The organism is Streptomyces sp. HSG2 (assembly GCF_016598575.1).
GTDB lineage: Bacteria > Actinomycetota > Actinomycetes > Streptomycetales > Streptomycetaceae > Streptomyces.
Map to the genome: position 1 here is coordinate 3,234,156 of NZ_CP066801.1, position 57,237 is coordinate 3,291,392.

The window sequence follows — 57,237 nt, forward strand, 5'->3', positions numbered from 1 at the left end:
TGCACCGTTGGCGTTTCGAGTCGGTGGCCGAGGGCGAACCGGACGGCTCCCCGAGCGGCGAGGTCAGTGGAGCGGCCGTCCGATCAACATCGCCGGAGCCCCCGAGACCCGGGTGAGGAACACGGTCGCGGAGCGCGGCCCACGGGGTTTGACCAGGCGACGCAGCTCCTCCGGCTCGACCGCCGAGCCGCGCTTCTTGACGGTGAGCGTGCCCACCTCCCGCTCCCGCAGCAGCGCCTTGAGGCGTTTCACGTGGAACGGCAGCTGGTCGGTGATCTCGTACGCGGTGGCGTACGGGGTCGGTAGCGGCGCGTCCGCCGTGACGTAGGCGATCGTCGGGTCGATCAGGCCGCCCCCCACCGCCTCGGCGACCTCGGCGACCAGGTGGGCCCGGACGACGGCGCCGTCGGGTTCGTACAGGTAGCGTCCGGGAGTGCGGACCGGAGGGTCGGGCAGTCCCCGGCCGAGCAGGGTGCGGGGCCCGGGCAGCAGGGTGGCGCGGACCCTGCCCGGCGCGGTTCCGAACCACAGCACCGCCTCCTTGACGTCCCCGCCGTCGGAGATCCACTCGGCCTCCGCGTCCTCGGGGACCACCTCGTGCGGAATGCCGGGCGCCACCTTGAGCGCGGCGACCCGACGCGCCGCGCGGGCCGCGTCGATCGCCCAGGACAGGGGCGGCGAGTAGGCCTCGGGGTCGAAGATCCGCCCGCCCGAGCCCCGCCCGCCGCCCCGGCCCCCCTGGGCTCCGGAGCGGCGTGGTCCGGTCGACCGGCCGCCGCGTCGCGCCGGATCGACGAACACCGCGTCGCAGCCGCCGGTGTCCACCTCCGTGACGTCCGCCTCCCGCACGTCGACGAGGTCGCCCAGGCCCAGGATCTCGGCGTTGGCCCGGGCGACCGCCGCCGTCACCGGGTCCCGGTCCACGGCGACCACCCTGATGCCGGCGCGGGCCAGCGCCAGCGCGTCCCCGCCGATGCCGCAGCACAGGTCCGCGACCGAGGTCACCCCCATCTCGCGCAGGCGCCGGGCCCGGTGCGCGGCCACGCTCGCCCGCGTCGACTGCTCCACCCCGTTCGGGGTGAAGAACATGCGCCCCGCGTCATCGGCTCCGAACTTGGCCCTCGCCCGACGCCGCAGTCGGTCCTGGGCGAGCGCGGCGGACACCAGGTCGGCGGGGTGCTCGCGGCGCAGCCGCGTGGCTACGGCCAATTCCTCGGCGGGTTCGGTGCCGTGGACCTCTTCGAGGAGGTCTCGGCCTTCGGGGGTGCGCAGGGCTCGCAGGGTGTCCAGGTCGTTCACCTGGTCATTGTGGGCCAGTCGGGGGGCGGGGCGGGCGCCGTCGCGGTGTCGGGCGGGATTCCGGACCGGCCGCTGCGAGGATCCGCAGCCATGGAAGTAATCGTACAAAACTATAAAAAGAGGAACTCTCGGGCATGGTGCTCCCGGACCTCGGGCGGACTCGCTCTGCTGGCCGCCACCGCCCTGGTGGCGGGCTGTGTCGACGGATCGGGGGTCCCACCCGCCCCCGGCCAGCAGGCACTCCAGGCCCCCGCCGCGCGCGCCCTGGACGGCTACGCGACACGCCTGAAGGAGGCGTACACCGCCCGCGCCGCCGCCGCCCGACGCTGGGGGCTGCGCGGGGTCCCGTTGGTCGCCCCGCCCCCTCCGGAGGTGAAGCCCGTGATCACCACGCGCCCGGGGTTCGAGGTCGACCGGCATGCCGAACGCGGGCTCCCCCCGGTCTTCACCACCGTCCCGACCGAGGAGCGGATCGTGTTCCTCACCATCGACGACGGCGCGGAGAAGGACCCGGAGTTCCTGCGGATGACGAGCGAACTCGGCATCCCCTACACCGCCTTCCTCACCGACTACCTGGTCGAGGACGACTACGGATACTTCGCGCGGATGCGGGCCGGCGGGGTCACGTTGGACAACCACACGCTCACCCACCCCTTCCTGCCGGGTCTGGACCACGCCGGTCAGAAGGCCGAGATCTGCGGGATGCAGCGCGTGCTCGACGAGCGGTTCGGTGTCCGCCCCACCGTCTTCCGGCCGCCCTTCGGCAACTACGACGAGAACACCCTGCTCGCCGCGAAGAGCTGCGGCATCACCCACGTCCCCCTGTGGAACGAGGAGGTCTTCGTCGACCGTTGGGAGTACCGCGAGTGGGACCGGTCCATCCACCCGGGTGACATCGTCCTGAGCCACTTCCGGGGCCCGGACCAATGGCCGGGGACGATGGCCGACATGGTGCGCCGCTTCCTGGACAAGGTCACGGCCGAGGGCTACGCGGTGGCCCGACTGGAGGACTACCTCTAGCGGTCGACGCGCGGGACGAGAGGGGACGGATCCGGTCGACGCGCAGCCCTTTTGGCACTCCGCTTGACCGAGTGCTAATCGCGGTCATAGTCTCGGCTCTGGCACTCCCCGTTGGAGAGTGCCAACACAGCGACGGGCAGGTCCGGCACCCGCGACGACGGATCCACCTGGTCGCCACCCCAGACAGTCAACCCCGCGAGATCTCCGAAGGGGGAGGTCGGATCGTGACGACCGCCAGCACCAAGGTTGCCATCAAGCCGCTCGAGGACCGCATCGTGGTCCAGCCGCTGGACGCCGAGCAGACCACGGCCTCGGGCCTGGTCATTCCTGACACCGCCAAGGAGAAGCCCCAGGAGGGCGTCGTCCTTGCCGTGGGCCCCGGCCGCTTCGAGGAAGGCAACCGTCTTCCGCTCGACGTCTCCGTCGGCGACGTCGTGCTCTACAGCAAGTACGGCGGCACCGAGGTGAAGTACAACAACGAGGAGTACCTCGTCCTCTCGGCGCGCGACGTCCTCGCGATCGTCGAGAAGTAGTTCACCCCGAAGCACACCGCTTCCCGCTGCGCCCCTGGCACCCCGCGATCGATGAGTAGCCGGGAGCCCGGGGCGCAGCGTCGTTCAATCCAGATTCCGGAAGAGGGCTCACGCTCCCATGGCGAAGATCCTGAAGTTCGACGAGGACGCCCGTCGCGCCCTCGAGCGCGGCGTCAACAAGCTTGCCGACACCGTCAAGGTGACGATCGGCCCCAAGGGCCGCAACGTCGTCATCGACAAGAAGTTCGGCGCCCCCACCATCACCAACGACGGTGTCACGATCGCCCGCGAGGTCGAGGTCGAGGACCCCTACGAGAACCTCGGCGCGCAGCTGGTGAAGGAGGTGGCGACCAAGACCAACGACATCGCGGGCGACGGCACCACCACCGCCACCGTCCTGGCCCAGGCCCTGGTCCGCGAGGGCCTGCGGAACGTCGCGGCCGGCGCCTCCCCGGCGCTGCTGAAGAAGGGCATCGACGCGGCCGTCGCCGCCGTCTCCGAGGACCTCCTCGCCACCGCCCGCCCGATCGACGAGAAGTCCGACATCGCCGCCGTCGCCGCGCTGTCCGCCCAGGACCAGCAGGTCGGCGAGCTGATCGCCGAGGCGATGGACAAGGTCGGCAAGGACGGCGTCATCACCGTCGAGGAGTCCAACACCTTCGGTCTGGAGCTGGACTTCACCGAGGGCATGGCCTTCGACAAGGGCTACCTGTCGCCGTACTTCGTGACGGACCAGGAGCGCATGGAGGCCGTCCTGGAGGACGCCCAGATCCTGATCCACCAGGGCAAGATCTCCTCCATCGCGGACCTGCTGCCGCTCCTGGAGAAGATCATCCAGGCCAACGCCTCCAAGCCGCTGCTGATCATCGCCGAGGACGTCGAGGGCGAGGCCCTCTCCACCCTCGTCGTGAACAAGATCCGCGGCACCTTCAACGCCGTCGCGGTGAAGGCCCCCGGCTTCGGCGACCGCCGCAAGGCGATGCTCCAGGACATGGCCGTCCTCACCGGCGCCACCGTCATCTCCGAGGAGGTCGGCCTCAAGCTCGACCAGGTCGGTCTCGACGTGCTCGGCACCGCCCGCCGCATCACCGTCACCAAGGACGACACCACCATCGTCGACGGTGCCGGCAAGAAGGAGGACGTGGAGGGTCGCGTCTCCCAGATCAAGGCCGAGATCGAGGCCACGGACTCCGACTGGGACCGTGAGAAGCTCCAGGAGCGCCTCGCCAAGCTGGCCGGCGGAGTCTGCGTGATCAAGGTCGGCGCCGCCACCGAGGTGGAGCTGAAGGAGCGCAAGCACCGTCTGGAGGACGCCATCTCCGCGACCCGCGCCGCGGTCGAGGAGGGCATCGTCTCCGGTGGCGGCTCCGCCCTGGTGCACGCCTCCAAGGTGCTCGCCGACGGCCTCTCCAAGTCCGGCGACGAGGCCACCGGTGTCGCGGTCGTCCGCAACGCCGTCGTCGAGCCGCTCCGTTGGATCGCGGAGAACGCCGGCCTGGAGGGCTACGTCATCGTCTCCAAGGTCAAGGAGATGGACAAGGGCAGCGGCTACAACGCCGCCACCGGCGAGTACGGCGACCTGGTCAAGGCCGGTGTCATCGACCCGGTGAAGGTCACCCGCTCCGCCCTGGAGAACGCCGCCTCCATCGCCTCTCTCCTGCTCACGACCGAGACCCTGGTCGTCGAGAAGAAGGAAGAGGAAGAGCCGGCCGCCGCCGCGGGCCACGGCCACGCTCACTGAGCGTCGCCCGGCGCCGAGCGACGGTGCCCGGCACCCCCGCCCCGGGGGTGCCGGGCACCGCCCGTTCCCCGGGGGCGCGGGCCCCTCGGCCGTCGAGCCCGTGATCACCGACCCGACGGGCGGACCCCGGGGCGTGGTTCGCCCTAGCCCCGACCCGGCCCGTACTTGCGTCCCGCGCGGGAGGTCATGCCGCCCACCATTCCGATCGGCATCAGCTTCGTCACGCCGACCAGGGCCTTGTAGCGCGGGTCCGGGACCGACAGCGTCTTGCCCCGGGCCAGGTCGTCGAGGGCCGAGGCGACCAGCTTGTCCGCGTCCAGCCACATCCAGTCCGGGATGTTGTCCGTGCGCATGCCGGCCCGTTGGTGGAACTCGGTGCGCACGAAGCCGGGGCAGAGCGCCATCAGGCGCACGCCGCTGCCGGCCAGGTCCTGTGCCGCGCCCAGGGTGAACTGCACGACCCAGCCCTTCGAGGCCCCGTACGTCCCTCGCGGCACGAACGCCGCGACCGAGGCGACGTTCACCACGCCCCCGCGCCCTCGTTTCAGCATCGCCGATGTCGCGGCCGAGGTCAGGCGCAGCACCGCTTCGCAGTGCACCTTGAGCATCCGCAGCTCGTCGGCCATGGCGACGTCGAGGTAGCGGCCCTTGGTGCCGAAACCCGCGTTGTTGATCAAGAGATCCACCGGCCGGCGGCTCTCGCCCAGTCGGCTCTCCACCGCCTCGATGCCGGCGTCCTCGGCGAGGTCGGCCCGGAGGACCTCGGCCTCGATGCCGTGCCGGTCGTGCAACTCGGTCGCCTGTTCGCGCAGCCGCCCGGAGTCGCGGGCGACCAGTACGAGGTCGTGCCCGTCCGCCGCCAGTCGCCGGGCGAACGCCGCGCCGATCCCCGCCGTCGATCCCGTAATCAATGCCGTTGTCATGGAGGTAGGTTACGGAGCCGACGGCTCCGCCGCCCCTGACGCCGCGGGACTCCCCAGGCGAGGCGGCGAGCCACCGAGGGCAAAGGGCCGGCGCGGTATCACCGGGCGGGGCAAAGCGGTACTTATCACCGCGCTATGCTCGACGGTGTGATCGAGGCCCGTCATCTCCGTGTCCTGCGCGCCGTGGCCGCCACCGGCTCCTTCTCGGCGGCCGGACGAGAGCTGGGTTGCACCCAGCCGGCCGTGAGCCAGCAGATGAAGGCGTTGGAGTCTTCCGTCGGCACCCCTCTGCTGGTGCGTGGTGGGCGCGAGATGCGCCTCACCCAGGCGGGCGAGGCGCTGGTGCGGCACGCCGCCGGCGTGCTCGCGGGGCTCGCGGCGGCAGAGGAGGAGGTCGCGGCCATCGCGGGCCTGCGCGCCGGACGGGTCCGGCTGGCCTCCTTTCCCAGTGGCAGCTCCACTCTGGTGCCCGGTGCCCTCGCGGCGCTGCGGGAGGTTCACCCCGGGACCCGGGTCTCCCTGGAGGAGGCGGAGTCGCCCCGGTCGGTGCGGTTGCTCCGAGAGGGCGAATGCGATGTCGCCCTGGCCTTCCGCTACGAGGGGGCCTCGGGTTCCGAGGAGTGGGACGACCTTGTGGTGCGGCCCCTGATGAGCGACCGGCTCGTGGCTCTGGTGCCGCGGAGCCACCGCTTGGCCGGCGCCGGCTCCCTGTCGATCGGCGACCTCGCCGAGGAACCTTGGATCGCCGGATGTCCCCGCTGTCGCGGCCGGCTGGTCGAGGTGTGCCGGGCGGCGGGCTTCGTTCCGCGGATCGACTTCGCCACGGACGACTCGCCGGCGGTCGTCGCGCTGGTGGGGGCCGGGCTCGGGGTCGCGGTCCTGCCTCGGCTCGCCGTGGAGTCGGTGCGTCTGGGCGGGGCGCGGACGGTCGCACTGGAACCGGTGGTGCGGCGGGAGATCGTCGCGCTCACGCTGCCCGATCTCGCACGGGTCCCGGCGGTCGCGGCCACGCTGGAGGAACTGGTGCGCGCGGCGGGTCGCTGACGTCCGCCCCGGGCCGCGGCGCCCCGGGTCGTCCGCCCGCCGGTGTCGTCCGACTCGGCCCCGCGAGGCCGGGTGTGTCGCCGTTCCCGGCGCCCTCGCCGCGCGTCCGACCCGTCGCGCCGCGTTCGTGGAACGCTCGCGTCGGCGGGCCCCGCGGCCCCTCGCGCGCCGCGCCTGCCGTCAGTGGCGCGGTGCGGGCTCGGTGCTCGCGTTCGAGGTCGAGACCAGGCGGTGACGGGCCCGACCCATGAGCTCCTCGCGCTCGTCCTCCGTCAGCCCGCCCCACACGCCGTAGGGCTCCCGCACCGTCAGGGCGTGGGCCGCGCACTCGGCGCGGACCGGGCAGCGCATGCAGACTTCCTTGGCCGAGTTCTCGCGAGCGCTCCGGGCCGCGCCGCGCTCTCCCTCCGGGTGGAAGAAGAGAGAGCTGTCCACCCCCCGGCACGCGGCCAGGAGCTGCCAATCCCACAGGTCCGCGTTCGGTCCGGGAAGGCGGGAGAAATCTGCCATGACAACCCCTTGCAGCCGATCTGGGTGGATACGGTGCCAACGACCGTACAACTACCATCTAAGAAGATGAAAATATGACTCATCGCGCATCTAGTCATAGACGCGGAGAAGATCAAAGAAAAGGGGCCAAACGGGGCACCAGGGGCGAGGAATGCCTCCGACTCCACCCCGTGTGACCGCGGCGCGTTCACCCGCTCACGTAGAGTGCCGAGGGCGATACACGGCCCCGTAACTCTTTCGAGTGACCGTCGTTGAGAGGGCGGAAGCGGTTGACGAGAGAAGCTCTCGGGCGTGTGTCCGAGATGGTCGACCGCACAGGTGACGATTTCGTACCAGCCTGGAGGCTCAAGGTGACGCGCATCAGTTGCGGAGGGCGGTCATGACTTCCGTCCTCGTCTGTGACGACTCCCCGCTTGCCCGAGAGGCGCTCCGCCGCGCGGTCGCGACCGTGCCCGGCGTCGAGCGCGTGACGACGGCCGCCAACGGCGAGGAAGTCCTCCGCCGCTGGGGAGCCGATCGCTCGGATCTGATTCTCATGGACGTGCGCATGCCCGGACTGGGCGGTGTGGAGACGGTCCGGCGGCTCCTCTCCGCCGATCCCGGCGCCCGCATCATCATGCTCACCGTCGCCGAGGACCTCGACGGCGTGGCGCTCGCCGTCGCCGCCGGCGCGCGCGGCTACCTGCACAAGGACGCCTCCCGGGCCGAGTTGCGGGCCACGGTCACCCAGGCGCTCGCCGACCCCACCTGGCGGCTGGCCCCGCGCCGGCTGCGCTCCGCGGAGATGGGCGCCGCGCCGACGCTCACGGCGCGGGAGATCCAGGTGCTGGAGGGCATGAGCCACGGGCGCTCCAACGCGGAGATCGGCCGGGAGCTGTTCCTCTCCGAGGACACCGTGAAGACCCACGCCCGCCGGCTCTTCAAGAAGCTCGGCGCCTCGGACCGGGCCCACGCGGTGGCGCTCGGCTTCCGGTGGGGTCTGGTGCGATAGGGCGTGCTCCGGCGGCGCCCGCCGCGTGGTCGCCCCCGCCCGCTTCGAGGTGGACGGGGGTCTTCGCGCGAGGGCCGGGGTGGTCGCGGTGCCCCGGGTCGGGGGGACGAGAAAGCGGGTGGGGGTTCCGACACCCCCCGCGGGGAGGTCGCCTCGAGGGTGCCGGCAGCGGGCGTCCGGCGGAATCCGCCGGACGCCCGCTGCTCGTTTCCTCGCCGATGCCGCATCCTTGGGGTGTGGAGTCCCACGGGGACGAGTCGGTCGAGCGGAAGGGGAGGGCGCGGGTGATGAGTTCCGGCGTGCCCGTCCACAGCGCCTCGGTGCGCGGCGCCGGGTACGGTGCCGCGGACCGCGCGGCTCCGGTGCACCATGGTCGGATGCGGGAGGACGAGAGGGCCACTGGGAACGGATCCGTCGGCGCGCTCGTGAACCGCGCGGTCGACGGAGACGAGCAGGCGACCCACGACCTGTTGGCTCGCGTCCACCCCTTGGCGCTGCGCTACTGCCGGACCCGGCTGTCGAGGCTGCCCGGCGACGCGCGGCACTTCGTCGAGGACCTCGCCCAGGAAGTCTGCGTCGCGGTGTTCCTGGCCCTGCCCCGCTACCGGGACACCGGTCGCCCCTTCGAGGCGTTCGTCTTCGCCATCGCCTCCCACAAGGTCGCCGACCTCCAGCGGGCCGCGATGCGCCAGGGCTCCACGGCCGTGCCCTCGGACGAGATGCCCGAGCGCCCGGACGACTCGCTGGGGCCGGAGGAGCGGGCGCTCCTGTCCAGCGACGCCGAGTGGGCGAAGAAGCTGCTGGCCAACCTCCCGGAGAACCAGCGCGAGCTGCTGCTGCTCCGCGTGGCGGTCGGGCTGACCGCCGAGGAGACCGGGCAGCTGTTGGGAATGTCACCCGGCGCGGTGCGGGTGGCGCAGCATCGCGCGCTGAGCCGGCTGCGGGCGTTGGCGGAGCAGTAGTCCGGCACGGGCGTTCGACGGACGGCGGGCCGGTCGGGTGCCCGGTCGACGCCCCTGCGGGGCCGGGCCGGGCGCTGTCGCCCCCCGTTCGGACGCGCGTGCCGTCCGTTTCGTGGCAAGCCACGAAGCCCGGTGCGGAGTCCGTTCGTGGAATGGGACGGCCTCGCTTCCCGTTAGCATGGACACCCGCACCGATCAAGGCCATTGGGGAAGGTGTCATGACTGCCAACGTCGACGGAGTGCCCGAGAAGTTCGCGACACTCGGGCTGACCTACGACGACGTGCTGCTGCTGCCGGGAGCCTCCGCCGTGCTCCCCAACGCGGTCGACACCTCGTCGCTGATCTCGCGCAACGTCCGGGTCAACATCCCGCTGCTCTCGGCGGCGATGGACAAGGTCACCGAGTCGCGGATGGCGATCGCGATGGCCCGCCAGGGCGGCGTCGGCGTGCTGCACCGCAACCTCTCGGTCGAGGACCAGGTCAACCAGGTCGACCTGGTCAAGCGGTCCGAGTCGGGCATGGTCACGGACCCGATCACGGTGCGTCCGGAGGCCACGCTGGCGGAGGCGGACGCGCTGTGCGCCAAGTTCCGCATCAGCGGGGTCCCGGTCACCGACCCGGCGGGGAGGCTGCTGGGCATCGTCACCAACCGTGACATGGCCTTCGAGTCGGATCGTGCGCGGCAGGTGCGCGAGGTCATGACGCCGATGCCGCTGGTGACCGGCAAGGTCGGGATCTCCGGCGTGGACGCCATGGATCTGCTGCGCCGCCACAAGATCGAGAAGCTGCCGCTCGTCGACGACGCCGGCGTTCTCAAGGGTCTGATCACCGTCAAGGACTTCGTCAAGGCCGAGCAGTACCCGCGCGCGGCCAAGGACTCCGAGGGCCGGTTGATCGTCGGCGCGGCCGTCGGGGCGAGCCCCGAGGCCCTGGAGCGGGCCCAGGCGCTGGCCGCCGCCGGGGTCGATTTCCTGGTCGTCGACACCTCGCACGGGCACAACAGCAACGCGCTGAGCTGGATGGCGAAGATCAAGTCGAGTGTCGGCGTCGACGTGATCGGAGGCAACGTCGCCACCCGTGACGGTGCCCAGGCGCTGATCGACGCCGGCGTGGACGGCATCAAGGTCGGCGTGGGGCCGGGCTCGATCTGCACCACCCGGGTGGTCGCCGGGATCGGCGTCCCCCAGGTCACCGCGATCTACGAGGCCTCCCGCGCCGCGCGCGCCGCCGGGGTCCCGCTGATCGGCGACGGCGGTCTGCAGTACTCCGGGGACATCGGCAAGGCGCTGGCGGCCGGCGCGGACACGGTCATGCTGGGCAGCCTGCTGGCGGGCTGCGAGGAGTCGCCGGGCGAGCTGCGCTTCATCAACGGCAAGCAGTTCAAGTCCTACCGGGGGATGGGCTCGCTGGGCGCGATGCGCACCCGCGGCCAGGGCCGGTCGTACTCGAAGGACCGGTACTTCCAGGCCGAGGTGGCCTCCGACGACAAGCTGGTGCCCGAGGGCATCGAGGGGCAGGTGCCGTACCGGGGGCCGCTGGCCACCGTGCTGCACCAGCTCGTCGGAGGGCTGCGGCAGACCATGGGCTACGTCGGCGCGGCGACGGTCGCCGAGATGGAGGCCAAGGGGCGCTTCGTGCGGATCACGGCCGCGGGCCTCAAGGAGAGCCACCCGCACGACATCCAGATGACGGTCGAGGCGCCGAACTACAGCAACAAGCCGTAGCGGCGCGAAGTCGGGGCGGCCTCGGCGGTCGGGGCCGCCCCGCGCCTCGGTCGGTGATACTGGAAGGCGCCGCAACGCAACAGGAAAGGCCACAGACGTGACTGAGATCGAGATCGGGCGCGGCAAGCGCGGCCGGCGGGCGTACGCCTTCGACGACATCGCGGTCGTCCCCAGCCGCCGGACCCGGGATCCGAAGGAGGTCTCGATCGCCTGGCAGATCGACGCCTACCGCTTCGAGCTGCCCTTCCTCGCCGCCCCGATGGACTCCGTGGTCTCGCCGGCCTCCGCCATCCGCATCGGCGAGTTGGGCGGCCTCGGCGTACTCAACCTCGAAGGCCTGTGGACCCGGTACGAGGACCCGCAGCCGCTTCTCGACGAGATCGCGGAGCTGGCGCCCGAGGCCGCCACCCGTCGTCTCCAGGAGATCTACGACGCGCCGATCAGGGAGGAACTGATCGGCCGGCGCATCAAGGAGGTCCGCGACTCCGGTGTGGTCACCGCCGCCGCGCTCTCCCCCCAGCGCACCGCGCAGTTCTCCAAGGCCGTCGTGGACGCGGGCGTGGACATCTTCGTCATCCGAGGCACGACCGTCTCCGCGGAGCACGTCTCCTCCTCGCACGAGCCGCTCAACCTCAAGCAGTTCATCTACGAGCTGGACGTGCCGGTCATCGTGGGCGGTTGCGCCACCTACACGGCGGCCTTGCATCTGATGCGGACCGGCGCCGCCGGAGTGCTGGTCGGTTTCGGCGGCGGCGCCGCGCACACCACGCGCAGCGTGCTCGGCATCCAGGTCCCCATGGCGACGGCCGTCGCCGACGTCGCCGCGGCGCGCCGGGACTACCTGGACGAGTCGGGCGGTCGCTACGTGCACGTGATCGCCGACGGCGGTGTGGGACGCTCCGGCGACCTGCCCAAGGCCGTCGCGTGCGGCGCGGACGCGGTGATGATGGGGTCGCCGCTGGCCCGCGGCACCGACGTGCCCGGTCGGGGCCACCACTGGGGCATGGAGGCCGTCAACGGCGAACTGCCGCGCGGCCGGCGCGTCGACCTGGGCACGGTCGGCACGCTGGAGGAGATCCTCGCCGGTCCCTCGCACACCCCCGACGGATCGATGAACTTCTTCGGTGCGCTGCGCCGGGCCATGGCCACCACCGGGTACAGCGAGCTGAAGGAGTTTCAGCGGGTGGAGGTCACCGTGGCGGATGCGCAGCACCGGAGCTGAGCGGCGGAGTCCGGCGTGTGGGGCCGGCCGCCCCGGGAGACCTCCCGGGGCGGCCGGCCCTGTCGTCTCCCCGCCAGGCGGTACGAGGGCCCGCCGGTCACAGTCGGTGGGCGGCTCCGGTGGGGGTGGCGCCCCGGGTGTCCAGCAGGAGCTGTGCCTTCACCGACAGGCCTTGAAGGTCGTAGGTGCGGTGCTGTTGGAGGAGGATCGTCAGGTCGGCGTCGGCGGCGGCCTCGTAGAGGGAGTCCGCGCGGGGGATCGGCCGGTCGAGGACGGACCAGGACGGCACGTACGGATCGTGGTAGCTGACCGACGCCCCCAGTTCGGCCAGTCGGACGGCGATCTCCAGGGCGGGTGTGCCCTGACGGTCGGCGACGTCGGCCTCGTAGGTCACGCCGAGCAGCAGGACGCCGGCCCCGCGCGCGGACTTGCCGTGCTCGTTGAGGAGCGCCGCGGCGCGCTGGACGACGTAGCGCGGCATCCGCCGGTTGACCTCGGCGGCCAGTTCCACCAGGCGCAGACCTCGGGGTGTGTGGCCGGTGAGGTCCTGGGGGGTGGAGTGGCCGCCGACGCCGGGACCGGGACGGAACGCCCGGAAGCCGTGGGGCCTGGTCTCGGCGCACCGGATGACGTCCCACAGGTCGACGCCGAGGTCGTGGCAGAGCACGGCCATCTCGTTGACCAGCGCGATGTTGACGTGGCGGAAGTTGGTCTCCAGGAGTTGGACGGTCTCCGCCTCCCTGGGGCCGCGGGCGCGGACGACCTTGTCGGCGAGGCGGCCGTAGAAGGTGGCGGCGGACTCGGTGCAGGCGGGGGTGAGACCGCCGATCACCTTGGGGGCGTTGGACGGGGTGGCGCCCCGGTTGCCCGGGTCGACGCGGCTGGGGGCGTAGGCCAGGTGGAAGTCGCGTCCCGCCCGCAGCCGTGAGCCCTCCTCCAGGATCGGTCGCAGCACCTCCTCCGTGGTGCCCGGCGGCACGGGTGATTCCAGGACGACGGTGGTGTGCGGGCGCAGGTGAGCCGCCAGCGTCCGGGCCGCGGCGGTGACCTGGTCCAGGTCCGGTTCCCCGGTCGGTCCGGTCGGGGTGGGCGCGCAGATCGCCGCGGTGCGTACCCGGCCGAGTTCGGCGGGCCCCGCCGCGGCGCGGAAACCCTGGGCCAGCATGCGGCGCGACTCGGCCGGGGTGAGGGGGCTCGCCTCGGGCCCGGTGCGGTAGCCGAGGGTGGTGATGCCCGCGGCGACGGCGGCCTGGGCCAGGGGCAGGCCGTAGGGGCCGAGTCCGATGACGGCGAGATCTGCGGGCATGGGGTGGGCCGTCCTTCCCGGTAGCCGAAGTGGGGCGGGTGCGCACGCCCGGTGGACAGGATGGACGAGCGCAAACGTCACACTAGGAGTAAATATGACCGATAGGTGGGATTGGTGACCGAGTTTCGGTGAGTCGGCCCCCGAGGTGCCCCCTCGGCGCGCCTCGGTCCCGCGAGAGGGAGGTCTCGTGTCGGCGGTCCGTCGGCCGCGTGCCCGAGGTCGGGGCCGGCCCGACCGCCCGCGGGGGTGACGTTCGGTCAGCCACCGCGCGGCGTAACGTCACCCGCGCCACCCCGGGCCGTGACCACCCTCCGAGTGAGGGACAATGGAGGCTCTGTCAGGGCGGGTTGCATGAGGGGACGCATGTCGGAGGCGGAGCGGGTGGGTACACCCCGTCAGGACAACAGCGCACGTCTCCTCGCCGGGCGGTACCGGCTGGGAGACGTGCTCGGCCGCGGCGGCATGGGGACGGTGTGGCGCGCGGACGACGAGACGCTGGGGCGCACGGTCGCCGTCAAGGAGCTGCGGTTCCCGTCGAACATCGACGAGGAGGAGAAGCGGCGCCTGATCACGCGCACCCTGCGGGAGGCCAAGGCCATCGCGCGGATCCGCAACACCAGCGCCGTCACGGTCTACGACGTCGTCGAGGAGGACGACCGACCGTGGATCGTGATGGAACTCGTGGAGGGCAGGTCCCTCGCCGACGTCATCCGCGAGGACGGCGTACTGGAACCCCGGCGCGCGGCCGAAGTCGGACTCGCCGTGCTGGACGTGCTGCGCTCGGCCCACCGCCAGGGCATCCTGCACCGTGACGTCAAACCCTCCAACGTCCTGATCGCCGAGGACGGCAGAGTGGTCCTCACGGACTTCGGCATCGCCCAGATCGAGGGAGATCCCTCCCTCACCTCGACCGGGATGCTCGTCGGCGCTCCCTCCTACATCTCGCCCGAGCGCGCCCGAGGGCACACCCCCGGCCCCGCGGCCGACCTGTGGTCTCTCGGCGGCCTGCTGTACGCCGCGGTGGAGGGAAGCCCGCCCTACGACAAGGGCTCGGCCATCGCCACACTCACCGCGGTGATGACGGAGCCCCTGGAAGAGCCCCGCAACGCGGGCCCCTTGGCCGAGGTCGTCCACGGGCTGCTCACCAAGGACCCCGCCAAGCGACTCGACGACGCGGGCGCCCGTGAGCTGCTCACCGCGGCGCTTGAGGCTCCCCGCCCCGAGGCCGCTCCGCCCGCGTCGGGCCGCGGAGGCAAGAAGAGGACGGCGACGACGGAGCGGCCCGGCGCCGAGGGCGAGTCCGGGGAGGCGCGCCCGCGCGGCGCCAAGCGCCCGACGCGCCGGGCGGGGACCGCGAGCGGGCCGGACGCGGCGCCGACGAAGGCGCCCGCCGTCGACTCGACCCCCGCACCGGACGAGGAGCCCCCCGCGTCCGGTGCCGCCTCGTCCACCGGGGAGCGCGCGGCCGGCCGGGCGGCGAAGAGCCCGACCGCCGGCCGGGGTTCGTCCTGGCCCGCCATGGCTCCGCCGGATCTTCCGGCGCGCCCCGCCCCGAGGGCCTCGCTCACCGACGTCGTGCCACGCCGGACGTTGGTGGTCGCAGGCGCCGTCGTCGTCGCCTTGCTGCTCGCGCTCGCCGCCGTGCTGGCCTTCGTGTGGGCCGGGGACGACGAGTCCCGTGCCTCGGAGGGCGGCTCGCCCGCCGGCTCGACCGCCCCGGCGAGCGGTGCCGCCGGGTCCGGCGAGGAGGAGGGATCCGACCGGACCGTGGCGGATCGCGCGAGCGGCGAGTCCGCGGAGAACGCCGCGGACGCCGGAGTGGACACCGCTCCGGGCGGTGGATCCGCCACCGAGGCGCGGGACGCGGTGGAGTCGGGGGAGTCCGAGGACGCCGCCGACACCGACGGCTCCGAAGACGAGGAAGCGGCCGACGTGGCCGGGACCCACCAGGGCGACCAGGGCTACACGATCGGACTGCCCGAAGGCTGGAGCTACCAGTCCACGGGGACGGCCGGTGATCGCTTCGCCGGGCCCGACGGGCAGAAGCTGCTGGTCGCCTGGACCACCACCCCGAAGAGCGATCCGGTCGCCGACTGGCAGGCCCAGGAGCGCTACATGCGCCGCGAGGCCTACGAGCGCGTCCACATAGAGAAGGTCGAATACCGGGGGTGGAACACGGCCGACTGGGAGTTCACCTACGTCGAGGACGGCACCGCCTACCACACCGTCGATCGGGGGTTCGTGGTGAACGACGGGCTCGGATACGCCCTCATGTACACGGCCAGGTCCGCCGACTGGTCGGACGACACGCGCCGCGAGACCTGGGCGACGTTGACCGGGACGTTCCGGCCGAAGCCCTGAAGAGGCGCCCCACGGCACGTATCGTGAGGGCGCGGACCGTACGCCGCCCGAACGAGCCGCGGCGCGCACGGTACCGACCGACCGGCGGCCGGGGGAGGAATCGTGGACGACTACGCGGGACGGGTCCTCGCCGACCGCTACCGCCTTCCGCTGCCGCCCGTCGACGCCGGCGAACCGGCCGAGACCCGCGCTTTCGACACCTACAGCGGTCAGGAGGTGCTGGTCCGTCAGGTGCCGCTGCCCGAGGTGGTCGAGGCGGAGGTGCTGGACGCCGACGGCCTCCCCGAGGGTTTCACGGCCCGGGACGGCACATCACGAGGCCCGGAGCCGAAACCCGGGGCCGCCCCGGCCGCCGCCGATCCCGTACCGAGGGCGGACCCGCTGGTGCGGCGGGCCGTGGAGGCCGCGCGGGCGGCGGCGGAACTCCCCGACCACCCGCGCCTCGACCAGGTCTTCGACGTCTTCGCCGAAGGCGGGTCCCTGTGGGTCGTCAGTGAGCTGGTGGCGGCTCGCCCGCTGGCCGCCGTCCTGGCCGAGCGGTCGTTGACCGCGTACCGGGCGGCCGAGGTGGCCGCCGACGTCCTCACCGCGCTGCGGGTACTGCACGGCCACGGATGGGTGCACCGGAACGTCACCGCCCGCACCGTGTTGATCTGCGACGACGGGCGGGTGCTGCTCACCGGGTTGGCGGTGGGCGCGGCGGAGGAGGCCCTGTGCGGCCACGACCCGCTGCCCGAGGCCGACGACACGGCCTTGCCGGACATCGCGGTCGGGCCCGGCGGGACGCCCCTGCCCGGCGCTCCGACCGGCGGCGGCGCGGGGCGGGGGGCCGCCGACGCCGGTCAGGACGGGTGGGGTGGGGTCGCGCTCCCCGGGCCGGCCGCCGAGGGACGCCGGGCAGCGGCGGCCGGCAACCGCCCGGGGGCGTCGGGCGCGGTCGCGCGGGCGTTTCCGGCGCTCGACGGGCCGTCGTCCGGCGAGGGCGGGCGGCCCGCGCCGGCGCCATCGCCGCCTACCGCGCCGGCGCCCGGGCCGCCGCCGCACGGGTCAGGGAGACGCGGGGCGAGGCGCCCGCCCTCCCCGGCCGGGACCCGTACACGGCGGGCGGGGTCACCGCCCCTCGACGGACGCACGACGCTCCGGCGCCCGGACCGAACGGCGGGGACGCCGGAGTCGCCCGCCCCGCCGCCCCGCGCCCACCCGTCCCCTCGGAGCCCCCGGGCGCCGCTCCCGGCGGCGCGCGCGGGCCCGCCGGCACCCTGGCCGCCGAACGGGCTCGGCAGGCCCGGATGTCCGTCGTCGGCCCGGTGACCGAGCGGTGGGCACCGGAACAGGCCGGCCCGGTCCACGGAAACTGGCGGTTGGCGCCCCCGGTGGGTCCCGCGACGGACCTGTGGGCACTCGGGGCGCTCCTCTTCCGCGCCGTCCAGGGGCACGCCCCCTACCCGGAGGAGTCGACGGCCGAGCTGGTCCAACTGGTCTGCGCCGAGCCGCCGGCCTTCGCCGAGGAGTGCGGACCGCTGCGTCCCGTCGTGGAGTCGCTGCTGCGCCGGGACCCCACCGAGCGGCTGGGTGCCGAGGAACTGCGCGGCTGGCTGCGCTCACTGGTGCGGTCCGCGCCCGAACCCGACGCCGGGCTGCACGTCGTGCCCGCCCCGCCCGTCGACACCGGCCGACTGCCCGTCGTACGGCGCCGGGGAGAACTGGTGCGGCGGCGCCGGGCCGGGCCGCCGGCACGATCGTCGCGGCACGGACGCCGGGAGGGGGAGCGGTCCCCGCACCGGCTCGGTCGCCTCCTGCTCCTGCTCGTCCTGCTCGGCGTCGCCGGAGCGGTGGCCTACGCGGCGCTCCTCATGCCGCGGGCCGACGCCGGCGCCGCCACCGGGGCGGGTCGGGTGGCGTCCGCCCCGTCCCCGAACGCCGTCGTGCCCGACGGGCGGACGCCTCCGGCGGGGTCCTCCGTTCCCTCCCACGCGGCGCGGGGCACGGAGACCCGGCCGGCCGGCTCCGAATCCCCGGTCGACGTCCCCGAGGGATTCACGCTCCGGACCGACCCCGAGGGCTTCCGGGTCGCGGTCGCCGAGGGATGGGACCGCTCTCCGGCGAACGACCGCGGACAAGTCGTCTATGCCGGCGGGCGGTTCCGTCTGCTGATCGTGCCCGGCCGGGACGGGACGACCGAGTACGGCACCGATCCGATGGCCTACCAGCGGGAGCGGGAGCCGGAGTTGCAGCCGTACCGCGACTCCACGTGGGCCACGTCCACGGGGATGAGGACGGTGGAGGTCGGCGGACGTGTGACGGCCGAGGGCCAGTTCACCTGGACCGGCGCCGACGGCTCCGAGCTGTACGTCCGCAACCTGGCCCTGCTGATCGACGACCGCTACCACATCGTCCAGGTGCTCGGCCCCGAATCCGAACGGGACGAGGTGACCCGGCTGTTCGAGCGGGCCGCCGCGACCTACCGCCCCGCGGGGTGACGCCCCGCCCCTCGGGGCGACACCCCCTCGGACGGGCGACCCGCACCCCACCCGGGACGGTTCGTGACGCCGTCGGTTGTCGGCCACCGCGGGGCGAGTACCCCGGAGCCGTGCCCTCCGGTGGGGCATCATGGGCCCATGGTGACCGAGGGGGACGGCGGGCGTGTGATCGCCGGCCGCTACCGGCTCGGCGAGCGGCTCGGCAGCGGCGGCATGGGGGTCGTCTGGCGTGCCACCGACGCGTTGCTCGGCCGTGAGGTCGCCGTCAAGGCACTGCCCCTGGCCGACCCGTCCGAGCCCCGCACCGCCTCCGGCGCCACGACGGAGGCCCTGCGGCGGCGCGAGCGCACCCTCCGCGAGGCCCGCGCGGTCGCGCGGCTGAGCCACCCGCACATCATCGTCGTCCACGACGTCGTCGAGGACGAGGGGCGTGCCTACATCGTCATGGAACTGATCGACGGCGGCTCGCTCGCCGACCGGCTCGTCGAGCGGGGCACGGTCCGGGCCGGCGAGGCCGCGAGGATCGGCCTCGCCCTGCTCGGCGCCCTGCGCACGGCCCACTCCGCCGGGGTCCTGCACCGGGACGTCAAGCCGTCCAACGTCCTGATCGCCGACGACGGCCGCGTCGTCCTCACCGACTTCGGCGTCGCCCACGTCGAGGGCGCCACCACGCTCACCGAGACCGGCACCTTCGTCGGCTCGCCCGAGTACACCGCGCCGGAACGGATGTCCGGGACCGGCACCGGACCGGCGTCCGACCTGTGGTCGCTGGGCGCCCTGCTGTGCACCGCGCTCAGCGGCGAGTCGCCGTTCCGACGGGACTCCCTCGGCGGAATCGTGCGCGCCGTGGTGGACGAGGCGGTCCAGGCCCCCGCGCAGGCCGCGCCGTTGGCCCCCGTCGTCCGCGGCCTCCTCGAACGCGACCCCGCGCGGCGGCTGGACGCGGAGGAGGCCGAGGGGATGCTGCGCGCCTTCCTGGCGACCGGCCGCACCCCGCGCCGACCCGGCGACGAGCGGGTGCCGCGGCGGGCCAGGCGGGGCCTGCTGCTCGCGGTGCTCCTCGCGGCCGCGACGGTCGCGGCCGGCGTCGGCACCGCCATCTTGCTCACGGGCGACCCCGGGGGCGCGGGAGGAGGCGCGCCCTCGACATCCGTGCCGGACTCCCCCTCGCCGACGCCCGCCGACCCGCCGCCTGTCCCGGCACCGTCCGCCGAGGTGGGTCCGCCCGGTGTCGCCTCGCCGCCCCAGGGCGGCACCTTCCCGTCCGGCGGTCCGTACCGGGCGGCCACCCCCGACCCCGCCGTGCCGCCCTAGATGTTCTGTCCTGGGAGGCTGTGGACGGGTGATGTAGGTCTCGGCTGAGGGATCTTGAACGGGTGAGGGCCTTCCGGGTTCGGTGTGGATCGCGACGTCCACACCGACCAGAAAGGCCCTCCCCACCGTAGTGCGCCCCTGACCGAGACCGGGCGCCTACGGCCGGCCCGCTGCGTCGTCGAGGACGGCCGGCCTCTTCGCCGGGCCGACGCCGCGCGGCACCCGGAGCCCCGGGGCCGCGGGAGGCGACGCACGGTGTCCGCGCGGACACGCGCGCCCTCCACCAGGCCGGACGCGACCGCGTCCGAAGAGAACAGGGCGGGTGTGACGGGGGTCGATTACCGACGGGTACCCAAAGCGCCTTCGGCACCCTAGGCTGCGTGGCATGACCGACGCGCAGGCCCTGGAAGAGACCGGCACCCCGACGGCCGGCGGCAACCCCCTCGCGCCCGCCCCGGCGGGCGCCCGGACCGCGGCGGACGTGGTCACCCCCGCACTCGTCGCCCGCCTCGTCAAGGACGTCGTCGGATCGGGACGCACCGCCGGCCACACCCCCCTGACCGGCGAGAAGCTGACCGATCTGCCCGCCTCGACGCCGGAGGACGTCGCCCACGCCTTCGACCGGGCACGAGCCGCCCAGGCAGGGTGGGCCCGCGTCCCGGTGCGCCGGCGCGCAGCCGTCCTGCTCCGCTTCCACGACCTCGTCCTCCAGCGGCAGGCCGAGGTCCTCGACCTGATCCAGCTGGAGACCGGGAAGGCGAGGCTGCACGCGTTCGAGGAGGTGATGGCGGTCGCGATGGCCGCCCGCCACTACGGCCGCCGGGCCGACTCCTACCTGCGCCCCAAGCGGCACGTCGGAGCGGTCCCCGTGCTGACCAAGGCCACCGAGCTGCGGCATCCGCGCGGCGTGGTCGGACAGATCGCCCCCTGGAACTACCCCCTGGAACTGTCCGTCGGCGACGCCCTCCCCGCGTTCGTCGCGGGCAACGCCGTCGTGATGAAGCCCGACACCGAGACCTGCCTCACCGCGCTGTGGGCCCGCGACCTGTTGGTCGAGGCCGGTCTCCCGCCGGGCGTCTTCCAGGTCGTCCTCGGGGAAGGGCCGGTCGTCGGGCCCGAGGTCGTCCGCCACGCGGACTACGTGTCCTTCACCGGCTCCACCCGCACCGGCCGGGAGGTGGCCCGGTCGGCGGGGGAGCGGCTGGTCGGGGTCTCCCTCGAACTGGGCGGCAAGAACCCGATGCTGGTGCTGCGGGACGCCGACGTGGACAAGGCGGCGGCCGGCGCGGTCCGTGCCTGCTTCTCCTCCGCCGGGCAGCTCTGCATCTCCGTGGAACGCCTGTACGTCCACGAGTCCATAGCCGACGCCTTCCTCGACCGGTTCGTCGCCCGCACCCGCGCGATGCGGCTCGGCGCCTCCCTCGCCTACGGCGCGGACATGGGGTCGCTGGCGGGCGAGAGGCAGCTTCAGGCGGTGCGCCGGCACGTCGAGGACGCCGTGGCGCACGGGGCGAAGGTGCTCGCGGGCGGCGTCGCCCGCCCGGACGTCGGCCCCTTCTTCCACGAGCCGACGATCCTCGACGGCGTCACCGAGGACATGGCGCTCTGCGAGGAGGAGACCTTCGGACCCGTTGTCTCCGTCTACCGCTTCTCCGACGAGGACGACGCCGTCGACCGCGCCAACGCCTCGACCTACGGGCTGAACGCGTCCGTCTGGACGAGGGACGCCGGGCGCGGCCGGCGGATCGCCGCGCGCCTGCGGACCGGGACCGTCAACATCAACGAGGGCTACGCCCCGGCCTACGGCAGCGTCCGGTCGCCGATGGGCGGCATGAAGGACTCCGGACTCGGCCGTCGGCACGGCTCCGAGGGGATTCTCAAGTACACGGAGGCGCAGACCGTGGCCCATCAGCGGCTGCTGCCGATGGCGCCCTCCCGGGGGATGGACGAGGAGACGTACACCCGCGCGATGAGCCGTGCCCTGATCCTGATGAAGACGCTCCGCCTCCGCTAGGCCCGCCGCGGGCCGGGCTCGCGTCGGCCGGACGGTCGCCCCCGCGCGAGGGGTTCCCGGACCGGCGCGCGCCGAAGGCACACGCGCGGCCGTTCCTCGCGCCTCCGCACCCCCGCACACCGTCTCGACGAGGAGAACACGTGCCGCAGGAGCGATCGGTGACCGACAGTGAGGACAAGGGACGCGGATACGACTACGACGTCGTCGTCGTCGGCTCGGGGTTCGGAGGCTCGGTCGCCGCCTTGCGGCTGACCGAGAAGGGCTACCGGGTCGGGGTCCTGGAAGCGGGGCGACGCTTCACCCGCGACACGCTGCCCAAGAACTCCTGGGACCTCGCCAACTACCTCTGGGCGCCCCGCCTCGGCCTGTACGGCCTGCAACGCGTCCACTTCCTGGGGAGCGTCATGGTGCTGGCCGGCGCCGGGGTGGGCGGCGGCTCGCTCAACTACGCCAACACCCTGTACGAACCGCCCCGGCCGTTCTTCGAGGACCCCCAGTGGCGGGACGTCACCGACTGGCGAGCCGAGCTGGAGCCGTACTACGAGCAGGGCCGGCGCATGCTGGGGGTGCGGGTCAACCCGACGACGACCGAGTCCGACACGCACCTGAAGGCCGCCGCCGAACGGATGGGCTGCGGCGAGACCTTCCACATGGCGCCCGTCGGCGTCTTCTTCGGCGACGGGGAGGACAGCGACGGGAAGACACGGGCGAGGCCGGGGCGGAAGGCCCCGGATCCCTACTTCGGCGGCGCGGGGCCGGAACGCCACGCCTGCACGGAATGCGGCGCGTGCATGACCGGCTGCCGGGTCGGCGCCAAGAACACCCTGACGGAGAACTACCTCCACCTCGCCGAGCGTGCCGGCGCGGTGATCCACCCCATGACCACGGTCGTCTCGGTCACCGAGGACGGGCGCGGCGGCCACGTCGTCGTCTGCCGCCCCACGGCCGGCCTCGGACGTGGCCGGCCCGGCCGTACCCTCAGGGCACGCCACGTCGTCCTGGCCGCCGGGACCTACGGAACCCAGACGCTCCTCCACCGCATGCGGGCGAAGGGACTCCTGCCGCGCGTCAGCGACCGGCTCGGCATGCTCACCCGCACCAACTCCGAGGCCCTGGTGGGAGCCCAGACCGACGACCGGCGCTACCGACGCGCCACCGGACGGCGACGCGTGGACTTCACCCGCGGGGTGGCGATCACCTCGTCGATCCACCCGGACGCCGACACCCACATCGAGCCGGTCCGCTATGGCAAGGGCTCCAACGCCATGGGGTGCCTGTCCACCGTCCAGGTGCCCTACGCCGGCGACGACGCGCCGGGCCTCGCGCGGGTGCGCGGCTACCTCGCGCGAGTGGCCCGACACCCGCTGCCGGCCCTGCGGTCGCTGTCCAATCGACGCTGGTCGGAGCGGACCGTCATCGCCTTGGTGATGCAGTCCCTGGACAACTCCCTCACGACCCGCCTCAGGGCGAGGGGCCTCGGCAAGGGTTCGTTGACCGCCCGTCAGGGCCACGGCGCGCCCAACCCCCGACAGATCCGGGCGGCGACCGAGTCCGCCTCGGCTCTCGCCGAGGAGATCAACGGCTTTCCGGGCTCCAATCTCGGCGAGGTGGTGGGCAGGCCGTTCACCGCGCACTTCCTGGGGGGCTGCCCCATCGGCGCCGATCGGGACTCCGGTGTGATCGACCCGTATCACCGGCTGTACGGGCACCCGGGGGTCTCCGTGGTCGACGGGGCCGCGGTCTCGGCCAATCTGGGGGTCAATCCGTCCCTGACCATCACCGCCCAGGCGGAGCGGGCGATGTCGTACTGGCCCAACAACGGAGACCCCGACCCGCGGCCCGGCCAGGGGGAGGCGTACCGCCGACTGAGCCCGGTCGCGCCGCGCAAGCCCGCGGTGCCGACCGACGCCTTCGGCGCCCTGCGGCTGCCCCTTCTCGGGGTGCCGCCGGTTCCGCCGAGGCGGTAGGGCGCACGCGCCGGCCCGCCCCGTCGGTGGACACCTCCTCGCGACCCGCCCCGGGTGGGGTCCGGTCGGCGTCGCCGGGGCCGGGAAACGCGAGAGGGACCCGCGCCCCCCTCCGAGCGCGGGTCCCTCCTGGCTCACGTGCTCAGTCGCACACGTCGTTTCTCCGTCGGCGGGTCAGGCGGGCGAACCGGTCTTGCGACGCTTCACCGCGAAGACGGCGCCGGCACCCACGACGACGGCGGCGCCGCCGATCAGGCCGATCATGGGCAGCGCGGAGCTGGAACCGGTCTCGGCGAGGCTGCCGGTGATCTCCTTGACGCCACCCTGCGGCTTCACCGCGGTGTCGGCCGGGGTGGTGGGCCTGTCACCGTTCGGCACGGCGTCCTGGACGTCGTCCGGCTTGTCGCTGGAGGCGCCCAGCACGGTCAGGTCGTAGAACTCGCCGTTGAAGCGGCAGGTGCCGTCGGCGCCCGCGTACACGGCCTCGCTCAGGGCGAGGGCGGTGCCCGCCGGGGCGGACTCGTCGATCCGCACGCGCATGTCGAAGGTGACGGTGGCGCCCTTCTCCAGGGTGCCGACCATGCCGACGAAGGAACCGGAGAAGTCGAACGACTCACCGTCGAACTCGATGCCTTCCTGGAAGGCCGAGGTCCACCGGCCGTTCTCCTTGACCTCGATCTCCGCCAGGTCGATGTAGAGCGAGGCGTCCTCGTCGTTGGTCTCCAGGTACTCGGTGTAGGCCTCGACCCAGACGTCCTTCAGGTCCGTGTCGGTGCCGTTCTCGACGACGAACCGGAACTCGTGCCAGCCGGTGCCGGCCACGATGGTGTTCGGCAGCCCGGAGAGGGTCGAGCTGATCTTCTCGTCCCAGTCCTGGTCCTCGCAGGAGGCGTAGGGGTCCCAGGTCGGCTCGCCGGGCGTGTCCGACTCGTCCTTCGACTCCTCGCCGGCCTCCTCCTCGCCGGCCTCCTCCTCGCCGGTCTCCTCGTCCCCGCCGGACTCGCCGCCGCTGCCGGCGCCCTCGGAGTTCTCCTCAGTGGCATCGCCGTCGCCGGAGTTCTCCCCGGTGGCGTCCTCCCCGGTCGTCCCCTCCCCGGTCGTCTCGTCACCGGTCGTCTCGTCACCGGTGGGGTCGCCCCCGGAGGTGTCCTCCTCGGACGGGGAGTCCTGCTCACCGTCGGCTTCGCCGCCGGTTGCGGGGGACTCGCCGCCGCCCGCGTCCGTCCCCTCGGACGTGGAGTCGTTCGGCGTGGTGTCCTCCGGGGCGGTGACGCCGGTGGAGGGGGCGGGGTCGTCGCCCGTCGCGAACGCTGCCGGGGCCGAGAGGAGGGCGAGCGGCGCGAGAACGGTCGTCGCGGCGGCGACGCCCATGGCGCGGCGAAGCTTCATGAAGACCTCGAGAGTCATGAGTGCTGCGGCGGGCGCAGCACGCGCTGATGGGCGACGTCGCGGGGTGCGGACGTGGCCCTTGGGTCGGAAGGTGTGATCATCGAGACCCTCGAATGGTTGTGCAAAGCTGACAGCATTCTTATGTGTCCTGCGTCACTTCCTCTCGGCTGGGTCGACTTGAGACCGATTCCGACAGGGGGTGGCCTCTTCGGGCGCCGGGTGGTGCGGGTCGGTGCGCCCGGCGGGGCACGCTGCGGCGTCCCCCCTCGCCGCCGTTCCTCCCGTTGGACGCTCGGGGGGAACGGCGGCGGCCGTGCCTCCCGTCGGGGTCCGCCGGTGCCGCACCGGGCGGCCCGGTCCCTCGGTAGAATCGGCAAGCGTCAGACCCCGCCCCACCGCCGGAAGGCACCTCGTGTCATCAGCGCCTCCCGCTGCCGCCGCCCCCGACACCGTCCTGGTCGTCGACTTCGGCGCGCAGTACGCCCAGCTCATCGCCCGTCGCGTCCGCGAGGCCCGGGTCTACAGCGAGATCGTACCGAGCACCATGCCGGTGGAGGAGATGCTCGCGCGCAAGCCCGCGGCGATCATTCTCTCCGGCGGCCCGTCGTCGGTGTACGCGCCGGGGGCCCCGACGGTCGATCGTTCGCTCTTCGAGGCGGGCGTGCCGGTCTTCGGCATGTGCTACGGGTTCCAGTTGATGGCGCAGGCCCTGGGGGGGACGGTCGACAACACCGGCTCCCGCGAGTACGGCCGCACCGGACTGGCCGTCTCCCGCCCGTCCTCCACCCTCTTCGAGGGCACCCCGGCCGAGCAGTCGGTGTGGATGTCGCACGGCGACGCCTGTTCCGCCGCCCCCGAGGGCTTCACCGTCACCGCCTCCACCGACATCGTGCCGGTCGCCGCCTTCGAGAACGACGCCCGCAGGCTGTACGGCGTCCAGTACCACCCCGAGGTGATGCACTCCACGCACGGGCAGCAGGTACTGGAGCACTTCCTCTACCGCGGCGCGGGCCTGGCGCCGTCGTGGACCATGGGCAACGTGATCGAGGAGCGGATCGCCGCGATCCGCGAGCAGGTCGGCGACCGTCGCGCGATCTGCGGTCTGTCCGGCGGGGTGGACTCGGCCGTCGCCGCCGCGCTCGTCCAGAAGGCCATCGGCTCCCGGCTGACCTGTGTCTACGTGGACCACGGACTCATGCGCAAGGGCGAGACCGAGCAGGTCGAGAAGGACTTCGTCGCCGCGACCGGTGTCCAGTTGAAGGTCGTGGACGCCGCCGAGCGGTTCCTGGACGCCTTGCGCGGGGTCTCCGACCCCGAGGAGAAGCGGAAGATCATCGGACGGGAGTTCATCCGGGTCTTCGAACGGGCCCAGGCGGAGATCGTCGCCGACCAGGGGCCGGCGGTGGAGTTCCTCGTCCAGGGGACCCTCTACCCGGACGTCGTCGAATCCGGTGGCGGCACCGGAGCGGCCAACATCAAGTCGCACCACAACGTCGGCGGGCTCCCCGAGGACCTGGAGTTCGGGCTCGTGGAGCCGCTGCGCCGACTCTTCAAGGACGAGGTCCGGATGGTCGGTCAGGAACTCGGGCTGCCGGAGGAGATCGTGCAGCGACAGCCGTTCCCCGGCCCCGGCCTCGGTATCCGCATCGTCGGGGAGGTGACCCGGGACCGACTCGACCTGCTGCGCGAAGCCGACGCCATCGCCCGCGAGGAGTTGACGGCCGCGGGCCTCGACCGCGACATCTGGCAGTGCCCGGTGGTCCTGCTCGCCGACGTGCGCTCCGTCGGCGTCCAGGGGGACGGGCGGACCTACGGTCACCCCGTCGTCCTGCGTCCGGTCTCCTCCGAGGACGCCATGACCGCCGACTGGTCCCGACTCCCGTACGAGGTGCTCGCGCGGATCTCGACACGGATCACCAACGAGGTCGCCGACGTGAACCGGGTCGTGCTGGACGTGACCAGCAAGCCGCCGGGCACCATCGAGTGGGAGTGAGGCGCGCCTGACGGCGGCGTGCCTCGAACCGGCCGGGCACGTCGTGGGAGCGCTGCGCCGACACCCCGGCGAAGCCCCGCGCCGAGGGGGCGCTCACGTGCGGCGGACGCCGCGCACGGGCCGCCCCGGCTTCCAGACCTGCACGAGGAGTCGCGTCCCGTCCTCGACCGAGGTCCGCACGACCTCGGTGATCTCGACGCGGAAGAGGTGGAACGGCTCCAGCCCTTCCGCCTCTTCGCCGTAGACGGCCCTGCGACGCTCCTCCGCGACCTCGACGGCCCGTCCCCCGATCCGCACGTCGCCCCCGCCCATCCCGGTGCCCTCGCCCGGGTTGGCCTGGAGCGCGAAGCGGGGGTCACGGCGCAGGTCGAGCGCCTTGGCCGAGTCGGCCATCATGCCGAGCCACACCTCGCCGTCGGAGAATCGCGCCTCCAGCCCGGACGTGCGGGGCGAGCCGTCCGGGCGCAGGGTCGCCAGGACGTGGTGCCGGTAGGCGGCGAAGCGTGCCTCCACGGTCGCCGCGAGATCGGGTTCGGCGGCGCTGAACCGCGCCCAGTTCGCTGTCATGTCGAGAGTATCCGCGCGATACCGGACATCCTCCGTCCGGTATCCCCGGCGAGTCCGCGCGGGCGACCGGCCCCGCCGCGCCGGCCGCGGAGTACCCGGACGGCAGGATTGCGGAGGGCCCCCGCGACGCACGTATGGTGCGGAGGACCCGGACGGAGCGGCGAGAGGCGGCTTTCGGTGATGACCCACGGCAGTCACACGGACGGGCGAACGGTGGGCCGGGGAGGGTTGCGGGAGACCGCGAGCCGCCACGCCTTGGCGCCGTTGCGCCTCTTCCTCGGCTTCACCTTCCTCTACGCGGGGTTGGACAAACTGACCGACGGCGCCTTCCTCCGGGACTCGGGTGCCGGCTCCATCGGGGATCTGATGCGGGCCGTCCGCGACTCCTCGGCCGTGCCCGCGCTCGTCGATCTGGGTCTGGCGAACCCGGTCGGGTTCGGATACGTCGTCGCCTGCGGCGAATTGGCCGTCGGCCTGGCGACGCTGGTCGGGCTGCTGGCCCGCGTGGCCGCCCTCGGCGGGGCGCTGATCTCGCTCAGCCTCTGGCTGACCGTGAGCTGGGCCGCCGATCCCTACTACTACGGCAACGACCTCCCGTACCTGATCTGCTGGGTGCCCCTGGTGCTGGCGGGGGCCCCGTACTGGTCGCTCGACGCCCGCCTCGCCGCCCGTCGTCGCCGGTTTCGGCCCGGGGCGTGGTGAGCGTCGGCCCGATGTCCTGAAGCAGGCCGCCCGGCGGTGTTCGTCGGGCCGACCCCGGGCCCGCCTCCACGGCGTGGTGCGCGCGCGTCTCCCCCCTTCCGCAGGGGTGAGATGTCAGGATGCGCCCCATGTCGCCCCGAAACACCCCTGTCGCGAGCGAGCGCGATGGTGGGAAGGCGCGGCGGAGGGTTCTGGTCGCGGCGTACTGCGGTCTGTTCGCCATCAACGCCAACCTCATGATCACGTACATCGCCGCCTTCGACATCCGGGGCCGGCTGGAGCTGGGGGAGTCCGGCCTCCAGTGGTTCGCGGGCGTCTACAGCCTCGGCATGGCCGCCACGGTGATGGTCGCCGCCACACTGGCCGACACCCTCGGCGTGAGGCGCGTCTACACCACGAGTCTGCTCCTGTTCATGGCGTGCTCGGTGTGCGCCACCCTCGCACCGGGCATCCCGGTGCTGCTGGCGGTGCGGGGGGTGCAGGGGGCGGCGAGCGCCGCCGTGCTCGTGACCTCCCTGGCCCTGGTCGGCTCGGTCGGCGGATCCCCGGCCACCGCCGCGCGGGCCGTGGGCGGGTGGGTGGCCGTGGGCGGTACGGCGGTCGCGGTGGGGCCTCCGTTGGGAGGGTTCCTGACCGAGACGACGGGCTGGCGCAGCGCCTTCCTGGCGGCCTTCCCCTTCGCCGCGTGCGCGGCGGCGGCCACCTGGCGCGGGGTCGTCGACTCCCGCCTCGGGGGGCGGGTCGCGTTCGACTGGTGGGGCCAGGTTCTCTTCGTTCTCACGGTGACGGCGCTGACCCTGGTGCTCATCCAGGGGCGCTCGTTCGGATGGACCTCCTGGCCGACACTGCTGCTGTGCTCGTCGACCGCGGCCGGGCTCGTCGGATTCCTCCTCCGCGAGGCGCGCGCCCGCGAGCCCATGCTGGACGTGAGCCTGTTCCGTGACCGGCTGAACTCGCTCTCGGTGACGGTGTTGTTCTTCGCCGCCTTCTGCAACGAAGGCGTCTACTTCGTCGCCGTGCAGTACTACCGGAACATCCGCGAACTCTCGCCGCTGCTCATCGGCTTGTTCGTCCTGCCTTTCGCCATCGGGTACACGGTCGTCGCCCTGCGGGTGGGGTGGGTCACCGCGCGGGCGGGCCTGCGCTCGACGCTCCTGCTCGGCCAAGTGGCCATGGTGCTCGGGCTCTTCCTGATGATCTTCGGGTTTCCGCTCGGCGGGGGTGCCGTTCCGGCGGGAATGGCCCTTGTCGGCGTGGCCTCGGCCCTTCTGATCACCCCGGTCGTGTCGGTCACCCTCCGGAACGCCCCCCGAGGTCGGTCGGGCATGGTCTCCGGCATCGTGAACACCCAGCAGCCGCTCGGCGGAGCGCTGAGTTTCGCCGCCCTGGGCACGGTGCTGACGGGGTGGCTCGGCCTCACCCTCGGGGAGGACTTCGACGAGGATCTCCGGGCCGGTGAGGAGGAGGGGCACGACGCGAACGCCCACCCGGCGACCAACGGTGTCAGCGCGATCGTCCGGTACTTCGACGTGCCGGTCGCCGACCTCGCGGAGCGCGAGTTCGTGCGGGCCAGTCAGATCAGCATGGGCGTCGCGGCGTTGGTAGCCGTCCTCGTGCTGGGCGTGCTCCTCGCCCTCTTCCCCCGGGACGCCGACCGCCGGGTCCGAGCGGGCTCGTAGGCCGCCCGCCCACGGGTCCCGACGGCCGGGCCGTTCCCGTCACCGTGGGCCGGGCCGACGCCGGCGCCGCGCGGCGCGACCGACGAGCGCCGCCACCCCGGCCAGGAGCAGCCCGCCGGCGACCAGCGGTCCCGGAGCGAACCAGGGAACCTCCCACACGCCTGCCGCGTCGGCCAGGCAGACCACACCCGTCAGGGTCAGGAAGATCCCGGCCACCAGGCGTCCGGGGGAGAACTCACGGCTCGGCACGACTCACCACCACCTCTCCGACGCCGACGCGCACCTCCAGGTCCAGGACCCCGCCCGCCTCCTCGCCGGGTCGCGTCGGAGACAGCGTCAGCTCCCGGTGTCGTCCCGGAGCCACGTCCGCGTCGCCCCGATCCTCCTCCGGCAGCAGCAGGTCGCCCAGCCCGACCGAGACGCTCAGCCGCGCGGTGGCGTCGGGTGGCAGGATCACCAGGATTCTCCCCAGGTCCGCCTCGGCACGGGTGCGGACGGTCTCCCCTGCGGGCACCGACACGCCGGACAGATCCAGCGTGCCCTCCCCCGAGGCGAACCCGTACCCCTCGCGCACCTCCGCCGCGGCGGTGGGCCGCCAGGTGGGCCGCGCCCACTCGTCGCCCGCGCCCGCGGGGAGCGCCGCCGTCGCCGCCAGCAACGCGGCGGTGACGACCGCCACCACGATCGTCCCCGCCCCCAACCTCCCGCGGAAGGCCCCGATCACCAGGCCGACGCCGAAGACCGTCAGCGCGGCGGCCAGCCCGAACCGCACGCTGGTCAGGGCCGGCTGGCTCGCCCAGGCCAGGCCGGTCGCCAGCCCCCCCGCGGCCACGGCGGCCAGGAACACCCAGCCTCCGATCCATCGCGGTCGGTCCCGCCGAGCCCGCTTCCCGTCCGACATCGCCCCGCCCCCGGGCCCGGACCGACCCGCCGCGGCCCACCGCTCCCTGAGCCGATCCGGCCCCGTGCCCCAGAAGTGAGCCTCGCCACCGCCGGAAGGGGAGCCCCGCCGACCCTCGCCGGTCGGGTCCCCGGCGGTCACCCCGCCGTCCTCGACGAGCGAGGCCCGCCACCAGGAGGCCCCGGCGGTGGGCACGGGCGGCACCGGGGGTGCCTGGGCCTCCGGCGGAGCCTCCGCGGCGGTCTGCGCCGCCAGCGGGTCCGGACCCGGCAGGCCGCGCCGACGCGACCAGTGCCCCGCCCCGAGCAGCACCAGGGAGAGCAGTACCGCGAAACTGAGCACCCCCCCGGTGTTCAGCATCGCGAGGAACAGCCCGCAGCCGACCAGGGAGAGGAGCAACGCCGCCAGCGTCGGCGCGTCCACCCTGCCCGTCAACAGCTTGCGCGCCTCGCTCTCCTCCTCGTCCTCGGAGGGGACCAGGAGCCAGGCGAATCCGTAGAAGATCAGACCCAAACCGCCGGTCACGGCGAGGACCGGCAGGGCGATCCGGAAGATCACCGGGTCCATGTCGTACCGCCGACCCAACCCCGCGCACACGCCGGCGATCAGTCGGTGCGAGCGGTCTCGGCGCAGGGGCGCCCACGAGTCCGGTCTTCCGGGACTCTCGGCGCCCGCCCCCGTGCCCCCGGCGGGAACGTCGCCGAGCGGCTCCGCTGCCGGCCGGGCACCCGGTTCGAGGCCGTGCGCGGCGTTCTCGTGCTCTGACATGCCTCCATGGTGACCGGAGCGAACCGCCGACCGCGGTGCGGAGGACCCTGACCCGACCCGGAAATCCGACCCCGGTCGACCCTGTCGAACGGCCGCTCGGGCGGACGCGTTCCGCCCGGAGGGGGCAGGCCCGCTGCCGGGCGCCGAACGCGGTCCGGGTGGCGCTATCGACGTCGGGCGGCTCGACAGCCGTGGGTCGGTCCGGGCGGGCGACCTCGGGCGGCCGGAGGGCGTGGCCGGGCCCGCGCGGAACCTCCGCCGACGACGACGATCGAAGAGGACCGTGTCAGGGAGGCCTCCGGGGAGACCCTGATGTCGTGGCCGGGCGGGCGTGTGATCATCGAGAACATGCCGGACGCAGCAGTGGGCGCGGGAGAGCCGCCCGCCGAACCACGGCCCTCGCGCAAGCTCTACCGCAGCGGCGACGGCCGCTGGCTCGGCGGCGTGGCCCGAGGGCTCGCCGGACACCTCGGGCTGCCGGTGACCTGGGTGCGGCTGGTGTTCGTCGGCCTCTTCATGGCGGACGGACTCGGGGCCCTGCTGTACGCGGCGTTCTGGTTCTTCGTTCCGCTCGGCGTCGGGGGAGTCGACCCCCGCAGGCCGCCGGCGATGGTGGCGACCGACACCGCGCCGGACGGTCGCCGCAGGCTGATCGCACGCCGCCCCGACCGGGGACAACTCGTCGCCCTGCTGCTGATGGTGGTCGTGGCCCTGGTCTTCGCCGGAAACGTCGAACTCGGCGGCGGAGTCCGTCTCTACCTCTGGCCCGTCGTCCTGGTCGGCGCCGGCGTCGCCCTCGTCTGGAGGCAGGCCGACGACGCCCGCCGCGCGCGCTGGGTCGAGGTCGGTCGGCGGGGGAGCACGGTCGCCCTCCTGCGGACCGGGGCCGGAGTGCTGCTGGTGACGGCCGGAGTGACCGGCATCCTCGTGCTCCGCGGTTCCGCGCAGCTCGGCTCCATCCTCCAGGCCACCCTCGCGGTGCTGGTCGGCGTCGCCCTCCTCGCCGGCCCGTACCTGGTGCGGATGACGCAGGACCTCTCCGAGGAACGGCTGATGCGCATCCGCGCCCAAGAGCGCGCCGAAGTCGCCGCTCACGTCCACGACTCGGTCCTGCACACGCTGACCCTGATCCAACGCAACGCCGACAGCCCGAGCGAGGTCCGCCGGCTCGCGCGGGCCCAGGAGCGCGAGCTGCGCGCCTGGCTCTACAGACCGGAGGGCAACGGCAAGCACCAGGAAGAGGAGCCCACTACCCTGGCCGACGCCGTCCGCCGCGTCGCCGCCGAGGTCGAGGACGAACACGGCGTCCCGATGGAGGTCGTGGTCGTGGGCGACTGTCCCCTGGACGACAGGATCCGCGCGCTGACCCAGGCCGCGCGCGAGGCGATGGTGAACGCCGCCAAGTACGGTGGCGGGGGCGGTGCCGTCCAGGTCTACGCCGAGGTGGAGTCGGACCGGGTCTTCGTGTCCGTGCGCGACCGGGGCCCCGGCTTCGACCTCGACTCGATCCCCCCCGACCGCATGGGCGTCAGGGAATCGATCATCGGCCGGATGGAGCGCAACGGGGGGACGGCACGCCTGCGCGCGGTGCCCGGCGGGGGCACGGAGATCGAGCTGGAGACGGAGAGGGCGGAGGCGTCATGAGCGAGCACACCGGGACGACGAGGGGGCCGGTCGAAGACCCCGCCGGACGGCGGGTGCGGGTGGTCCTCGTCGACGACCACCGCATGTTCCGGACCGGTGTCCAGGCGGAGATCGGCGACACCGGGCGGACCGGTATCGAGGTGGTGGGGGAGGCCGCGGACGTCGAGCAGGCGGTCACGGTGATCACCGCGACCCGACCCGAGGTCGTCCTGCTCGACGTGCACCTCCCGGGCGGAGGCGGTGTCGAGGTGCTGCGCCGCTGCGCCGCGCTCGCGACCGACTCCGAGCGTCCGGTGCGGTTCCTCGCGCTGTCCGTGTCCGACGCCGCCGAGGACGTCATCGGCGTCATCCGCGGCGGCGCCCGCGGCTACGTCACCAAGACCATCACCGGGGACGACCTCGTCGACTCCGTCTTCCGGGTGCAGGAGGGCGACGCGGTGTTCTCCCCGCGACTGGCCGGGTTCGTCCTGGACGCCTTCGCCTCGACCGAGGCCCCGCCCGTCGACGAGGACCTCGACCGGCTCACCCAGCGCGAACGCGAGGTACTGCGCCTGATCGCCCGGGGCTACGCCTACAAGGAGGTGGCCAAGCAGCTCTTCATCTCCGTCAAGACCGTGGAGTCCCATGTCTCCGCCGTCCTGCGCAAGCTCCAGCTGTCCAACCGCCACGAGCTGACCCGCTGGGCCACCGCCCGTCGGCTGGTCTGACCACCGGTCGGCGGTGGGCGCGTCCGCCGCCGGGGCCTGCGCGTCGGGCGGCGCCGGGGGCTTCGCCGGGCCGGTGCGGGCCGCCCTCGGAGCGCTGCGTAGGCTCCGGGCATGGACGTACTCATCCACTTCTTCGTCGGCCTGCACGTCATCGGCATCGCGGCCCTGCTGGGCGGATTCCTCACCCAGACGAAGGCGATGGGCCAGGGCCTCGCCCGCTACACCCCGGCCATGCTCCACGGCGCCCTGACGATGTTGATCACTGGGATGGTCCTGGTCGGCCTGAACGAGGCGGACGGGCGGCCGGTCGACAACGTCAAGGTCGGTGTGAAACTGGCGCTGCTGGTCGTGATCCTCGGACTCGTCTACGTGAAGCGGGACGAGGAGAGGGTGCGAAAGAGCCTGTTCGGGCTCGTGGGCCTGCTGACCGTCGCCAACGTCTTCATCGCCGTCCTCTGGACCTGAGCGCCCGCCCCGCTCCCGCCGCCGCCCTCCCGCCCGGGGACGGCGGACCCCCGGTCGCGGACCCCGCACCGAGCCCCGCCCCCCGTCGTGGTCCCGACGGAGGGCGGGGCGCGTCGCTTCGGCGGGACGTTCGCTCAGGCGGGTCGCACGACGCCGCGGACCGTGGACTCCCCGTCGAGGACCACGGAGTCCTCGCGCACGTACGAGCCCGGACCCGGCGCGTGGATCATCATGCCGTTCCCCACGTGGACGCCCACGTGGGCGGGGTCGTCGGAGAAGAAGACCAGATCGCCTGGGCGCGCCTCGGAGAGGGGGACCACCGTGCCCGCCCGGGCCTGGTCCCGAGTGCTCCTGGGCAGGGCCACGCCCGCCGCGGTCCAGGCGGCCCGGGTCAGGCCGGAGCAGTCGTAGGAGCCCGGGCCGGTGGCGCCCCAGACGTACGGCTTGCCGATCTGGGCACGGGCGAAGGCGACCGCCTTGTCGCCCTTGGGCGCGTACCCCGAGTCGCCGGACGGCACGGTTTCCGACGCCCGACCGCCGAGCGGGGCGGGGCCCTCCACCGGATCCGGGCCGGTTTCCGCGGTCGCCTCCCCGGCGTCCCGGCCGGGCCCGGGAGTGGTCTCCCACGCCTCCGGGGCCGCCTCCCACGGGTCCGGGGCGGTCCGTCGGGTGCTCGTCGCGGTCGCGTCCTCCCGGGAGAGGGCCCCCGTGTCCGGGACGGGCGCCTCGGGGAAGCCGTCCGGCCCGGCGCCCCCGACGACCGTCGCGCGGACGTCGTCGACCGACGTGGCCTCGTCGCCGCGCCACTCCCGGCGCTCCTCGCGAGCCCACGGCTCGCCGTCCCCGGCAGGGTTCGCGGTCACCGAGGGCGGGGCGGCGTCCGTCGTGTTCGACGCGGACCGTTCGCGGGCGGCGTCGGCCAGCATCCGCCGCGCCGCGGCCAGCTGCTCCCCGACGCGCGCCTTGGCCGCGTGCGGGTCGTTCCGGGGGGCGGGCCGGAGGTCCCCGGGGGAGTCCGAGGACTCCCCGGACCGTTCCCGCCGCCCCGGCGACGAGGAGGCGTCGCCGGCGACCTCGGGACGCCCGAACGGCTCCGCGGGTGAACGGCCCTGGGCGACCGCCGCCCCGCCGTCCGTGGCCCCCGCCGGGCGCATGTCCGCCGTCGGGGGCCTGGTGCCCGAACGGGTGGCCGCCGAGGCCCCGGAGGCGGGCTCTCCGGTCCGGCCTGCCCCCCGGGAGGGGCCACCGCCATCCGGATCCCCCCGGCGCGCCCCTCGGGCGCCGCGGCCCTCGTCTCGGAGGCTGTCCACGCGCTCGCGCTGCCGGGCGGTCCTCTCGCCCCGCGTGGGCTTCCCCGCCCTCGCCCCCGCCTGGCGGTAGAGGGCGTCGACCCGCCGCTCGACCTCGTCGAGGCTCGGGCCACCTCCGTCGGAAGGGGCGGCGGTCGAGGTCGAGGGGGAGAGGAGGGCGACGGAGGCGGGCCCATCGGCGGCGCGGGCGGGGGGGCGGGCCGCCGCGGCCCGGGAGCCCGTGGGACGGGACTTGCGGTGCGACGCCAAGGGAGGCGACTCCTTCCGTGCTCCGCCTGCCGGGTTAGCTGTCGGGTTCGGGCGGATCGGTGCGGAAGGCTGCCCTACGGCCCGCGCCCGAAGCGGGTCGCGGGTCGATTCACCCCGGGTCTCGGTTGGGTCCCCGGCTCCGGGAGCCGCGCGGGCGCCCAGGATTCGGCGGGGGTCGCGCGGCCCGGCGTCGTTCGCCGGAGGAGGCGTGCGGCCCGCCCGCACCGTAGCCAACTCGTATGCCACCTGGGAAGTTTGCCGGGTGATATGCCCGATACATTTTCGTGACCCGCCGTCGAGGGGGGCACCTGGCGCTACCATGACCGTCGGCGACCTTCCGCGCGCGTAGGGGAGGCGATCGGGGGCGACCCGCGGACGCGACCCGGCCGTCGGTGCGGCGCCCTAGACTCGGAGCGCGATGAGCAGCCTCTTTGACGACAGCTTCCTGGCGAGCCTCCAGGCCCCCCGCGGCCCCGAGGAGCACCCGCCGCCGCCCGAGGACGACCACGCGCCGGAGCCGGTGCCGGGCGATCTGTTCGCCGGCGCCTTCGACGCGCCCGCGGATCGCGACGCCTACTACCGCAACGGCGCGGTGCGCCCCGTGGTGGACCCGGCGGTCCTCCTGGAAGGGCTGAACGACAACCAGCGCGCGGCCGTTCTGCACGCGGGCTCCCCCCTGTTGATCGTCGCGGGAGCGGGCTCAGGCAAGACGCGCGTGCTCACGCACCGCATCGCCCATCTGCTGGCGGAGCGGGACGTCCACCCGGGGCAGATCCTCGCGATCACCTTCACCAACAAGGCCGCCGGGGAGATGAGGGAGCGCGTCGAGCGGCTGGTGGGGCCGCGCGCCGCCGCGATGTGGGTGATGACCTTCCACAGTGCCTGCGTGCGCATCCTGCGCCGGGAGTCCCGCGCCCTCGGTCTCACCTCGTCGTTCTCCATCTACGACGCGGCCGACTCCAAGCGCCTGATGGCCCTGGTCTGTCGTGATCTCGAACTGGACCCCAAGCGCTTCCCGCCGAAGTCCTTCAGCGCCAAGGTCTCCAACCTGAAGAACGAGCTGATCGACGAGGAGGACTTCGCGGCGCGTGCGGCCGACGGCTTCGAGAAGACCCTCGCCCGGGCCTACGCCCTCTACCAGGCGCGCCTGCGGGAGGCCAACGCGCTCGACTTCGACGACCTCATCATGACGACGACGCATCTGCTGCGCGCCTTCCCGGACGTCGCCGAGCACTACCGCCGCCGCTTCCGGCACGTCCTGGTCGACGAGTACCAGGACACCAACCACGCCCAGTACGCCCTCGTCCGCGAGCTGGTCGGCCCCGCCGCGACCGAGGAGGAGGCGCCGCCGAGCCCGGACCGGCTGCCCCCGGCCGAGCTGTGCGTCGTCGGTGACGCCGACCAGTCGATCTACGCCTTCCGCGGCGCGACGATCCGGAACATCCTCCAGTTCGAGGAGGACTACCCGGACGCCACGACCATCCTGCTGGAGCAGAACTACCGCTCCACCCAGACCATCCTCGGCGCCGCCAACGCGGTCATCGAGCGCAACGAGTCCCGCCGTCCCAAGAACCTGTGGACCCACCAGGGCGCCGGTGCGCGGATCATCGGCTACGTCGCCGACACCGAGCACGACGAGGCGCAGTTCGCGGCCGAGGAGATCGACCGGCTCACCGACACCGGGGAGGCCCGTGCCGGGGACGTCGCGGTCTTCTACCGCACCAACGCCCAGTCCCGGGTCTTCGAGGAGATCTTCATCCGGGTCGGCCTCCCCTACAAGGTCGTCGGAGGAGTCCGCTTCTACGAGCGCAAGGAGGTCCGGGACGTCCTGGCCTACCTGCGGGTGCTGGCCAACCCCGAGGACTCGGTGCCTCTGCGGCGTGTCCTGAACGTCCCGAAGCGAGGCATCGGCGACCGTGCGGAGGCCATGATCGACGCCCTTGCCCAGCGCGAGCGGATCGGTTTCGCGCAGGCGCTCAGGAGGGTGGACGAGGCCTACGGCATGGCGGCGCGCTCCGCGAACGCCGTGAAGCGTTTCAACACCTTGATGGAGGACCTGCGCACGGTCGCCGACTCCGGCGCCGGGCCGGCCACGGTGCTGGAGGCCGTGCTGGAGCGTACCGGCTACCTCGCCGAGCTCCAGGCGTCCACCGATCCGCAGGACGAGACCCGCATCGAGAATCTCCAGGAACTCGCGGCGGTGGCGCTGGAGTTCGAGCAGGAGCGAGGCGATGGCGAGGGTGAAGGCGAGGCGGGGACCCTCGCGGACTTCCTGGAGCGGGTCGCGTTGGTCGCGGACTCCGACCAGATCCCCGACGAGGAGGACGGTGACGGCGTCGTCACACTGATGACGTTGCACACGGCCAAGGGCCTGGAGTTCCCCGTCGTGTTCCTGACCGGCATGGAGGACGGCGTCTTTCCGCACCAGCGGGCGCTCGGCCAGACCAAGGAGTTGGAGGAGGAGCGGCGCTTGGCCTATGTGGGGATCACCCGTGCCCGCGAGCGCCTCTACCTCACCCGGTCCACCGTCCGCAGCGCGTGGGGCCAACCGTCCTACAACCCACCCTCGCGGTTCCTGGAGGAGATCCCCGGTACCCACGTGGACTGGCGGCGGACGGGCGCGAGCCCGGCCGGGCTCGCCGGCGGGGGGACGAGTCCGGCGGGGCGATCCCGTTCCTCGGCCCTGGGCGGATCGGACTTCGCCACCCGCCGGTCGGGGGAGAAGCCGACGGTCGCGTTGGCGGTCGGCGATCGGGTCACCCACGACCAGTTCGGCCTCGGCACGGTCGTCGCGGTCAAGGGCGCGGGCGCGAACGCGGAGGCGACCGTCGACTTCGGCGACACCAAGCCGAAGCGGCTGCTGCTGCGCTACGCGCCGGTGGAGAAGCTCTAGCCAGTGCGGTGCCCGTGTGTCGGGTATCGGAGTGCGTCGCCCTCGCCGGACGCCGACGACCAGGTCGCCGCTTCGCCCCGGGCGGACCGCGCGCCTTCGTGCGGACGCCCCACCCTCCCGGAGTCGCGTGGTCACCGAGGCCGGTAGGAGGTGGCCAGGACGGAGACGGTGACCTGGCCGGTCGGCGGAAGGTGATCGTTCAGGTCGGCCTGGGTCAGGTGGCGCGCGCTCGGAGTCATCCCCACCAGGTCGATGGCCTCCTGCCTGGTCAGGGGTGCGGTGTATTCGACATTCCGGGTACCGGTCGCCTGGAAGTAGGGCCCCAACGCCTGTTGCAGGCGCTGTTCCTTGTCCGGGTCGATCGTGACCATCGCGGGGATCCGTGCCTGTAGCTCGGCCAGATGCCGCTCGACGGGGCGCACCACGATCAACCGGCCGGTCGGACGCAGTACTCGGTGGAACTCGGCCGGGTTGCGCGGGGCGAACACGTCCAGCATCACATCGACCGTCCGGTCGACCAAGGGGAACGGACGGAAGACGTCCCAGCTCGCGGCGGCGGCTCGGGGATGGGCTCGGGCCGCCGAGCGCAGGGCGCGTACCGACGTGTCCAGTCCCAGGCCGCGGGCGTCGGGCAGTTGATCGAGTACGCCGGCCAGGTAGTGGCCGGTGCCGCATCCGATGTCCACGACGGTGCCACGACCGGTCAGGACGGCGGCTGCCATACGGGTCAGGGTCCGGCGAATGGGTGCGTACCCGCCAGTGCGCAGGAACCGGTCTCGGGCCTGAACCATGGCCGCGTCGTCACCGCTGGTGGCACGGGTGCCGGTCAGGAGGCTCACGTAGCCCTGGCGTGCGATGTCGAAACTGTGGCCCGATGGGCAGCGCAGTGAGCCGCGGTCGGATCGGAGACCGGCGCGGCACAGTGGGCAGCGCAGTGATTCGAGGAACCGTTCGAGGGCAGGGGGAAGCGGCGCGGGCACAAGGCACTCCTTGCATCGGTGGAGGAAAGGGACCGTGCCCTTGCGCGCTCCGAGAGGCCGCCGTCGCGAGAAGAACAGGGGCCGGGTTCCCGCCGCGCGGGCACGCCGAGGAGGGCGACGTCGTACGGCGTCGCCCTCAGTACCTCGTGATCACAGAGCCTGGGTGTGCCGGGTCCACATGGGCGCACTGTACAAGGCTCGCTCGGGCTCGCCCGAAAGCCGTTGCCTCGCCTGAGCCCTCGAGAGACCCGGCCCGGCGGCGGGGGTTCGCGCCGGACCGGGCGATCACCCGGACGAGGCGGGTGGGTCCCGTGCGGGGTGCCCGAGGGGGCGTGCGCCGGAGGGCGGTGCGGGGTCAGACGGGTTCGAGGTCGTGGCTGCGCAGCCAGGCGAGGGGGTCGATCGGTGATCCGCCGCCCGGACGCACCTCGAAGTGCAGGTGCGGGCCGGTCGAGTTCCCCGAGTTCCCCGAGTAGGCGATCTGGTCACCGGCCTTCACCGAACTGCCGGAGGGCACCTGGTAGGAGGAGAGGTGGCAGTACCACGTCTCGGTGCCGTCCTTCGCGGTCACCACCATCATGTTTCCGTAGGCGCTGTTGTACTGGGTCCGGACCGTGCCGTCGGTGGCCGCCTTCACCGAGGTGCCGTAGGAGACGGGGAAGTCGATCCCGGAGTGCACCGACATCCAGTTGATCCCGGACTGGCCGTAGTACGCGCTCAGGCCCTGCTGGGCGACGGGGAGCGCGAACTTGGGGCGTAGGCGCTCCTTGCGCGCGGCCTCCTCGGCCGCCCGTTTCTTCTCCGCCGCCTGCTGCGCGGCGAGGTCGAGGCGTTCCTGGGTGCGGCTGGCCCGGTCGGCGAAGTCGGTGGCTCCCGCGGAGACGCCGGCGAGCTGGTCGTCGAGCCGGTCGTTGGCGGCGGAGGCCGTGACCGAGGGGGCGTCCGGACGGGCGGTGGTCTCCGCCGATTCGTCGTCCTCGCCGAGACCGCCGACGGAGGCCGCCGCCATGCCGGCCACGCCGACGACGCACGCGGAGGGGAGCGCGATCGTCAGCAACGTCGAGCGTCTGGCCGGCCGCCGTCGCCGGGAGCGGGACGTGGCGCGGGCGCCGGCGGCACGGGCGGTGGCCTCGGCCGGGTACGGCTCCTCCCGGGCGGCCGGGAGCGGGGTGCCGTGCGCGGCGGCCGGCATGTCGTCCGGAGGGGCGTCGGACGGGTGGGAGAAGACGTCCGGCGGGTACGCGCCGAAGGGCGGGTGTTCGCGGCTGTCGCCGTCGCCGGTCGGGACGTCGTCGGGTGTGTGGGCGGGTGCCCGATCGGCTGCGATGTCCGAGTAGGGGGCGTCGTGGGTCGGCTGTCCCTGGGCGAGGTCGCCCCACGCCTCCGTCGGGTCCTGCCAGGGCGACGCCGCGTGGGCGCCCGTGTGGTGGAGGCCGGGGTGGGGGACGTCGAGGGCGTGCGCGTCGGCGGCGTCCGGTGGGCGGACGTCGAACAGCGCGACGCCCACCCCCCATCCCGCGTCGATGTGCGGGTGGCTCGGGTCGGGCCGGTGGAGGTCGGCGTCGTACGCGCCCGGGTCGTAGTCCTGGGTGAGTTCCCAGCCGTACGCGATCCCGTGCGGGGCGTGGCCCGGCTCCGGGGTCGCGGTCGGGCCGTCGGCGCGGGCGCCGAGGAGGGGACCCGAGACATAGGGCGTGACGGTCGGGAAGCCGGTGGTGTGCCCCGCCGCCTCGTGCCCGCCGTGCGGGGCCACGGCCCAGGACGGGGCGGCCTGGTCGCCTTGCGCGTCGGGATGCCCGGAGGCGGAGTCCGAAGCCGAGTCCGGGGGGATCAGCGTCCCCGACGGGTGGCGGTCGTTCACCTTGTCTCCTTCGAGGATGCCCCGGCCTTCGGGCCGGTGGCGATCAGTGGGCCGAGCGCGTCGTCGGCGACCACGACGCGATCACCGCCGAGGACTTCCGCCCGGGGCCGCTCGCCGGGACGATCATGGCCCGCGAGGTCGTGGACGCGGGTGCCGACGCCATGGAGGCGGGCCTGATCGAGACGGGCCGCGAGCGCGGACGGGAGACCCGTCCCGGGCCTCGGGCGCACACCACCGTGGACCGTGCGGCGTGCGGAGCGAGAACCAAGCACGCGCTTCCTCTTTCGGAACGTACCTATACCTGCGCCGCGAGCGGATTCGTCTCGCCGAGGGACGAGGACTCCGCCCGAGTGATGTCGCTCCGGGTCGGTTTCGACCCGGCTGGTGTCAAGGGCGTAGGACCTCCGGGAGAGCCGCTCCCGAGGGAGCCCGAATCAGGAGTCGCCTCCCCTCGCCGAGGAGGATTCACCAGCTTCTCTTCGGCCCCCGTGACGTGTGCGGGGGGCTGTCGGAGCAGTGCCGCGACTGTACCCGGCGGTCCGCGAGCGTCACAATCTTCGACGGGGCCGGCGGCCCGGAAAAGCTTCGACAGCAGGGGATTTGGGGATTGGCGGAGACGCCGTTGGTGTTGTTTTCGAGGCGTGTTCGAGGCTTCGCGCGTCGGTTCAGGCGACAGTGAGGCCATTCGGGTGTCGTCGCTCGTCGCCCGGGGTCGGGAACGCCCACGTCTCGTCCAGCGCCTCACGGATACCGGTAGCGACCGTCGGGTGCACCGGAAGCGCGAGGTGGCCGATCCCGCTCACCCGCACGTTCCGCGCCAGCAGGTCCGGGTGGTGGAGCCGTGCGCTCTCCAGTGGGTCCATCACCCGGTCCAGGTCGCTCCAGAAGCTGACGAACCGGGTGCGCACGCCGGGGGAGGGGAGGGCCAGTTCCTCGATCACCGGGGAGCCGGGACGCATCTGCCGCACGATGGGATGGGCGTTGGCCAGCGGGACCACTCGGGTGCCGGAGTGCGGGGTGCCCAGGGTCACCAGGGTCCGCACCCGCAGGTCGCCACCGAGGCGCTGCGTGTAGTAGCGGGCGATGAGGCCGCCGAGGCTGTGTCCGACGATGTCGACGCTTTCGTGGCCGGTCCGGTCGCACAGCTCTTCGAGATGGTGCCCCAGCAGTTCCGCCGCCGTGCGGATGTCGCAGGTGAGCGGCGAGTAGTTGAGGGAGACGACCTGTTGCCGGCCGTTCTGGGCGAGGCTGCGGCGCAGCAGGACGAAGACCGAGCGGTTGTCGATGAAGCCGTGCAGCAGGACGACGGGGGGCGGCGCCGCCCCCCGGGGAATGAGGAGAGGGACGGCGGCGGTGGGTGTGACGGGCGGCGGCTCGGGGGTCGGGGCGGGGCGGGTGGTTCCGGGCTCGGCGGCGGTTTCCCGCGCGGGCGCTTCGGACTCCTCCGAGGCGGCCCGACGCTCCTGGATGATGCCCGAGGGATAGAGGAAGACGTGCCCCGCGAGGATGGCCGCCTCCAAGGCCGTCGCCTTGAGGAGGGTCAGCGAGACCACTGGAAGGCTGCTCGGGGAAAGCGACAGGGCGGAGAGCATCGGCAGCCGGGAGAGGACGGAGAGGTTCGGAAGTCCGGGGAGGAGGGAGCCGCCGGGACGCCCGGGCAGTCCCGGCAGGGCCAGCAGGGTCGCGAGCGCGGACAGCCCGGGCAGGCTGGGCAGGCCGGGCAGGAGGCGGCGGCAGAGCGGAAGGAGGGGGATGAGCGTGTGTGCTGCCCTGATGACCTTCATGGCCGACCTCCTGTCGGCACCCGGGGCGACGCCTGTGTCCCCCGTGTGCCCTTGTGGAGAGGTGTCACACAAGTGATCGACGGTGTTTGCGGGGACCGATGTGACCCGAGTGTGCGGCGCCACGGGCGCCGGCGCACGTCGAGCGCGTGGCCTCGGGTCCTCGCGATCCTGGGAGGTGGCTCTCCGTGACGCCTCCCCCACTGTGTGATTTCCCCCTCGCTCTCCGTCGCGAAACCGACGGGTGCGGGATGCTGGACCTGGCGTTCGCGTACGACCCGGACCGTGTCGCGGGGGGCGCGGGCGCCGGGCGGGCGATCCGCGGCGGGTCCTGCCCGCGCCGCCTGTCGACACGGACGTTGTAGTCGCTTCATGGAGGCAGTGATGGGTGTGGCAGCCGGTCCGATCCGCGTGGTGGTCGCCAAGCCGGGGCTCGACGGACACGATCGAGGAGCGAAGGTGATCGCGAGGGCGCTGCGGGACGCCGGGATGGAGGTCATCTACACGGGACTCCATCAGACGCCCGAGCAGATCGTCGGGACCGCGATCCAGGAGGACGCCGACGCGATCGGGCTGTCCATCCTCTCGGGCGCGCACAACACGCTCTTCGGCGCCGTCATCGACCTGCTCAGAGAACGGGACGCGGCGGACATCCTCGTCTTCGGTGGGGGGATCATCCCGGAGGCGGACATTCCGCCGCTGAAGGAGAAGGGGGTCGCGGAGATCTTCACGCCCGGCGCCACGACCGCGTCCATCGTCGAATGGGTCCGCGAGAACGCGCGGCAACCCGCCGGGGCGTGAGGCGTTCCGGGCTCGTCCGTCCCCCGGCACGGCGTGCCGGGGGCACGGCATCGTGTGACAGGTATCACCGCTCAGGTGCGACCCGCGATTTAGAGAGCCCCCGTAGGCGGGGATAACCTGCGAGACGGACATGCCGCGCGCTCGGTCACCGTGTGCGCCTCCCCTGTGACACATGCGGACGTCACGTTGCCCTTCGCGGCACGCCCACGCATCCAACGAACCGCGAGATCACTGATAGGGACGGAAGCGCGTGGACCTGTTCGAGTACCAGGCGAGGGACCTCTTCGCCAAGCACGAAGTACCGGTGCTGGCCGGTGAAGTCATCGACACGCCTGATGCGGCGCGCGCGATCACCGAGGGCCTGGGCGGCAAGTCCGTCGTCAAGGCCCAGGTGAAGGTCGGTGGCCGCGGCAAGGCGGGCGGCGTGAAGCTCGCCGCCACTCCGGACGAGGCCGTCGCGCGCGCGACGGACATCCTCGGTATGGACATCAAGGGCCACACGGTCCACAAGGTCATGATCGCCGAGACCGCCCCGGAGATCGTCGAGGAGTACTACGTCTCCTTCCTCCTCGACCGGGCCAACCGCACCTTCCTCTCCATCGCCTCCGTCGAGGGCGGCGTGGACATCGAGGAGGTGGCCGCCACCCGCCCGGACGCAGTCGCCAAGACGCCGATCGACGCGATCGACGGGGTGACGCCGGCCAAGGCCCGTGAGATCGTCGCCGCCGCCAAGTTCCCTGCCGAGGTCGCGGACAAGGTGGCCGACGTGCTGGTCCGCCTGTGGGACGTCTTCGTCAAGGAGGACGCCCTCCTGGTCGAGGTCAACCCGCTGGCCAAGGTCGCCTCCGGCGAGGTCGTCGCGCTGGACGGCAAGGTGTCGCTGGACGCCAACGCCGAGTTCCGTCACGCGGAGTTCGCGGAGTTCCACGACACGGCGGCGGCCGACCCGCTGGAGGCCGCGGCCAAGGAGAAGAACCTCAACTACGTCAAGCTCGACGGCGAGGTCGGCATCATCGGCAACGGCGCGGGTCTCGTCATGAGCACCCTGGATGTCGTCGCGTACGCCGGTGAGGCGCACGCCGGTGTCAAGCCGGCCAACTTCCTCGACATCGGCGGCGGTGCGTCGGCCGAGGTCATGGCCAACGGCCTGGAGATCATCCTCGGCGACCCGGACGTGAAGTCCGTCTTCGTCAACGTCTTCGGTGGGATCACCGCCTGCGACGCCGTGGCCAACGGCATCGTCCAGGCGCTGGCACTGCTGGAGAGCAAGGGCGAGGTCGTCGACAAGCCGCTGGTCGTGCGCCTCGACGGCAACAACGCCGAGCTGGGTCGCAAGATCCTGACGGACGCCGCCCACCCGCTGGTGCAGCAGGTGGACACCATGGACGGCGCGGCCGACAAGGCCGCCGAGCTGGCTGCTGCCGCCAAGTAAGGGACGAGGTCACAGAACACCATGGCTATCTTCCTCACCAAGGAATCCAAGGTCATCGTCCAGGGCATGACCGGCTCCGAGGGCCAGAAGCACACCCGACGCATGCTGGCCTCCGGTACCAACGTCGTCGGCGGCGTGAACCCCCGCAAGGCTGGCACCAGCGTCGACTTCGACGGCACCGAGGTGCCGGTCTTCGGCACCGTCAAGGACGCCGTCGAGAAGACCGGGGCCGACGTCACGGTCATCTTCGTGCCGGAGAAGTTCACCAAGGACGCCGTCGTCGAGGCGATCGACGCCGAGATCCCGCTGGCCGTCGTCATCACCGAGGGCATCGCCGTGCACGACACGGCGGCGTTCTGGGCCTACGCGGGCAAGAAGGGCAACAAGACCCGCATCGTCGGCCCCAACTGCCCCGGGCTCATCACGCCCGGCCAGTCGAACGCCGGCATCATCCCCGCCGACATCACCAAGCCCGGGCGTATCGGCCTGGTCTCCAAGTCCGGCACGCTGACGTACCAGATGATGTACGAGCTGCGGGACATCGGTTTCTCGACCTGTGTCGGAATCGGTGGCGACCCGATCATCGGCACCACCCACATCGACGCCCTCAAGGCGTTCCAGGACGACCCCGAGACCGACCTGATCGTCATGATCGGGGAGATCGGCGGCGACGCCGAGGAGCGGGCCGCCGCCTTCGTCAAGGAGTACGTGACCAAGCCGGTCGTCGGCTACGTCGCGGGCTTCACCGCCCCGGAGGGCAAGACCATGGGCCACGCGGGCGCCATCGTCTCCGGCTCCTCCGGCACCGCTCAGGCCAAGAAGGAGGCCCTGGAGGCCGCCGGCGTCAAGGTCGGCAAGACCCCGACCGAGACGGCCAAGCTGGCCCGGGAGATCCTGGTCGGCTGAGTTCCCGCCGCGCCGAAGGCCCGCCCCCGGTCCGCCGGGGCGCGGGCCTCTCGCGTGCGCGGCGAGCCGGGACCTCCCCGGGGCGGCCGGGCCGCCGGTCGCGGGTCAACGGGCCTGGGGGGTCAGCCGGTGGGGTCCCCCGAGTGGATGGTCGTCGAGGGCGGCCCGCAGCTTCCGCGCCTCCTCCGACAGCGAGCCTTGGGCCTGCCGCGGCGGCACCCCGCGTACCGCGTCGCCGGATGCCACCGGTGGCTCGTACCGGGTGGGGGCCGTGCCCGCCGTCAGCGCGGTCGCCCCGATCAGCGCGGCGGTGCAGACGATCGCCGTCCGGGTCCGGAAGCGGGCCCGTCGCTCGCTGATGGTCCGCATCGACGCCGGGCTTCCCGAGCGCAGCCGCTCCGCGCCGGCCAGGGCGGTCAGCCCCCGGCGCAGCGCCTCGGGGTCGGCGAGGGCGGGGAGGCGGTTCGCGACGGCGGTCCGCGCGCCGCGCAGGCGTGCGACGGCGGCCGGAGTCGTGGCCTCGGTCTCCGCCGCCGCCTCGGCCGTCCCGATGCCCAGGCCGTCGCAGAGGACGAGGGTGCGACGGTGCGCGGGCGGGAGCGAGAGCAGCACGCCCAGCAGGGCCCGGTCGGCGGGGTCGGCGGGCGGGGGCTCCGGATCGCGGTGGCGCCGTCGGAACCGGTGCCAAGGGGAGAGGGCGTACTCGTGCACCGTCATGCGGACGCGGCCCGCGGGGTCGGGGTCGCGGGCCACCTCGGGCCAGCGCTCCCAGGCGCCGTGGAAGGACCGTTCCACCGACTCGCGCGCCAGTTCGCGTCGCCCCGTCAGCAGGTATGCCTGGCGGAGGAGCGCCGGCGCGCAACCCGTGTAGAGGGCGTCGAAGGCCTGCGCGGGGGTCGTGGCCCCGACCGCGACGGCGGATGCCCGCCGGGCGGGGCCCACGCCGGACGGCGACGCGGGTGGGGGGGTGGAGTCGCGAGCACCGGGCCCGGTGGCGCCCTCGTCTCGGCGGACGAGCCGCGGCAGTGGCGTCGTGCCGCTCGCGTGTCCGTCGTGCGTGGCCGCCTGCCCCGGGGCGGGGGCGGGCGGCCGTCGGGGCGAGGGAGAGCCCGAACGGTCGGTCCCCTCGTTCGTGAGGGGGTCTCCCGGGCGTTCGACCGCGTGGTCCCCGACGCTCGTCTCCTGGGCCACGGTCACCTTCGCCTCCAGCGTCTTCAGCAGATGCGCGTAGGCCGCCCGCCGCCGACCACTCGGGTTGGTGCGACCGGCCTCCCACGCGCGGACGGTCTCGGGGGTGACGCCGACTCGCTCGGCTACCTCCTGGCGCGTCAGCGAGGCGGCCAGGCGCAGTCGTCGACGCTCCGCCGGGGTGGGCAGCGGGCATGCCGGGGGTCGGGTCATGGCCCGACCCCCGGCATGCTACGAACGACAAAGAACATAAACGTATATTGAGCGACACAGCGGCCAATACGTCGTTACCTGGGGACAGCGCGTGTCGTTGGCAGCATGACGGCGTGGACCAGATGCCCGCTCGCCGCCTCCCCCGCCCGTCGCCGGTCTCCCGCGCGCGCGCCCGATGGCGTGACCGCCCACCCGGAATCTCCGCCGGTCTCGCGGGGGGCGCCGCCGCCGCGGCGCTGGGAATCGCCGCGTTCGGCGCCGTCGTCACCCTCCTCTGGATCAGCGCACCGGCCGCCGGCGGGAATCCGGACGGCGCGCTGCGGGTCGCCGCGGCGCTCTGGCTGTCGGCCCACGGCGCGGACCTGGTCCGTGTGGACACGCTCTCCGGCGCCCCCGCGCCGCTCGGTGTCACCCCGCTGCTCTTCGTCCTGTTGCCGTTCTGGCTGGTGCGCCGGGCCTGCCGGGAGGCGACCGACGGGACGGGGGGCTTGGCCGTCGGCTCCGCGGTAGCGCGAGGCTCCGCCCCGCCGCCCGTCTCGGCACGTCTCGCCTGGTGTGGTGTGGTCCTGGGCTACCTGGCCGTCGCCGCGCCCGTCGTCTGGTACGCGGCCGGCGGACCCCTGCGACCCGCCTGGGTCTCCACGGTGGTCGGTCCGGTCCTGGTCGTCACCGTCGCCGCGGCTGCCGGCGTCTGGACCGCCTTCGGCCGTCCCGGCGGGCCGGTGGGGCGGGCACTGGCCGGTCTGCCGCGCGGCGCGCGACTGCTGCTCGTCGAACCCGACGCCCGGCCGGGTCCGGTCACCCGCGCCGCGGGCGCCGCGACCGGAGTGCTCTGCGGTGGCGGCGCGTTGCTCCTGACGGGCTCGCTCCTGGTCCACCACCGATCCGTCGGAGCGGCCTTCGCGCGGGCGGCCGAGGGGTGGTCGGAGCAGGGAGCGGTACTTCTCCTGTGCGCCGCGCTGGTCCCCAACGCGGCGGTGTGGGCGGTCGCCTACTCCCTGGGGCCCGGATTCCTGCTCGGCGTGGGCCACACGGCGGGGCCGCTGTCGGCCGAGCCCCCGCCCCCGCTGCCGCCCCTGCCGTTGTTCTCGGCCGTGCCGCGACCGGCCGGCGCCGGCTCGCTCCTGTGGACGACCGGCGCGCTGCCCCTCGCCGCGGGGCTCACGCTCGGGTGGTTCCTGGGCAGGTCGGCGGCGCGGGGGCGGGAGGGCGCGGACGAGGCTCGGCCGTGGACGAAGCGGCGGACCGCCGTCGCGGTCCTGGTGGCGGCCGGCGGCTGCGCGGCGCTGGTCGCGCTGCTCGCCGCTCTGTCGGGTGGGCCCCTGGGGGTCCACGCCCTCGCCGCCTTCGGACCGGTGTGGTGGCCGGTCGGGGCGGTCGCGTGGCTGTGGACGCTGGGGACGGGGCTCCCGGTGGCCTTGCTGGTCAGGGCATGGCACCGCCGCGCCGACGCCCGGTGGGAGCGCCGGCCGGACCACGCGGGCGCGGCGGGCGTGTCCCCGGCGGCCACCTCCGACGCCGCGTCCAGGCGCCCCGGGCCGCGGACCTCCTCGGTGTGGCGGCGGCGCCTGCCGTGGCGGTCGATCGCCCTCCCGTGGCCGCGCGCGACCTCCGTCGGCCCGCCGAGCGCCGGAAGCTCCCGCCCGCTCGACGAACGGCCCGCCGGCGAGGACGCGTACGACCTCTTGCCGGAGGACCCGGTGCGCCCGAGCGATCCGCCGGTCCCGACTCCGGTGGTGCCCGTGCCCGGTCGGCCGGGCGACACGGGACGCGCGCCGGGCACGGAGGCCTCTCCCGGCGCGGGGGAGACCGGAAAGGAGACCGGGGGCACGTCGGGGCCGATCAGCGGTGGGGGTCCCGAGGTCCGGTGAGCTCGCGCAGGGCGTGGTCGAGGTGGGCCAGGGCCGGGGCGATCCAGGGAAGCTCCGCCGGATCCCGGGCGGCGAGCGCCGCCCACCGTTGTTCCGTCGTGGCCCCGTAGAGCAGGCTGGTGGCGATCCGGAGCGTCAGCGCCGTGTCGGGCTCGCCGAAGGCGCTGCCGGGCAGAGTGGCCACGCCGTGCCGTTCGAGCAGCGTGGCGGCCAGGTCGGCGCCGGTGTGCACGCCCCGCTCACGCAGCGCGTCGCGCGCCGGGGAGAAATCGGGGTAGAGGTAGAAACCGGCCTGGGGGGCTCGGCAGCGGGCCCCGGCCGACAGGAGCCGTGCGTGCACGTCGACGGCGAGCCGGGCGTGCAGGTCGCGGGAGGCCTCGACGTGCGCGACGATCTCCGGCGGGTCGTCCAGGGCGTGTGCCGCCACCACCTGCATCGGCGCGGCCGGGCTGGACCACACCTCGCTGGCGATCGCCGTCGACTCCCGGTGCAACCGGCGCCCCCACTCCCCGTCCGGGGTGCGGGCGAAGCCGATGCGCCAGCCGCCAAGGGCCAGCGACTTGCTGAGTCCGGTGGTCACGACGGTGCGTTCGGGCAGCCACGTCAGGGGGCTCGGGGCGGAGCCGTGATGGGCCAGTTCGGCGTAGATCTCGTCGCTGACGACCGCCAGACCGTGTCGGTCGGCGATGCGCAGGACGGCGCGAATCTGTTCGGCGGGGGCGACGGTGCCCGTCGGGTTGTCCGGGACCGTCAGGACGAGGACACCCGGCCGGCCGCCTTCCGCTCTGGCCCGTCGCAGAGCCGGTTCCAGCAGGTCGGGGTCGGGTATTCCGCCCGACGTCTCCGGGGCGGGGACCGTCAGGACACGGCGGCCCACCAGGGCGGCCTGCGCGGCGTAGGAGACCCATGCCGGGCGGGGCAGCACGACGTCCCCGTCGATCGCCGCCAGAAGCGCGAAGAGCAGGGGCTTGCTCCCGGGGCCGAGGAGGATCGCGCCGGGCTCCGTGGACCGGCCGCGGCGGGTGAACCACCCGGCCGCCGCCTCTCGGGCCCGGGTCGAGCCCGCCACGGGCCCGTAGCCGTTGTGGGTGTGGGCCTGTGCCAGGACCTCGGCGAGGCCGGGCGGCACCGGCAGCCCGGCCTCGCCGAACCCCAGGTGGAGTACGTCGCCTCCGGCCTCCCGGCGGGAGCGGACCGCCTCGTCGATGGCGAGCGTGGCGGAAAACCTTGTCATGGTGACTCTCCGTGACCGATGTCGAGTGGCGGGTCGACCCCGCAAGCGGTCGGCCCGGGGCGGGCCCGGACGTCCGTCGGGGGGATTCCCTTCGCGTGGTCTCCACCGAGCGATCCGCGCCGCGGCCGGGCCGACCCACGCGATCCGGGTCCGCTCCCAGCGTGCCGGAGGGCTAGCCTCGGCAACAGCGCGAGAAGGCGAGGCCGAGCTTAAGGAGATGTGATGCTGGATTTGAGGCGCCTGGAGATCCTGTGCCGGTTCGCCGTCCGGGGGACCATCACCGCCACCGCCGCCGACCTGGGCTACTCGCCGTCCGCCGTCTCCCAGCAGCTGACCACCCTGGAGAAGGAGGCGGGGGTTCCGCTGCTGGAGCGCACGGCCCAACGGGCGACGCTGACCGACGCGGGCCGCGAGCTGGTCCGGCACGCCACCGGCATCCTCGCCGCCGCCGAGACGGCGCGCGCTCGGATGCGGGCCCGCGCGGGCACGGTGGCGGGCAAGGTCGTCGTCAGTTGCATCCCGGCCCTGGCCCCCGCGCTCGCGCCGCACCTGGCCACGCTCCAGCGCGACCATCCGGCGCTGACCGTCGTCGCCCTGGAGACGGGGTCGGCCTCCGCCGCCGCGGCCGTCCTCGACCGCCGCCACGACCTCGCCGTGATCGACGAATGGTCGGCGGCCCCGTCACCGGTGGCCGGCGGGCTCCGGGTCGACCGGCTGCGAGGGGAGCGGATCGTCCTCGCCGTGCCGACCGATCACCCGGAGGCCGGCCTCGCGGCCCCCGTGACACACGCCCGGCTGGCGGAGACGGTCCGCGACCACACCTGGCTGTGCGCCCCCGCCGGGGAACTGTCACGCGCCGCGGGCGATCGGCGGCTGGTCGCCGCGGGCGCCGCCCCGCCGCGCCGGTGGGAGTTCCAGGGGCTGCGGGTCCTCGCCGCACTGGTCGCCGCCGGCTCCGGCGTCGCCCTCCTCCCGGAGGGAGTGGCCCGTGAGGAGCCAGGCGTGAGGGGGGTGCGGCTCGCGCCGCCGATGCGGCGCGGCATCCTGGCGCTCACTCGCCCCGGCTCCCGGGAGGACCCCGCCGTCGCCGCGTGCCTGGAGGCCACGCGAAGGGCGTTGGGCGAGCGTCGCCACGCGGACGAAGCGTGACGCGAGGTGAGGCCCGAGCGTCGGACCCCGGGGCCTCCTCGGGGTCCGACCGGGAGAACATCCGGGGCGGCTCCGGGCACGGACGGAGCCGCCCCGGCGACGCGGCTCCCGCGTCAGTTCTCCGAGCCCAGGACGTCCCGGAGCGGCTCGGGCAGCAACTCCGAGCAGGCCTGGCGGGCCTCGCCGGTCAGCGCGTCCTCCCGGCAGGTGTAGTAGTCGCGGTAGACCAGCTGTGCGGCGAAGGTGGCGGCGACCAGGGCGATCGCCAGCGACGAGGTGACCAGGCCGCTGATCGCGGCGCTGGTCTGCGGACGTCTGCCCCGCCCGGCCGCGCGCTCGGAGTCGGTGGCTCGGGGCTTCGACCGCAGCGAGTCGATGCCCCAGTACAGGGCGAGGGCGCCGAGCAACAGCGCGACGTAGGACCACCCGAAGAGCGCGAAGAACAGCGCCCACATGCCGCTGAGCAGGGCGTATCGCGCGCGACGCTGCACCGGGTCGGTCGGGTCCCAGCGCGGTCCCGAGCCGCCGGACGGACCAGCGGGACCGCCGCCGGGTCGCTCGCCGAAGCCGCCCGAGGAGCGGCCGGGCTGTCGGTCGCTCCACTGACGGCCCCAAGGGGTCCGGCCGCCGCGCTCCCCGCCGTCGTCGGGGCCCGCCTCGCCCTCGCCTTCCTCCGGGTGCCGCCGAGGCTGCCAGGGACGGTCGGGGGTCCCCTCCGGCGGCGGCGAGAACGGGTTGTCGTCCCGGGCGGAGTCGTCCCGGTCGTTTTCGGGGGAGGAGTCGGCCGACGAGGACGGGCGCTCCCGCAGCAGCACCGCGGCGCTGGGCTCCCCTCGCTGCGCCGACTGCCGGGGGAGCGTGGGCAGTCGCAGGCTGAGGTCCGGCATCAAGTGAGCGTCTTCCCCTTGGCGGTGACGAGCGGTACGGCTTCTGACTGGTGAACGCCCGGCCGGCGGGTGGCGTTCCCGGTGGTCGCCGGGTCGGCCCGCCCGGATCTCCGGTCCGGTCCCCCGCACGCTACCCGCCGGCCGCGCCCCCGTCCCGAGGGGGCCGTCGGGTGTGCCGGTATCGTTGCCGACGGTCGGCCGCTTCGTAGACTTCCCCGTATCCGGGTGGGCGAAGCATTCGTATGACCGCACAGAGGTGGCGGTGTGGGTCGGCCGTGTGAACCGACGCCCCGAGAAAGGTCCCCACCGTGGCCGCCAAGCCCGTGGCCGAGCAGGTCAGGCGACTGGTCGTGCTGGTCTCCGGATCCGGCACCAACCTGCAGGCGCTGCTCGACGAGACGGCGGACGGCGCCGGCGCCTTCGGGGCCGAGGTCGTCGCGGTCGGCGCCGACCGCGACGGCGTGGAGGGGCTCGCCCGGGCGCGGCGGGCCGGACTGCCCACCTTCGTGTGCCGGACCGGGGACCACGACACCCGCGCCGACTGGGACGAGGCGCTCGCCGAGGCGGTCGCCGCCCACCGGCCGGACCTGGTGGTCTCCGCCGGCTTCATGAAGGTCGTGGGCAAGCGGTTCCTGGACCGCTTCGGAGGGCGGTTCGTCAACACCCACCCCGCTCTCCTTCCCAGCTTCCCCGGGGCGCACGGCGTACGGGACGCGCTCGCGTACGGCGTCAAGGTCACCGGGTGCACCGTCCACTTCGTCGACGACGGCGTGGACACCGGGCCGATCATCGCGCAGGGCGCGGTGGAGGTCCGGGAGGGGGAGAGCGAGAGCGCTCTGCACGAGCGCATCAAGCAAGTCGAGCGCAGGCTGCTCGTCGATGTCGTGGGGCGACTCGCCCGCAACGGCTATCGCATCGAGGGACGAAAGGTAGTTATCCCGTGACCGCCGAAAGCATGCAGCGGCCCATCCGGCGCGCGCTGGTCAGCGTGTACGACAAGACCGGGCTGGAGGAGCTGGCCCGGGGGCTGCACGAGGCCGGTGTGGAACTGGTGTCGACCGGTTCCACCGCCGCGCGCATCGCCGCCGCCGGGGTTCCGGTCACCGGCGTCGAGGAGGTGACCGGCTTCCCCGAGTGCCTCGACGGGCGCGTCAAGACCCTGCACCCCCGGGTGCACGCGGGAATCCTCGCGGACCTGCGTCTGACCACCCACCGCGAGCAGCTCACCCGCCTCGGCGTGGACCCCTTCGACCTGGTGATCGTCAATCTCTACCCCTTCCGGGAGACGGTCGCCTCGGGCGCCGACGACGACGCCTGCGTGGAGCAGATCGACATCGGGGGTCCCTCGATGCTCCGCGCGGCGGCCAAGAACCACCCCTCCGTCGCCGTCGTGACCGGCCCCGACCAGTACCCGGACGTCCTCGCGGCCGTCCGGTCGGGCGGATTCGACCTGGCGGCCCGCAAGCGGCTGGCGGCCCGGGCCTTCCGGCACACGGCCGAGTACGACGTGGCCGTCGCCGGCTGGTTCGCCGGCGACTACGCCGGCGACGGGGAGGGCTTCCCCGAGTTCCTCGGCGTGACCCACACCCGGCGGAACGTGCTGCGGTACGGGGAGAACCCGCACCAGGGCGCCGCCCTCTACACGGCCGGCTCCGGAGGCCTTGCCGAGGCGGAGCAGTTGCACGGCAAGGAGATGTCGTACAACAACTACACCGACACCGACGCCGCCCGCCGCGCCGCCTACGACCACGACGAGCCCTGCGTGGCGATCATCAAGCACGCCAACCCCTGCGGCATCGCGATCGGCGCGGACGTCGCCGAGGCCCACCGCAAGGCCCATGCCTGCGACCCCCTGTCCGCGTTCGGCGGGGTGATCGCGGTCAACCGGCCGGTGTCCCGGGCGATGGCCGAGCAGGTCGCCGAGATCTTCACCGAGGTGATCGTCGCGCCGGACTACGAGCCGGGCGCGGTGGAGGCGCTTGCCGCCAAGAAGAACATCCGAGTGCTGCGCTGCCCCGAGGCGCCCGCCGCACGGGTGGAGTTCCGGCCGATCGACGGGGGCGGCCTCGCGCAGGTCGCCGACGTGTTCCAGGCCGAGGGCGACGATCCGGCGCACTGGGTCCTGGCCACCGGCGAGGCGGCCGGCCCGGAGGAGCTGGCTGAGCTCGCGTTCGCCTGGAGGGCGTGCCGCGCGGTGAAGTCCAACGCGGTGCTGCTCGCCAAGGACCGCGCCTCCGTCGGCGTCGGGATGGGACAGGTCAACCGGGTCGACTCCGCGCGGTTGGCGGTGGAACGCGCCGGGGCCGAGCGCGCCCGGGGGGCCTACGCGGCCTCCGACGCCTTCTTCCCCTTCCCCGACGGTCTGGAGATCCTGACCGCCGCGGGCGTCCGGGCGGTCGTCCAGCCCGGCGGTTCGGTCCGCGACGAGCAGGTGGTGGCGGCGGCCGAGAAGGCCGGGCTGACGATGTACCTCACCGGAACCCGGCACTTCTTCCACTGACCGGCGCTCGGGGCCCCGGTGCCGCCGCGGCTCGGTACCGGGCGCCCCATCGTGCGGGCGTGTGCCGGGGCGCGGGCCCCGGGCACGTCGGAGGCGGTCCGGTGCGGGGGTCGGCGGCCGGGTCAGTACCGAGGGCGCTTGAACCAGAGGCCGCCGTTCCGGTTGGCGCAGAAGACGATGATCAGGACGGCCAAGGGCATGCTGATCAGCGCGAAGATGTTGCCGCCGAGCAACGTCAGGAGGCTGACCAGGGCCGTGAGCGCGGTGTGGACGATGGCGGAGACGCGTATCCCGCCACGCCCGGCGCCGAACCTGGCCGCGGTCAGGATGGCCCAGACCCCGAAGGCCAGGAACAGCACACCGAGCACGATCATCAACCCGGTGCCCGCGTCACCGAGGGTCTCCGCGTCCTGGGCGGCGAGGGTCGGATCGGACATGATCGCCTCGTCGATCGCGTCGGCGATCCACGCGCTGGCCACGGCCATGGTGAGGCCGATGACGGCCTGCATCGCGCCGAGCACGTACAGCATCACCCGCGCGGCCCGCACGGTGCCCGGCATGACCGCCGGCGTCGCCGGTGCGCCCCAGCCGTCGACCTGCGGCGCCGACGGGTAGCCCTGGCCGGGGTGCTGGGGGTATCCGTAGCCGGGCGCCGGCTGCTGGGAGCCCGGGGGCGGGCCGTAGCCGTGGGAGGCGGACTGCGGTTGGCCCTGGCCGGGTGAGGTCGGCTGCTGCTGGTCGCCCTGGGGCGCGGCGTAGGGGTTGTTCGGTTCGCCGAAGCTCATGCGGGTCTTCCTCCGTCGATCTCGGTGGGGGGACGCACGCGGTGGCGCGACGGAGGAATCCCTCAGGTGCGGTTGGTCCCCCCGGTACTGCCCCGCGGCTCTGTGTGCGTCAATCCTTCGCGATGGGTGACATTTTTGTCCACTCTGGATCGCTCCTGGTGATCGAGTGTTGTCCAAGTGCAACGTCATGGACCGAAGACGGACCTGGGGATCGGAGTCGGGAGCGGGGTCCGGCCTTCCTGACTGGAACCGGCGAGGGGTCATCCGCGAGGATGGGGGCCATGACCGCCCAGATTCTCGATGGCAAGGCCGCCGCCGCGGCGATCAAGTCCGAACTGGCCGAGCGTGTGAAGGCGCTCAGGGAACGGGGTCTGACCCCCGGCCTCGGCACGATCCTGGTCGGCGACGACGCGGGGAGCCGCAAGTACGTGGCCGGCAAGCACCGCGACTGCGCCCAGGTGGGCATCGCCTCCATACAGCGCGAACTGCCCGCCGCGGCGACGCAGGAGGAGATCGAGGCGGTCGTCCGCGAGTTGAACGAGGATCCGGCCTGCACCGGGTACATCGTCCAGCTGCCGCTGCCCCGGGGGATCGACGAGAACCGGGTCCTGGAGCTGATGGACCCGGGCAAGGACGCCGACGGACTGCACCCGGTGAACCTCGGCCGTCTGGTGCTGAACGAGCCGGCCCCGCTGCCCTGCACCCCCAACGGCATCCTCACGTTGCTGCGCCGACACGGCGTGGAGATCAAGGGCGCGGAGGTCGTGGTGGTCGGGCGCGGCGTCACGATCGGCCGGCCGATGCCGCTGCTGCTCACCCGGCGCAGCGAGAACGCCACCGTGACCCAGTGCCACACGGGCACCCGTGACCTCGCGTCCCACCTGCGGCGCGCGGACATCGTCGTGGCCGCCGCCGGTTCCCCGCACCTGATCCGGCCCGAGGACGTCAAGCCCGGCGCCGCCGTCCTGGAC

At 73.5% G+C, this 57,237-nt stretch carries 46 protein-coding genes and 1 riboswitch (2 of these 47 running past the window's edge); of the genes, 30 read left to right on the forward strand and 16 right to left on the reverse strand.

Annotated features, from left to right (window positions below):
* A protein-coding gene (locus tag JEK78_RS13945; RefSeq protein ID WP_242483069.1) for a hypothetical protein crosses the window boundary here: on the forward strand, positions 1–116 show its 3' end. The gene continues 220 nt to the left of window position 1, outside the view; only the last 116 of its 336 coding nucleotides appear in the window; its start codon lies off the left edge, out of view; the stop codon is at positions 114–116.
* On the opposite strand, the gene JEK78_RS13950 is transcribed toward JEK78_RS13945, so the two are convergent.
* A complete protein-coding gene (locus tag JEK78_RS13950) occupies positions 64–1,290 on the reverse strand; it encodes a methyltransferase domain-containing protein (protein ID WP_242483403.1) in 1,227 nt (408 codons plus the stop codon). The genes JEK78_RS13945 and JEK78_RS13950 overlap by 53 nt on opposite strands.
* Positions 1,291–1,389: 99 nt before the next feature.
* Between JEK78_RS13950 and JEK78_RS13955 the strand changes: the two genes are divergently transcribed.
* The 3 genes from JEK78_RS13955 (at position 1,390) to groL (ending at position 4,593) form a co-directional block, all read left to right on the forward strand.
* The gene (locus JEK78_RS13955) at positions 1,390–2,319 is read left to right on the forward strand and encodes a polysaccharide deacetylase family protein (protein ID WP_200258967.1); all 930 of its coding nucleotides are present in this window, start codon (positions 1,390–1,392) and stop codon (positions 2,317–2,319) included.
* Positions 2,320–2,543: 224 nt separating this feature from the next.
* The gene (gene groES / locus JEK78_RS13960) at positions 2,544–2,852 is read left to right on the forward strand and encodes a co-chaperone GroES (protein WP_200258969.1); all 309 of its coding nucleotides are present in this window, start codon (positions 2,544–2,546) and stop codon (positions 2,850–2,852) included.
* 118 nt (positions 2,853–2,970) lie between these two features.
* The gene (gene groL / locus JEK78_RS13965) at positions 2,971–4,593 is read left to right on the forward strand and encodes a chaperonin GroEL (protein WP_200258970.1); all 1,623 of its coding nucleotides are present in this window, start codon (positions 2,971–2,973) and stop codon (positions 4,591–4,593) included.
* A gap of 143 nt (positions 4,594–4,736) precedes the next feature.
* On the opposite strand, the gene JEK78_RS13970 is transcribed toward groL, so the two are convergent.
* Positions 4,737–5,516 carry an SDR family oxidoreductase gene (locus JEK78_RS13970; protein WP_200258971.1) on the reverse strand — a complete coding sequence of 260 codons (780 nt, stop codon included), beginning with the start codon at positions 5,514–5,516 and terminating at the stop codon, positions 4,737–4,739.
* 147 nt (positions 5,517–5,663) lie between these two features.
* Between JEK78_RS13970 and JEK78_RS13975 the strand changes: the two genes are divergently transcribed.
* A complete protein-coding gene (locus tag JEK78_RS13975; RefSeq protein ID WP_200264158.1) occupies positions 5,664–6,560 on the forward strand; it encodes a LysR family transcriptional regulator in 897 nt (298 codons plus the stop codon).
* Between the two features lie 180 nt (positions 6,561–6,740).
* Here the strand turns inward: JEK78_RS13975 and JEK78_RS13980 are convergent, their stop codons facing one another.
* The gene (locus JEK78_RS13980) at positions 6,741–7,070 is read right to left on the reverse strand and encodes a WhiB family transcriptional regulator (protein WP_200258972.1); all 330 of its coding nucleotides are present in this window, start codon (positions 7,068–7,070) and stop codon (positions 6,741–6,743) included.
* A gap of 379 nt (positions 7,071–7,449) precedes the next feature.
* Between JEK78_RS13980 and JEK78_RS13985 the strand changes: the two genes are divergently transcribed.
* The 4 genes from JEK78_RS13985 (at position 7,450) to JEK78_RS14000 (ending at position 11,969) form a co-directional block, all read left to right on the forward strand.
* Complete coding sequence (locus JEK78_RS13985) at positions 7,450–8,061, forward strand: response regulator transcription factor (RefSeq protein WP_003948568.1); 612 nt, start codon at positions 7,450–7,452, stop codon at positions 8,059–8,061.
* 377 nt (positions 8,062–8,438) lie between these two features.
* Positions 8,439–9,023, forward strand: coding sequence for a sigma-70 family RNA polymerase sigma factor (locus JEK78_RS13990; protein WP_200264159.1), 585 nt, complete (start codon positions 8,439–8,441; stop codon positions 9,021–9,023).
* 218 nt (positions 9,024–9,241) lie between these two features.
* Positions 9,242–10,747 carry an IMP dehydrogenase gene (gene guaB / locus JEK78_RS13995; RefSeq protein ID WP_200258973.1) on the forward strand — a complete coding sequence of 502 codons (1,506 nt, stop codon included), beginning with the start codon at positions 9,242–9,244 and terminating at the stop codon, positions 10,745–10,747.
* 97 nt (positions 10,748–10,844) lie between these two features.
* Positions 10,845–11,969: a GuaB3 family IMP dehydrogenase-related protein gene (locus JEK78_RS14000; RefSeq protein ID WP_200258974.1), complete on the forward strand. Its 1,125-nt coding sequence runs from the start codon at positions 10,845–10,847 to the stop codon at positions 11,967–11,969.
* A gap of 97 nt (positions 11,970–12,066) precedes the next feature.
* Here the strand turns inward: JEK78_RS14000 and JEK78_RS14005 are convergent, their stop codons facing one another.
* A complete protein-coding gene (locus tag JEK78_RS14005; RefSeq protein ID WP_200258977.1) occupies positions 12,067–13,275 on the reverse strand; it encodes a nucleotide sugar dehydrogenase in 1,209 nt (402 codons plus the stop codon).
* 363 nt (positions 13,276–13,638) lie between these two features.
* On the opposite strand from JEK78_RS14005, the gene JEK78_RS14010 reads away from it, so the two are divergent.
* From JEK78_RS14010 to JEK78_RS14030, 6 genes are all read left to right on the forward strand, one after another.
* A complete protein-coding gene (locus tag JEK78_RS14010) occupies positions 13,639–15,636 on the forward strand; it encodes a serine/threonine-protein kinase (protein WP_200264160.1) in 1,998 nt (665 codons plus the stop codon).
* Positions 15,637–15,738: 102 nt separating this feature from the next.
* Positions 15,739–16,947 (forward strand): protein kinase, encoded by a 1,209-nt coding sequence (locus JEK78_RS23680; protein WP_277953040.1) that lies wholly within the window; start codon positions 15,739–15,741, stop codon positions 16,945–16,947.
* Positions 16,926–18,116: a serine/threonine protein kinase gene (locus JEK78_RS23380; protein ID WP_242483070.1), complete on the forward strand. Its 1,191-nt coding sequence runs from the start codon at positions 16,926–16,928 to the stop codon at positions 18,114–18,116. Before JEK78_RS23680 ends, JEK78_RS23380 begins: the two co-directional genes overlap by 22 nt.
* A gap of 138 nt (positions 18,117–18,254) precedes the next feature.
* Positions 18,255–19,430 (forward strand): serine/threonine-protein kinase, encoded by a 1,176-nt coding sequence (locus JEK78_RS14020; protein WP_200258979.1) that lies wholly within the window; start codon positions 18,255–18,257, stop codon positions 19,428–19,430.
* A gap of 385 nt (positions 19,431–19,815) precedes the next feature.
* On the forward strand, positions 19,816–21,444 hold the full coding sequence (locus JEK78_RS14025) for a succinic semialdehyde dehydrogenase (RefSeq protein WP_200258980.1): 1,629 nt from the start codon (positions 19,816–19,818) through the stop codon (positions 21,442–21,444).
* A 158-nt stretch (positions 21,445–21,602) separates the two neighbouring features.
* Positions 21,603–23,411: a GMC family oxidoreductase gene (locus JEK78_RS14030; RefSeq protein ID WP_200258981.1), complete on the forward strand. Its 1,809-nt coding sequence runs from the start codon at positions 21,603–21,605 to the stop codon at positions 23,409–23,411.
* Between the two features lie 174 nt (positions 23,412–23,585).
* Here JEK78_RS14030 and JEK78_RS14035 read toward each other — a convergent pair whose 3' ends face one another.
* The gene (locus JEK78_RS14035; RefSeq protein WP_200258982.1) at positions 23,586–24,800 is read right to left on the reverse strand and encodes an LAETG motif-containing sortase-dependent surface protein; all 1,215 of its coding nucleotides are present in this window, start codon (positions 24,798–24,800) and stop codon (positions 23,586–23,588) included.
* Between the two features lie 412 nt (positions 24,801–25,212).
* Here JEK78_RS14035 and guaA point away from each other — a divergent pair, with 412 nt between their 5' ends.
* A complete protein-coding gene (gene guaA, locus JEK78_RS14040) occupies positions 25,213–26,793 on the forward strand; it encodes a glutamine-hydrolyzing GMP synthase (RefSeq protein WP_200258983.1) in 1,581 nt (526 codons plus the stop codon).
* 93 nt (positions 26,794–26,886) lie between these two features.
* On the opposite strand, the gene JEK78_RS14045 is transcribed toward guaA, so the two are convergent.
* On the reverse strand, positions 26,887–27,360 hold the full coding sequence (locus tag JEK78_RS14045; protein ID WP_200258984.1) for a pyridoxamine 5'-phosphate oxidase family protein: 474 nt from the start codon (positions 27,358–27,360) through the stop codon (positions 26,887–26,889).
* Between the two features lie 180 nt (positions 27,361–27,540).
* Here JEK78_RS14045 and JEK78_RS14050 point away from each other — a divergent pair, with 180 nt between their 5' ends.
* On the forward strand, positions 27,541–28,062 hold the full coding sequence (locus JEK78_RS14050; RefSeq protein ID WP_200258986.1) for a DoxX family protein: 522 nt from the start codon (positions 27,541–27,543) through the stop codon (positions 28,060–28,062).
* Between the two features lie 128 nt (positions 28,063–28,190).
* Positions 28,191–29,741, forward strand: coding sequence for an MFS transporter (locus tag JEK78_RS14055; RefSeq protein WP_200258988.1), 1,551 nt, complete (start codon positions 28,191–28,193; stop codon positions 29,739–29,741).
* A 39-nt stretch (positions 29,742–29,780) separates the two neighbouring features.
* On the opposite strand, the gene JEK78_RS14060 is transcribed toward JEK78_RS14055, so the two are convergent.
* A complete protein-coding gene (locus tag JEK78_RS14060) occupies positions 29,781–29,990 on the reverse strand; it encodes a hypothetical protein (protein WP_200258990.1) in 210 nt (69 codons plus the stop codon).
* Entirely contained in the window at positions 29,977–31,410 is a 1,434-nt protein-coding gene (locus JEK78_RS14065; RefSeq protein ID WP_200258992.1) for a PspC domain-containing protein, read from the reverse strand. The genes JEK78_RS14060 and JEK78_RS14065 overlap by 14 nt, the downstream gene beginning before the upstream one ends.
* Before the next feature lie 348 nt (positions 31,411–31,758).
* Here JEK78_RS14065 and JEK78_RS14070 point away from each other — a divergent pair, with 348 nt between their 5' ends.
* The 3 genes from JEK78_RS14070 to JEK78_RS14080 all read left to right on the forward strand — a co-directional run bounded on the left by JEK78_RS14070 (position 31,759) and on the right by JEK78_RS14080 (position 34,226).
* On the forward strand, positions 31,759–33,054 hold the full coding sequence (locus JEK78_RS14070; protein ID WP_200258994.1) for an ATP-binding protein: 1,296 nt from the start codon (positions 31,759–31,761) through the stop codon (positions 33,052–33,054).
* Entirely contained in the window at positions 33,051–33,761 is a 711-nt protein-coding gene (locus tag JEK78_RS14075; RefSeq protein WP_200258996.1) for a response regulator transcription factor, read from the forward strand. Before JEK78_RS14070 ends, JEK78_RS14075 begins: the two co-directional genes overlap by 4 nt.
* A gap of 111 nt (positions 33,762–33,872) precedes the next feature.
* Complete coding sequence (locus JEK78_RS14080) at positions 33,873–34,226, forward strand: hypothetical protein (RefSeq protein WP_200258998.1); 354 nt, start codon at positions 33,873–33,875, stop codon at positions 34,224–34,226.
* A gap of 134 nt (positions 34,227–34,360) precedes the next feature.
* Here the strand turns inward: JEK78_RS14080 and JEK78_RS23385 are convergent, their stop codons facing one another.
* Entirely contained in the window at positions 34,361–35,785 is a 1,425-nt protein-coding gene (locus tag JEK78_RS23385; RefSeq protein ID WP_242483071.1) for an NlpC/P60 family protein, read from the reverse strand.
* 8 nt (positions 35,786–35,793) lie between these two features.
* A riboswitch (cyclic di-AMP (ydaO/yuaA leader) is annotated at positions 35,794–35,966 on the reverse strand.
* 237 nt (positions 35,967–36,203) lie between these two features.
* Between JEK78_RS23385 and pcrA the strand changes: the two genes are divergently transcribed.
* Positions 36,204–38,678 carry a DNA helicase PcrA gene (gene pcrA / locus JEK78_RS14090; RefSeq protein WP_200259001.1) on the forward strand — a complete coding sequence of 825 codons (2,475 nt, stop codon included), beginning with the start codon at positions 36,204–36,206 and terminating at the stop codon, positions 38,676–38,678.
* 131 nt (positions 38,679–38,809) lie between these two features.
* Here pcrA and JEK78_RS14095 read toward each other — a convergent pair whose 3' ends face one another.
* The 3 genes from JEK78_RS14095 to JEK78_RS14105 form a co-directional block, all read right to left on the reverse strand.
* The gene (locus JEK78_RS14095; protein ID WP_200259004.1) at positions 38,810–39,658 is read right to left on the reverse strand and encodes a putative RNA methyltransferase; all 849 of its coding nucleotides are present in this window, start codon (positions 39,656–39,658) and stop codon (positions 38,810–38,812) included.
* Positions 39,659–40,013: 355 nt separating this feature from the next.
* On the reverse strand, positions 40,014–41,519 hold the full coding sequence (locus tag JEK78_RS14100) for a M23 family metallopeptidase (RefSeq protein WP_200259006.1): 1,506 nt from the start codon (positions 41,517–41,519) through the stop codon (positions 40,014–40,016).
* A 665-nt stretch (positions 41,520–42,184) separates the two neighbouring features.
* On the reverse strand, positions 42,185–43,303 hold the full coding sequence (locus JEK78_RS14105) for an alpha/beta fold hydrolase (RefSeq protein ID WP_200259010.1): 1,119 nt from the start codon (positions 43,301–43,303) through the stop codon (positions 42,185–42,187).
* 381 nt (positions 43,304–43,684) lie between these two features.
* On the opposite strand from JEK78_RS14105, the gene JEK78_RS14110 reads away from it, so the two are divergent.
* The 3 genes from JEK78_RS14110 to sucD all read left to right on the forward strand — a co-directional run bounded on the left by JEK78_RS14110 (position 43,685) and on the right by sucD (position 46,439).
* Complete coding sequence (locus tag JEK78_RS14110) at positions 43,685–44,101, forward strand: cobalamin B12-binding domain-containing protein (RefSeq protein WP_200264162.1); 417 nt, start codon at positions 43,685–43,687, stop codon at positions 44,099–44,101.
* A 250-nt stretch (positions 44,102–44,351) separates the two neighbouring features.
* Positions 44,352–45,533 (forward strand): ADP-forming succinate--CoA ligase subunit beta, encoded by a 1,182-nt coding sequence (gene sucC / locus JEK78_RS14115; protein ID WP_200259013.1) that lies wholly within the window; start codon positions 44,352–44,354, stop codon positions 45,531–45,533.
* A gap of 21 nt (positions 45,534–45,554) precedes the next feature.
* Entirely contained in the window at positions 45,555–46,439 is an 885-nt protein-coding gene (gene sucD, locus JEK78_RS14120) for a succinate--CoA ligase subunit alpha (RefSeq protein ID WP_200259016.1), read from the forward strand.
* Between the two features lie 105 nt (positions 46,440–46,544).
* On the opposite strand, the gene JEK78_RS14125 is transcribed toward sucD, so the two are convergent.
* Positions 46,545–47,840 (reverse strand): helix-turn-helix transcriptional regulator, encoded by a 1,296-nt coding sequence (locus tag JEK78_RS14125; protein WP_200259019.1) that lies wholly within the window; start codon positions 47,838–47,840, stop codon positions 46,545–46,547.
* Positions 47,841–47,962: 122 nt separating this feature from the next.
* Between JEK78_RS14125 and JEK78_RS14130 the strand changes: the two genes are divergently transcribed.
* Positions 47,963–49,711 carry a DUF6350 family protein gene (locus tag JEK78_RS14130; RefSeq protein WP_242483404.1) on the forward strand — a complete coding sequence of 583 codons (1,749 nt, stop codon included), beginning with the start codon at positions 47,963–47,965 and terminating at the stop codon, positions 49,709–49,711.
* On the opposite strand, the gene JEK78_RS14135 is transcribed toward JEK78_RS14130, so the two are convergent.
* A complete protein-coding gene (locus JEK78_RS14135; RefSeq protein WP_200259025.1) occupies positions 49,683–50,945 on the reverse strand; it encodes a pyridoxal phosphate-dependent aminotransferase in 1,263 nt (420 codons plus the stop codon). The genes JEK78_RS14130 and JEK78_RS14135 overlap by 29 nt on opposite strands.
* A 222-nt stretch (positions 50,946–51,167) precedes the next feature.
* Here JEK78_RS14135 and JEK78_RS14140 point away from each other — a divergent pair, with 222 nt between their 5' ends.
* Positions 51,168–52,094 (forward strand): LysR family transcriptional regulator, encoded by a 927-nt coding sequence (locus tag JEK78_RS14140; RefSeq protein WP_200259028.1) that lies wholly within the window; start codon positions 51,168–51,170, stop codon positions 52,092–52,094.
* Between the two features lie 113 nt (positions 52,095–52,207).
* Here JEK78_RS14140 and JEK78_RS14145 read toward each other — a convergent pair whose 3' ends face one another.
* Positions 52,208–52,981 carry a hypothetical protein gene (locus JEK78_RS14145; protein WP_200259031.1) on the reverse strand — a complete coding sequence of 258 codons (774 nt, stop codon included), beginning with the start codon at positions 52,979–52,981 and terminating at the stop codon, positions 52,208–52,210.
* Between the two features lie 308 nt (positions 52,982–53,289).
* On the opposite strand from JEK78_RS14145, the gene purN reads away from it, so the two are divergent.
* Positions 53,290–53,925: a phosphoribosylglycinamide formyltransferase gene (gene purN / locus JEK78_RS14150; RefSeq protein WP_200259034.1), complete on the forward strand. Its 636-nt coding sequence runs from the start codon at positions 53,290–53,292 to the stop codon at positions 53,923–53,925.
* Positions 53,926–53,936: 11 nt separating this feature from the next.
* Complete coding sequence (gene purH / locus JEK78_RS14155) at positions 53,937–55,481, forward strand: bifunctional phosphoribosylaminoimidazolecarboxamide formyltransferase/IMP cyclohydrolase (protein ID WP_200264163.1); 1,545 nt, start codon at positions 53,937–53,939, stop codon at positions 55,479–55,481.
* Positions 55,482–55,603: 122 nt separating this feature from the next.
* On the opposite strand, the gene JEK78_RS14160 is transcribed toward purH, so the two are convergent.
* Positions 55,604–56,266: a DUF3824 domain-containing protein gene (locus JEK78_RS14160; RefSeq protein ID WP_200259037.1), complete on the reverse strand. Its 663-nt coding sequence runs from the start codon at positions 56,264–56,266 to the stop codon at positions 55,604–55,606.
* A gap of 281 nt (positions 56,267–56,547) precedes the next feature.
* On the opposite strand from JEK78_RS14160, the gene JEK78_RS14165 reads away from it, so the two are divergent.
* On the forward strand, positions 56,548–57,237 hold the 5' portion of the coding sequence (locus tag JEK78_RS14165; protein ID WP_200259040.1) for a bifunctional methylenetetrahydrofolate dehydrogenase/methenyltetrahydrofolate cyclohydrolase. Its footprint extends 165 nt past the window's final position; only the first 690 of its 855 coding nucleotides appear in the window; the start codon lies at positions 56,548–56,550; its stop codon lies off the right edge, out of view.

Coding starts and splice junctions, on each gene's coding strand:
- JEK78_RS13955 (WP_200258967.1), top strand. CDS start 1,390: ATGGAAGTAATCGTACAAAACTATAAAAAGAGGAACTCTCGGGCATGG.
- groL (WP_200258970.1), top strand. CDS start 2,971: ATGGCGAAGATCCTGAAGTTCGACGAGGACGCCCGTCGCGCCCTCGAG.
- JEK78_RS13970 (WP_200258971.1), bottom strand. CDS start 5,516: ATGACAACGGCATTGATTACGGGATCGACGGCGGGGATCGGCGCGGCG.
- JEK78_RS13980 (WP_200258972.1), bottom strand. CDS start 7,070: ATGGCAGATTTCTCCCGCCTTCCCGGACCGAACGCGGACCTGTGGGAT.
- JEK78_RS13985 (WP_003948568.1), top strand. CDS start 7,450: ATGACTTCCGTCCTCGTCTGTGACGACTCCCCGCTTGCCCGAGAGGCG.
- JEK78_RS13990 (WP_200264159.1), top strand. CDS start 8,439: ATGCGGGAGGACGAGAGGGCCACTGGGAACGGATCCGTCGGCGCGCTC.
- guaB (WP_200258973.1), top strand. CDS start 9,242: ATGACTGCCAACGTCGACGGAGTGCCCGAGAAGTTCGCGACACTCGGG.
- JEK78_RS14005 (WP_200258977.1), bottom strand. CDS start 13,275: ATGCCCGCAGATCTCGCCGTCATCGGACTCGGCCCCTACGGCCTGCCC.
- JEK78_RS14010 (WP_200264160.1), top strand. CDS start 13,639: ATGTCGGAGGCGGAGCGGGTGGGTACACCCCGTCAGGACAACAGCGCA.
- JEK78_RS23380 (WP_242483070.1), top strand. CDS start 16,926: ATGTCCGTCGTCGGCCCGGTGACCGAGCGGTGGGCACCGGAACAGGCC.
- JEK78_RS14020 (WP_200258979.1), top strand. CDS start 18,255: ATGGTGACCGAGGGGGACGGCGGGCGTGTGATCGCCGGCCGCTACCGG.
- JEK78_RS14025 (WP_200258980.1), top strand. CDS start 19,816: ATGACCGACGCGCAGGCCCTGGAAGAGACCGGCACCCCGACGGCCGGC.
- JEK78_RS14035 (WP_200258982.1), bottom strand. CDS start 24,800: ATGAAGCTTCGCCGCGCCATGGGCGTCGCCGCCGCGACGACCGTTCTC.
- JEK78_RS14045 (WP_200258984.1), bottom strand. CDS start 27,360: ATGACAGCGAACTGGGCGCGGTTCAGCGCCGCCGAACCCGATCTCGCG.
- JEK78_RS14050 (WP_200258986.1), top strand. CDS start 27,541: ATGACCCACGGCAGTCACACGGACGGGCGAACGGTGGGCCGGGGAGGG.
- JEK78_RS14055 (WP_200258988.1), top strand. CDS start 28,191: ATGTCGCCCCGAAACACCCCTGTCGCGAGCGAGCGCGATGGTGGGAAG.
- JEK78_RS14065 (WP_200258992.1), bottom strand. CDS start 31,410: ATGTCAGAGCACGAGAACGCCGCGCACGGCCTCGAACCGGGTGCCCGG.
- JEK78_RS14070 (WP_200258994.1), top strand. CDS start 31,759: ATGCCGGACGCAGCAGTGGGCGCGGGAGAGCCGCCCGCCGAACCACGG.
- JEK78_RS14075 (WP_200258996.1), top strand. CDS start 33,051: ATGAGCGAGCACACCGGGACGACGAGGGGGCCGGTCGAAGACCCCGCC.
- JEK78_RS14080 (WP_200258998.1), top strand. CDS start 33,873: ATGGACGTACTCATCCACTTCTTCGTCGGCCTGCACGTCATCGGCATC.
- pcrA (WP_200259001.1), top strand. CDS start 36,204: ATGAGCAGCCTCTTTGACGACAGCTTCCTGGCGAGCCTCCAGGCCCCC.
- JEK78_RS14105 (WP_200259010.1), bottom strand. CDS start 43,303: ATGAAGGTCATCAGGGCAGCACACACGCTCATCCCCCTCCTTCCGCTC.
- JEK78_RS14110 (WP_200264162.1), top strand. CDS start 43,685: ATGGGTGTGGCAGCCGGTCCGATCCGCGTGGTGGTCGCCAAGCCGGGG.
- sucD (WP_200259016.1), top strand. CDS start 45,555: ATGGCTATCTTCCTCACCAAGGAATCCAAGGTCATCGTCCAGGGCATG.
- JEK78_RS14125 (WP_200259019.1), bottom strand. CDS start 47,840: ATGACCCGACCCCCGGCATGCCCGCTGCCCACCCCGGCGGAGCGTCGA.
- JEK78_RS14130 (WP_242483404.1), top strand. CDS start 47,963: ATGCCCGCTCGCCGCCTCCCCCGCCCGTCGCCGGTCTCCCGCGCGCGC.
- JEK78_RS14135 (WP_200259025.1), bottom strand. CDS start 50,945: ATGACAAGGTTTTCCGCCACGCTCGCCATCGACGAGGCGGTCCGCTCC.
- JEK78_RS14140 (WP_200259028.1), top strand. CDS start 51,168: ATGCTGGATTTGAGGCGCCTGGAGATCCTGTGCCGGTTCGCCGTCCGG.
- JEK78_RS14145 (WP_200259031.1), bottom strand. CDS start 52,981: ATGCCGGACCTCAGCCTGCGACTGCCCACGCTCCCCCGGCAGTCGGCG.
- purH (WP_200264163.1), top strand. CDS start 53,937: ATGCAGCGGCCCATCCGGCGCGCGCTGGTCAGCGTGTACGACAAGACC.
- JEK78_RS14160 (WP_200259037.1), bottom strand. CDS start 56,266: ATGAGCTTCGGCGAACCGAACAACCCCTACGCCGCGCCCCAGGGCGAC.